Genomic DNA, 57,402 nt, shown 5'->3' with positions numbered 1-57,402 from the left:
GGCCTCGGAGGCCAGGGCATGCTGCAACAGGGAAGGCGGTGTTTTTTGCTCGGCCAGCAGGGTGAGGGCCGATTGACGTTCTATCATGGCAAGTACTCCCTTATGTTTAAAAATGTAAATCAGGCAACCCGGCTTTGCAAGCCGCGCGAGGGTGAATGGCCGATGCGCAGCCGTAGCCCGACCCGCAGCCCAGTTGACAGCACGGCATTAATGACGGAAAAGAATCTTTTCGGAATACATATTCCACTACCTTTGCCGAAGCGACAATTTATGCCTATATACGGTCTCCGTTTCAGAACGCTTGGACAGACAAGCTACTATACCGGCCCCTCAGGCTTCAAATGGGGGGATCATGTACTTATTGAGGCAGAACAGGGCCAGACCCTCGCCGAAATAGTATCCGGCCCAGCAGAGCATCTGCCCGGCCAGATGGAGCAGGAACTGCCCTCCATTCTGCGTCATGCCGGTTCAGAAGACATCCTCCGTGGTGAAGCCAACGAGCAGATGGCGCGGGAAGCGCAGCAGTTCTGCCGCCAGTGCATCCGCGACCGCAACCTTGATATGAAGCTTGTGGATGTGGAGGTCTTTTTTGACCGCAGCAAGCTCATCTTTTACTTCACCGCGCCTTCCCGCATTGATTTTCGCGATCTGGTCAAAGACCTCGTGCGCGAATACCGCGCGCGCATCGAGCTGCGCCAGATAGGCGTGCGCCACGAAACGCAGATGGTGGGCGCTGTGGGCAACTGCGGCATGGTCTGCTGCTGCCGCAGGTATCTGCGCAAGTTTGCGCCCGTGACCATCCGCATGGCAAAAGAGCAGAATCTCTTTCTGAACCCTGCCAAAATTTCGGGTATTTGCGGCCGTTTGCTCTGCTGCCTTTCTTACGAGCAGGACAACTACGACCATTTCCACCGCTTGTGCCCACGGCTCGGCAAGAAATACCAGACGGACAAAGGCCCCATGAAGGTTCTGCGGGCCAATATGTTCCGCAATTCCCTTTCTGTGCTGACGGAAAATAATGAGGAAGTCGAACTGAGCCTGGACGACTGGCAGGCGCTTTCGCCCCACAGGCCGGAGGCCCCCCAGGGTGTGCAGCAAAAGCAGCCGCCCAAAGGCCCCATGAACGACAACAGTCTGCTTGTGGTTTCCGCCACGCCGGATACTCTTGACTCTCTTGATTTTATGGATGAATTCCGTCAGGACGAGCGCGATACCCAGCCCGAGGAATCCGTCCCCGCCGAATCCGGCGAGCGCGCCCCCGGTGTGGAGGCTCAGGCCGAACCGGGCAAGAATCGCCGCAAACGCCGCCGCAACAAGTCGCAGCGGCCCGACCACGACTAGCAATTAAGCTTACGGAGCCTTGAGTGAACAGCTTTTTCATCACAACGCCCATCTATTACGTCAATGCCAAGCCCCATCTGGGGCATGCCTATACCACTGTGGTTGCCGATGCCATGGCCCGCTACCACAAGCTGATTGGCGAGGACACCATGTTCCTCACCGGTACGGACGAACACGGCGACAAGATTGTTCAGGCGGCGGAAAAACAAGGCCAGACTCCCAAGGAGTTTGTGGACGACATCAGCGCCCGCTTCCGCGCCCTGTGGCCCAAGCTTGACGTTGCCAACGACCGTTTTGTGCGCACCACCGATCCCGAACACATCAGCGCCGTGCAGGCCTTTTTGCAAAAGGTCTATGACGCGGGCGACATCTATTTTGGCGAGTTCGGCGGGCATTACTGTTACGGCTGTGAACGGTTTTACACCGAAAAAGAGCTGGAAAACGGCCTCTGCCCCCAGCACCTGACCAAGCCGGAATTTATCAGCGAGAAGAACTACTTCTTCCGCATGTCCAAGTATCTGCCCTGGCTCAAGGAGCACATCGAGGCCAATCCTTCGTTTATCCGGCCCGAGCGCTACCGCAGCGAAGTGCTGGCCATGCTTGAATCCGGCGCGCTGGAAGATCTGTGCATCTCGCGCCCCAAATCGCGTCTGACATGGGGCATCGAACTGCCCTTTGACAAGGATTACGTCTGCTACGTGTGGTTTGACGCGCTGCTCAACTACATCAGCGCGCTGAACTGGCCCGAAGGCGAAGATTTTAAAAAGTTCTGGCCCGGCGAACATCTGGTTGCCAAGGATATTCTCAAGCCCCACGCCGTATTCTGGCCCACCATGCTCAAATCTGCGGGTCTGCCGCTGTATGAGCATCTGAATGTGCACGGCTACTGGCTTGTGCGCGACACCAAGATGTCAAAATCGCTTGGCAATGTTGTGGAACCGAGCGACATGGCCCAGCGTTTCGGGCCGGACGCCTTCCGCTATTTTCTGCTGCGCGAAATGCACTTTGGTTCTGACGCCAGCTTTAGCGAAGATGCCCTTGTGGGCCGCATCAACGCCGACCTTGCCAACGACCTCGGCAACCTGTTCAGCCGCGTGCTTTCCATGACGGCCAAGTATTTTGGCAGCCATGTGCCCATGCCAAAGGCCTTGCAGGAAGACGACAAGGCCATTGTCGACCTGTGCGCCAACTCCATGCGCAACTTTGTGCAGCTTTTTGGCAATGTGCAGTTTTCCCAGGGGCTTGAGTCCCTGTGGGAGCTTGTACGCGCCCTGAACAAATATGTGGACACCCAGGCCCCCTGGACGCTCTACAAGCAGGGCAACATGGAGCGCCTCGCAACCGTCATGTACGTCATGCTGGCAGCCATGCGCAAAACCGCGCTCTGCCTCTGGCCCGTCATGCCCGTGGCCTCTGGCAAAATGCTGGCCCAGCTTGGGCAGCAGGTGCAGGAAGGCCAGCCCCCGGTTGCCAACGTGGAAGATGAAATTGCCCATTTTGAAGGCCTTGAACCCGGCATTCAGGTGGCGGAAGGCTCCAACCTGTTCCCGCGCATTGAAGTGAAAAAGGAGGGCGCGGACAGCAAGGAACCCAAGGCCCCCAAAAAGGACAAGCAGGCAGAAAAACCGCAGGAAAAAGCCGCGCCCAAGCAGGCCGCAGCAGAGCAGGGCGGGGCAGACGCACCCGCCGCCGTCAAACCCAATGTGGAATTTGACCAGTTCAAGGCTCTGGACCTGCGTGTAGGCACGGTGAAGGTGGCGGAAAAGCACCCCAATGCCGACCGTATTCTGCGGCTTGAAATTGACTTTGGCGAAGGTGAGCTGCGCCAGATTCTCTCTGGCCTGGCAGAGCACTACGCGCCAGAAGAAGTGGTGGGCAAACGCGTTTGCGCAGTGCTGAACCTTGCCCCGCGCAAGATACGCGGGCTGGTTTCGCACGGCATGGTGCTCACGGCAGGCACAGACGGCGCGCTCGGGCTGCTTGCTGTGGACCGAGACGTGCCCGATGGCAGCGAAATAGCATAATTCAGATATGGTGAGCGGCGTCACGCCTGTGATTCATGGGCGCGACGTCTGCAACCACCATCAGTAAATGCAATACAGAACGATGGGCGGAAATGCTCTAGTGGGCCTTGGCCTCTTCTTCACGGAACAGGCGCTCAAGAGCGGCGGCGTCAAGCGGCGTAAGGTTAAAACGCATACCCGCTTCGTCCAGAAGGGCAGACAGGCTTTTGCCGGAATGCAGGGCACGCTGTTCCGCCAGATAGGCCGCAGCCTTACGCACAAGTTCGCCTTGCGGCATGATGGTTGTCATGGAGATATCCTTTTTTATTCACCCATAGCCGTTGTGCCGCCTTTTGGCAATGCTCTGCCCGCAGGACGACACATCCCACACTAGGCGACAGGATTTCGCGCCAGAGGGTTTTTATGGATAATCTGTTTACTGCGGTAATTTTGAGCATTGTCGAGGGGCTGACGGAATTTCTGCCTGTTTCCTCATCCGGCCACCTCATTCTGGTGGGCGATCTGCTCAACTTCATGGGCGAAAAGGCCGCCACCTTTGAGGTGGTTATTCAGCTTGGCGCCATCATGGCCGTGGTGGTGCTGTACTGGAAGCGCTTCTGGGGCCTCGTGCGTCCCCAGCCCTATGTGCGTTTTGCGGGCATGCGCGGCATCATGCTGCTTATCCTTACATCGCTGCCCGCCAGCGTGCTCGGGCTTTTGCTGCACTCGACCATCAAGACCTATCTGTTCCGTCCCTTGACCGTGCTCATTGCGCTGGTTGTGGGCGCTGTGATGATGATAGTGGTTGAAAAACGCAAGTTCAAACCCTCATATATTACGCTGGACGACATGACGCCCAAGCTGGCCCTTGGTATTGGCTGCTTTCAGTGCCTTGCCCTGTGGCCCGGTTTTTCGCGCTCAGCCTCAACCATCATGGGGGGCATGCTGCTTGGCGGCAAGCGTTCGCTGGCGGCGGAGTATTCGTTCATCGCCGCAGTGCCCATCATGGTTGCCGCCACAGGTTACGACATGCTGAAAAGCTGGCACCTCTTCAGCGCTGCGGATATTCCTTTTTTTGCCGTGGGCATGATCGGCTCGTTCCTCTCGGCCCTGCTGGCAGTCAAGGTGTTCATCGCCCTCATGGGCCGCGTGACTCTGGTGCCTTTTGCCGTGTACCGTCTGTTAATCGCACCCTTTATTTACTATTTCATGGTGAACTAAAAAAAATGCTTGCCAAGGGGCGGCAATTTTTATAAATAGATCGTCGCGCTAACGAGGCGCAGACACGGCAAGGTAGCTCAGTTGGTCAGAGCATGCGGTTCATACCCGCAGTGTCGGGGGTTCAAATCCCTCCCTTGCTACCAGAATTTCATACCCGGAAGTCTTACGAGACTTCCGGGTTTTTTGTTTTCCGGCAGACAATGCATATCCATTGAGCAGGGCAGACTCTTCACCAAAGAGACTCTGCATACTATTTTTCACTACTGCAACAAGATGCTTTCAAAATTTCTACAATGCTGTTATTCTAAAAGTCCTGCTCCGTGCTCCGGCAGTTCAACCATGCTGTCATCTTGCCTGTGAAACATACGAAACAGCACTATTCAAAAAAAAGAAAACATCTCATGAAGACCATCATAAGAAAAACACCAAATACCATGTATCAGCCTGTTGGAAACTATTCGCATACAACCATCATACCCGCGGGTATGGACACCTATGTGTTTTCAGGGCAAATCGGCATCAGGGATGACGGCTCTTTCCCTGCGGCTTTTAACGATGAAGTGCTGCAACTTTTTAAGAATATTAAAGTATTGCTTGGTACGGAAGGGCTGTCCGGAGCAGATATTACCAAGGTTAATATTTGGTCCGTAAAAGAAATCGACTGGGATTATTTCGACAACGAATGGGATAAGCTCTTTGACAGAGCTTACCCATCGATGACTATTGCGCATGTAACGGCATTGGGCCTGCCGGAAATCAGCATAGAAATTGATATCTGGGCTGCAAAGCAACCTCAGGTCTAAGTGCAGGGTGCCCTTCATGAACAGAAGGGCGCCCTGGCAACTGCTTGGATAGCTGGCACATTGCTCTGGCAAGGGAATTGATAACCTGCACCATACATGGTAATTTATTGAAAGTTCTTCATTGGCTACCTTGGGGGCATTATGAAAGAAAAAACTGTCTACCGCTGCAAGCGCTGTGGTGATGTTTTTTACTGCCCAACTGGCATACTGGACAAAGTCTTCTTTAACTTTCGGCGTGTTTTCAAGTTATTGTCATGCTCACGATGCGGAAGTACGCTTATACATGAAGAAGAGTACGTGGCTGAAAAGAAGAAACAGGACGATGCTGCAATAGATAAATAACCTGATCTGGTTATGCACAGGCAGGCAATCTTTTTGCCATCCAGCAAAACAGGCTCACGTTATAACCAATATATACGGCGTTTATGCCTTTTGGTGCGCAAAAGCGTACGGGGCATAAGCGCCTTGCCTTTTACTCCGGTGCCGTCATGCAGTTTATACATTTGCCCCACAACGCCAAGCCCGAGCAGTACGCAACGTGGCACAGCGCAGCGCTGCACAGCGCTCAGGCCGACCCTTTCAGTTGTACGCCAGCATGGCAACTTGCCTTTCATGATGCCTTTGGCCCCAAACGGCGTTTGTTGTTTGCAGAAGCTGACGGCAGCGTTATTGCCTTTGCGGAAGGGCTTGTTTCGCCAGAAGAAATCTACATCACGCCCCTTGAACCCTCGTGGTTCTTTGGCTGCCCGCTGCTGGGCAGCAATGCCCCGCAGCTATTTGCCGACGCCATGCATTTTTTTGCCAGAACCTATGCCCCCAGATTTCCCAAGGTTCTTGTGGGCGGCCTTGGCCCTGGCCTGGATTATGTACAGAACATGCTCAACAAAACTGGCATGCCCCTCCAGGCGCACCTCGTAAAAGCGGGGATTCAGGGTTCGGCTTCGCTTGCTGGCGGGCTGGACGGCTATCTTTCGCGCCGCTCGGCCAATCTGCGCCGCAACCTGAAACGTTCGGCCAAAAAGGCGCACGAGCTGGGCATCTCTTATGAACGTGTGCTGCCTTCAACGGAAGACGAAGCAAAGGCGGCGTATACCCGCATGATCGCTGTTGAACGCACAAGCTGGAAGGGGATTGACCACTGCGGCATGGCGGAGCCGGGCATATGCGATTTTTACGCATTTCTGCTCCTGCGGCTCGCGCCAGAGAATGGCGCGCGCGTTATTTTTGCCCGCCGTGAAGATACGGATGTGGGCTTTATTTTTGGCGGCCTGGCCGGTGATATCTATCGCGGACAGCAGTTCAGCTATGCGCAGGATTGCCATGAGCTTTCACTGGGCAACCTCATGCAGATTGAAAAAATCCACTGGCTCTGCGAGGAAGACGTGCAACGCTATGACATGGGGCCTCTCGATGGCCCCAAGATGCAATATAAGACGCACTGGACGGAAACGGCTTTTCCCATCAGGACATGGCTCATAGAAAAGGCCTGAACACCGCCAAAAGGGCCGGGGACAACAGACCCCGCAGCCCGCATGCCCTCACAGGTTGGCGTTCCAGAAAAGTATGCCCACCCGCGAGCTGCCAGTTTCATGCACCATGCCGTTCTTGCTCATGGCGCACAGCTTGTCTGACAGGGCGATCTCTTGCGCCTCTGTGAGCTGGCCTCTGCTGTTAAAATGCCGCGTGTACATCACAATGGCTTCTTCCAGCGGGCATTCAGAATCCCACGTGCGCTCAAGGTATTCCACTTCTGGATAATAGCCCTGCAACCACAGGATATTGAAGGCGCAGTAAAGCCCCCGCCGGGTATAGTCGTCGTCATTTGTTGCGCCAACAACTGGCGCAAGTTCGCTCCGCACAGAATTATCGCCCGTAACCTGCGTGATAAGGCAGCAGTAGCCCCGCGAGGCCTCTGTCATTTTTTCAAGGGTAGCACGGTCATACACGGCAGGAGTGCGCGAGGCGAAAACAAGCTGAAACCGTTTTTGCCAGCCAAGCAGCTTCAGATCCGCAGTATCCCAGTCAAGCACGTGAAAACGGGTGTTTTCCATACCAGCTAGTTGCGCATTTTTATTTGCGTATTCGATCATGCCGGGCGCGATATCAAAACCTTCAACACTGCCCGCATGCCCCGCAAAAATCAGGGCATGCCTGCCTGGCCCGCAGCCTATGTCCAGCACAGCATCAGCCTTGCCAACCTTGGCGCGCGCTGCAACCTTTGCAACAAGATCGCGGCGGTACGCGCTGGAATCTGCCTCGGCCGAATGGGTATTGAACGACTGGGCGCGGCGACTCCAGAACTCCGCAAGATCTGAGCGATCCGGCTGTCTGTCTGCCCAGTATGCTTCAAATTCTTTTATGTCCATGTTCAAAACCTTTGTTACGCGCGATGCTGCGCCTTTCCAGCAATGTCTTGCAAAGGTACAGGGAGATGGCCTGGGAATAAAGAAAAATCACCCAGCTGTTTCTGCGGGCTGAAAGGCATTCAGTGGATGCTTTTTGAAAAACATGTAAGCAAAAAATTCAATTTTTTTGTAATAACATTCATAATCATAAACAAATTATATTTATTATGACAATAAATATTTTTTTATTATAATAAACAATACATATAACAAGCGTTTTTAACTACTTAAATATCTATCAACGTGCAGACTGAAAGTTCAACAAAATTATTTTTTACCTAATTGCATAGTAATACATTGTTTTATTAAACAACCTATCTGAAAATATTAATAAAAATAAATATATATTACATTTCCCTATGCATCATTCCTTGTGCAGCTCATGTTCCCAATGCCTTTACATACGCACGGTGCAAAAGCGTCGACATGCTCAAAAAATATCCACCTGTATAAATTTGATTCAGTACTCACCAAAAGGCTCGGAAAAATCAGGACTAAAAAGACAATTGTTTTCCTTGTGCGGATGGCGTAATATGGCGGACTTGAGCAATAAGCCCAGCTTGTAAGGAGCAGGAAAACTATGACCGAGGATAAGTTCGCAACCTCCATGTCGGAGGAAGGCGCTGAGGATTTTGCCGCCATGCTGGCGGCCCACGACACCGCTTCAAACCGCCTGCAGCCCGGCCAGAAAGTGACCGGGACTGTAATTGCCATCACTGGCGACAGCGTTTTTGTGGACGTGGGCATAAAGGTTGACGGCATCATTGACCGCAAAGACATTCTTGATGCCGAGGGCAATGAAAGCGTTAAGCCCGGCGACAGCCTCGAAGCGTGGGTTACTGGTGTTTCCTCGCAAGAGATTCGCCTTTCCCGCTCCATGAGCGGCAGCGGTGTTGCCGCGCTTGAAGAAGCCCGCGATGCGGCGGTGCCGGTTGACGGCCGCATAACCGCAGTGTGCAAGGGCGGCTACACGGTTGACGTGCTTGGCAAGCAGGCCTTCTGCCCCGGCAGCCAGCTTGGCGTGCCCACCTCTGAAGACGCCGCCGAAGTTGTGGGCCGCAGCATGCCGTTTCTGGTTATCCGCGTTGAAAACCGCGGCAGAAATGTTGTGGTTTCGCACCGCGCCATTGTTGAACGCGAACGCGCCGAACAGCTTGATGCCCTGCTTGAAAGCCTCAAGCCCGGCGACATGGTTGAAGGCAAGATCACGCGTTTCGCCGCTTTTGGCGCATTCATGGAGCTTGCCCCTTCTGTTGAAGGCATGATCCACCTTTCCGAACTTTCATGGTCGCGCGTGGGCGCACCTGACGAAGCCGTGTCGCTTGGCGACACAGTGCGCGCCAAGGTTATTTCCATCAGCAAGGACAGCAAGGGCCACGTGCGCATTTCGCTTTCGCGCAAGCAGGCCGAGGGCGATCCCTGGCAGGATGTGACCACCAGACTTGAGTCCGGTACGGTTGTTTCCGGCAAGGTTGTTCGCCTCGCGCCCTTTGGCGCTTTTGTGGAGCTTCTGCCCGGTATTGAAGGCCTTGTGCATATATCTGAACTGTCGTGGACAAAGCGCGTGGCCAAGGCCGAAGACGTGCTTGCGGCGGGCGAAGTTGTTTCGGTTAAAATCAAGGAAATCAACCTTGAAAATCACCGTATTTCCCTGAGTCTGCGCGATGCGGAAGGCGACCCGTGGAAGGAAGCCGCCCAGCAGTTTGCCGTTGGTTCAACGGTAAGCGGCACGGTCGAAAGCCGCACCCCCTATGGCCTCTTTATCACGCTGGCCCCTGGCATCACCGGTTTGCTGCCCGCTGGCGTCATCAAGAATTCCAGGCAGGGCAACCAGTACAGCAAATTGGACAAGGGCGACACCGTCACCCTTACTGTACAAAATTTGGACACCAGCGCCAGACGCATCAGCCTTGCCCCTGAAGGCGAACAGACCGCCCAACCCGCCGAAGACAAGGCATGGAAGCAGCATACATCCGCCGGAAGCTCCAACAGCGGGTCTGGAATGAACATCATGGCACAGGCTTTGCAAAAGGCTCTGAAAAATAAGTAACCAGGAGCTATTCCATGATGATAAAAAAATGTCTTGCAGCCATGCTTGCCGTGACCTTTCTTGCGGCATCGCAGCTTGCCCAGGCAGCCAATCTGCCCGACTTCAGCGAACTGGCGGCCAAAAGCGGCCCGGCAGTCGTAAACATCGGTACGGAACGGAAGGCCAGCGGTAACAGCCAGGACGATCTCATGGGGGAAATGTTCCGCAATATGCCGCCAGGATTTGACAAATTCTTTGACCAGTTCGGCGGCAAGCGCGGTGGCAAGCGCCCCCAGATGAAACAGAAGTCACTGGGATCCGGCTTTATTGTCTCCGCTGACGGCTATATTGTTACCAACAATCATGTGGTTGCCGATGCGGATGTTATCCGTGTGACCCTTGATCAGAGCAATGGCAAAAGCGAAGCCATCACGGCCAAGCTGGTTGGCGCAGATGAAGAAACCGACCTCGCCCTGCTGAAAATTGAAACCAAAAAGACCTTGCCCTACCTTGCGTTCGGCAATTCGGATGAACTGCGGATAGGTGAGTGGCTGCTGGCCATCGGCAACCCCTTTGGGCTCGACCACTCGGTGACGGCGGGTATTCTTTCGGCCAAAAACCGCAACATACACGCCGGCCCCTTTGACAACTTTCTGCAGACGGATGCCTCCATCAACCCCGGCAACAGCGGCGGCCCGCTGCTGAACATGGCCGGGCAGGTGATTGGCATCAACACGGCCATTATTGCGAGCGGGCAGGGCATTGGCTTTGCCATTCCGAGCAACATGGCCGCCAAGATCATCGACCAGATCAAGTCCGGCAAAAAGATCAGCCGTGGCTGGATTGGCGTTGGTATTCAGGATGTTGAAGAAAATACCGCCAAGGCGCTGGGCCTCAAGGACGCCAAGGGCGCGCTTGTGGGCAGCGTTATGGAAGGCGAACCTGCTGCCAAGGCTGGCATGAAAGACGGCGACATCATTGTTTCCGTTGACGGCAAGGCCATTGAAGACGCTGCGGCCCTGCTGCGCGTGATTGCCGACAAAACCCCCGGCAGCAAGGCTGCAATAACGGTGTGGCGCGATGGCAAAACCATTGACCTTTCCGTAACGCTTGGCGAGCGCAAAACCTCGCAGGCTGGCGACCAGAACGGCAAGGATCAGAAGCAGAAGGACGAAGGGTTGCTCGGCATTTCCGTCCGTCCGCTGACGGATGAAGAACGCCGCGACCTCAAGATTGAGAAAAACGAAGGGCTGGTCATTATTGACGTCAATCCTGACAAGCCCGCTGCCGAAGCCGATCTGCGCCCCGGAGACGTAATTCTCAAGGCCAACCTCAAACCTGTTCGCAGCGCTGCGGATCTGTCGAAAATCGTCAACGATGAAGGCGTTGCCCGCGGGGCCGTCATGTTGCAGATTTCACGGCGAGGCGATGTGTACTTCCGAACTGTAAGCCTGAGCAAGTAGCAGGCACAACTACACGGGCTGCCTCTTAACCGGGGCAGCCCTTTTTTTATCCATGAGCTTACGCATACTCAACATTGGCGGGCCGTATCTGGCCTCTGCCCTCAAACGCCTTGGGCACCACGTCATCACGGCGCATCCGGCAGTTGACGCCGACATTCCCTCACCGCACCCGTACTCTGTGCGGCAACTCCTGAACCGCCTTGATGCGCTCGGTTTTGCGCCTGATGCACTCTTCTATTGCGATGACGGCAACATGCCAGAACTGCTTGATCCGGAAAATGCCCCCTGGCCTTCGGTGCGTTATTCCATTGATACCTACTGCAACCCCTGGCACATCCCGTATTCCAATGGTTTTGACGCAACCCTTGTGGCGCAGAAAGACTATGTGGAAGTATTTTCGCACGAGGGCATACCGGCGCGCTGGTTTCCGCTGTTTTATCCCCAGATTCTTGAGCCAGTGGGGGATTTTACATTACGCGATATCCCAGTAGCCTTTGTGGGAACCCTCGGGCACAAAAATAACCCGGACCGCGCGCCATTTCTCAAGGTCTTTCGCGCCAGACAGCCACTGGTGGCAATTTCTGGCGATTACAAGCCCATCTTTGCGCGCAGCCGCATTGTTCTTAACCAGACTGCGGCTTCAGAAGTGAATTTTCGCTGTTTTGAGGCTATCGCCTGCGGCGCGGCCCTACTAATGGAAACCTGCGGTAACGGCCTTAACGAACTCTTTGTCCCCGGCGAGGAAATTCTGCCCACCTACCAGCGCAACGATGCGCAGGCAGCTGCGGCCATTGCCGCAGAAGCGCTCGCAAATCCCGAAAAGCTCGCAAAAATTGCCCAAGCCGGGGGCAGGGCAGTGGCACGTCGTCATACAGACTCCGCGCGCGCGGTCAGCCTGACGCAGATGCTGGCAGAGATGTGCGCCACTCAGGCGCACCGGGAACGGCTTGAACAGACGCTTGAAAAGCGCACAGCTCTTGTGCGAGGAGCTTATGGTATGCTTTCCAGCGAGCTTTTTGACCCGCAGCTGGAAGGACACCGCGATTTTTTTGAAAAATTGTGCCTTCGTCAGCCATAGCGCCATAAATACCTGGTAATGCATCAAGGGATGCATCCTGCATTGCAGGCATGCGCGATAGGGCATATAGTTGGCAGAGCACCACTTTTTGGAGGAATATCAATGCCAGTTGTGCATAGCGATGCCGGGCATCTGCCCGGGCTGGAAAAGCTGGAGAACATCCCCGCTCTCATGAGCGCGTATTACACCGAATTTCCCAATCCGGCGCTTGCAGCCCAGCGTGTTGCCTTTGGCACCTCGGGGCATCGGGGCACATCTGTGCTGTGCAGCTTTAACGAGGAGCACATCTACGCCATCACTCAGGCGGTGTGCGACTACCGCGCCGCCAAGGGTATTGACGGGCCGCTGTTTCTTGGCGGCGATACCCATGCGCTGTCTGAAGCCGCTTTTCGCTCCGCGCTGGAAGTGCTGGTAGCCAACAACGTAAATGTGCGCATTTCTGCTGGCGGGGCCTACACAGCCACTCCGGCGATCTCCCATGCCGTGCTCAAATGGAATGCGGGCCGCGTTAACGGTCTGGCCGATGGCATTGTCATCACGCCTTCGCACAATCCCCCGCGCGACGGCGGCTTCAAGTACAATCCCCCCCACGGCGGCCCGGCAGAAGCCGAGGTCACCAGCCAGATTGAAAAATGCGCCAATGTCTACCTCGAAAATGGCAACAAGGGCGTAAAGCTCACCCACCTGCGGGCGGCACGCGCCTCTTCGCTGGTGGAGGAATACGATTTCATCGGCAGTTATGTGCAGGATCTGGCAGGGGTGCTAGACATGAAGGCCATTGCCTCGTCTGGCCTGCGCATCGGCGTTGACCCCCTTGGCGGTGCAAGCCTGCCCATGTGGGAACCCATTGCTGAAGCCTACGGCATTGATCTTGAAGTGGTGAACAGGGCTGTGGATCCGACATTCCGCTTTGTTCCTTGCGACAAGGACGGCAAAATCCGCATGGATTGCTCCTCGCCCTATGCCATGAGCCGCCTGCTGGATCTGCGCGACCATTTTGACCTGAGCTTCGCCTGCGACCCGGATTCCGACCGCCACGGCATTGTGACGCGCAACGAACTGATGAACCCCAATCATTTTCTGAGCGTCGCCGCATGGTATCTGTTCCGCACCCGCAGGGAATGGCCCGCGCAGCGCGGCATAGGCAAAACCCTTGTGACAAGCGCCATGCTCGACAGGGTAGGGAAGGACCTTGGCCGCCCGGTTGTTGAGGTGCCTGTGGGCTTTAAATGGTTTGTGCCCTATTTGCTCAATGGGCGTTGCGGCTTTGGCTGCGAGGAAAGCGCAGGCGCTTCCTTCCTGTGCTTTGACGGCACGCCCTGGAGCACAGACAAGGACGGCCCCCTCATGTGCCTGCTGGCGGCTGAAATGATGGCGGTGGAGCAATCACCCCCCGACCAGCTCTACACCAGACTGACCGAGCGGCTTGGCGCGCCCGCCTATCAGCGGCTGGATGCCCCGGCGGACGACAATGTGCGCGCAAAGCTTGCGGCGCTGACGCCTGAAAGTGTGAGCCTTAAAACTCTGGCAGGTTCGCCTGTTACTAGTGTGCTTACCCGCGCGCCCGGCAATGATGCCCCCATCGGCGGGGTGAAGGTGGTCAGCGATGACGGCTGGTTTGCCGTACGTCCCTCTGGCACGGAAGCTATCTGCAAAGTATATACGGAAAGCTTCAAGGGAGAAGACCATCTGCAAGCCGTGCAAAAGGATGCCATAGATTTTCTCGAGCATTTGCTGAAAGGCGATGCCTGATGAAGTAAAGGCAAGCTTTCTTTGCTAAGCGCGCGTAGCGCGCGGCAATTTTTTACGGTTCAATATAAAGGTATGATTGCTGTTCAGTCAGCAAAGCGCAGCCGCAATGACCGGATGTCCGGCACTGCGACTGCGATTTTTATCAATAATTCTGGCTAAGATACGGTTTTGCCAAAGAGGTTGTACTGGCTGCCAGGCATATTGCCAGCAAGGCCTACCGCGCGGCGGACAGTTCAGCGCTTTCACGCAGGCGGGCAACCTCGGCATCCGTAAGAGGCCGGGCTTTGCCACTGGCCAGATCCCCAAGGCGCAATGAGCCTTGAGCAACGCGACACAGGCGCAGAATGGTCAGCCCCAGATCGCGGCACATACGGCGAATCTGGCGGTTCAGCCCCTGGCGCAGCACCATTTGCAACAGGGTATTGCCGCCAACCTGCTGAGCGATCACATCCACAGGCATAATATCTTCACCTTCGGCAAGGTGCATGCCGCGCCGCATGGTCTTGAGCGCCCCTTCAGGCGCCGCGCCGCGCACAAGCACTTCATAGGTCTTGGGCTGGTGATGCCGGGGATGGGTGAGGCGCTGGGCCAGTTGGCCATCATTGGTAAGCAGCAGCAATCCCTCAGAAAAATAGTCAAGTCTGCCAACAGGATACAGCCTGAGCGCCTTGTATTCAGGCGCAAGGCAATCCAGCACGGTGGGCCTGCCTTCCGGGTCGCTCACTGTGCAAACCACATGCACGGGCTTGTTGAGCATGAGGTAGGTATAGGACTGCGGGGCCGACAACACGCGTCCATCCACGGCAATGCTCTCAAAGGACAATACCTGACGCCCGGGGTTGGGCTCCGGCTTGCCGTCAACACTAACGCGCCCGGCAAGAATAAGTTCGTCTGCCTTACGGCGCGAGCAAAGACCCGTTGCGGCTATGGCCTTGTTAAGGCGTATGCCGTCAGCGGCATTGGCGTCAGCATCGGGCTGAGCAGGCCGAGCAGAATGATCGGCGTCAGATTTGACTGCCTGGGGCTGCGCGGGTTTGCGTTGCGAAAAACCGTCTCGGGCATCACGGACGTTCGGCTGAGTACCTGACCGTGAATCTGCCCGCGAATCAGAACGGCCATTTGGCCCATTGGCAGACCAGCTATCAGAACGGGGGGCATGATTCTTGCGCGCTCCCGCAGGCTGTTCCTTTTTATGGGAGCTGGTGGACGAACTGTTTTTGCTGCGGTTTCTGGCGGATGATCCGGCATTGCCGGAATGTTTGGGCGGCACGATGATTTCTCCTTGGAAAGATGCGCTCATGGTGCGTGAAGTGGGGCATGCCGTCAAGGGCAAGCAGGAGGCGCATACATGGCTGAACCGACCTTACGGCTGGTTCCAATATTCAAAAGTTTACATAATTATCATTATGGGACATTTATAAATACTGTATGCTGGGTGGGCGCCCGGGTTCAAAACCAGCACGAAAGTCTGCTTAGAATGCCATTGGCGGCATCACTGCCAAACCATCCACGCGCAGAGGTCTGAGCAATGTAAAATGAACAAGCCGCCATGAATTTTCCCGCCGTTCCTTGAATTTTGAGGATTCGAATTTACTCAAACCCGTGAGTTCAGTTTTTACCCGTAGCCATTCCATCCTTTCCTTATATAAGAAGCCCCTGATTGCCGCTCATGAATCCCGTCCAGATCGACCACTCCAATATGGCCGAACGGCGCTTCCTACAGATTCATTGCTGCGCCAGCATTGGCTTTTTAAACGGCGCAAAACCAGTGGCAGCCTTGCACTTGCTCCCGAAGCGGCTCTGACGTACAACACTGCCAACACAGGTTTTCAGCAAGGAGTTTCCATGGGCTTTGCCAACAGCTCTTGCAGCTTTACACGGTTCCGCATTCTTGATCCTGTTCCGGCCACGCTCTGGCCGCAGATACCGGACAAACTGAAACAGTTCGCCATGCGCGACATTGACGATATTCCTGAAATGCAGGGCCAGGGATGGACCTGTTTTGAGGACATGCTCGATACCGACTGGGTCACGGCCCCGCCCCAGAAAGGCGCGTACCTCGTGTTTTCTCTGCGGCTGGATATGCGGCGCATACCCGCTGGCGTGGTCAAAAAACACGTTGCTCTTGCCCTCAAGGAAGAAAAAAAACGCATGGGCGAACAGGGCAAGAACTACATTGCCCGCGAGCGCAAAAAAGAACTCAAGGAGCAGGTGCTGCTGCGCTTGCGCTCCCGTTTTTTGCCTGTTCCCGGCGAATTCAACGTGCTCTGGGCCACAGACAAAAACGAAGTCTGGTTTGCGTCCACCCAGAACAAGATGATCGATCTCTTCCTGGAAGAGTTTCTCAAAACATTCGAGCTGCATCTGGAGCAACTGACGCCCTACAATCTGGCGGTCTCCATGCTGGACGAAGAAAGCCTGATCCGCCTGGACAAGCTGGAGCCCACGCAGTTCGCTCCCCTTTCCTGATGACGGCACGGAGACCCTATGAACATGCCTTATCTTGGCGAATCCACTGACAGCATTCTCGGCAAGGAATTTCTGACCTGGCTCTGGTACCAGAGCGACACCGCCCCTGGCGCGTTCACTGACAAAGACGGCGCGCCCTTTGCCGTTTCCATGGAACAGCGCATTGTGGTAGAAGGCGGCGAAGGCGATGCCCGCGAAACAGCCTCTGTTTCTGGCTCGCTCTCCCCTCTCCGCGAAGCCCGCTTTGGCCTTGGCAACGGCAAACAGGTCAGCCGCGCCCTGCTGCGCCTTGAAAAAGAAGAGCTTGCCTTTCAGGTCAGCCTAAAAGCTGAGGATTTCTGCCTCAACAGCCTCAAGACCCCCAAGCTCGACAAGGGCGACAGTGATGACGACCCGGACGCCCTGCTGCTGGAAAAGTTCTATCTTATGGAAGTGTGCACCGGTCTGCTGGATGCCCTGTACGCCCGCTTTCTGAAGCTGCGCCTCTCGTCTGCCTGGCAGAAGGAAGTGGACGACATGCGCCAGTGGATGACCCGCACGGAGTAAACTTTTTTCATGAGCACCCTGCCCGCATCTGCCGCAAAAGGCCGTTTTTCCGGCCCGCTACTGCACGTTTTACGCAAAACGTTGTGGATGCTGCTTGTGCTGTGGGGCATCACCATCATCAGCTTCTGGGTCATCCATCTGGCCCCCGGCTCTCCCACAGATATGGAAACCACGCTCAATCCGCTGGCTGGCGCTGCGGCGCGTCAGCGGCTTGAGGTGCTTTATGGGCTGGATCGCCCCCTGTATGTGCAGTACTGGGACTGGCTGACCCGCATCGTGCATCTGGATTTCGGCAATTCCATGTCTGCCGATTCCCGCCCGGTGCTGAGCAAAATTCTTGAGCGCCTGCCCCTCACCGTGGGCATGAACGTTATTTCACTGGTGCTCACCCTGCTCATTGCCATCCCGGTGGGCATTGTTTCCGCCTGCCGGCAGAATTCGCTGCTGGACAAGTCCGTTACCGTGCTGGTTTTTCTGGGTTTTGCCATGCCGTCCTTCTGGCTGGCCCTGCTGCTCATGATGTTTTTTGGCATTGAGCTGCAATGGCTGCCCATTTCCGGCCTTACATCCATGAATTACGAGCAGTTGAGCGCCGTGGGCAAGTTTTGCGATCTGGCGCGGCATCTGGCCCTGCCCACACTGGTGTATACCGTGGGCGGGCTGGCTGGCATGTCGCGCTACATGCGCGCCTGCATGCTTGAGGTGCTGCGGCAGGATTACATTCTTACAGCGCGGGCCAAGGGGCTTGGCGCTGGCGCGGTTATCTGGCGGCATGCCCTGCGCAACGCGCTGCTGCCCGTCATTACCCTGCTGGGCCTTTCGGTGCCGGGGCTTATCGGCGGCAGCGTCATTATTGAGTCCATCTTTGCCCTGCCGGGGCTGGGCCAGCTGTTTTACGGCGCAGTTATGGCGCGCGATTACACCATGATCATGGGCAATCTGATTCTTGGGGCTGTACTCACGCTCGTGGGCAACCTGCTGGCGGATTTCTGCTACGGAATCGCGGATCCGCGCATCCGCAACGCAAAGGACAACGCCTGATGCTGCCCCGCGCCCTCAAAAAGCTGCTTGGCCGCAACCTCATGCTCGCGCTCGGGCTTGTTATTGTGCTTGCCATGTCGCTGGCCGCGCTCCTTGCCCCATGGATTGCGCCCTTTGACCCCAACGCCCTGCATCTGGACAATATTCTGGAGCCGCCCTCCTCCCGCTTTCTGTTCGGCACTGACCGCCTTGGGCGCGATGTTTTTTCCCGCCTGCTTTACGGCGGCAGGGTTTCTCTTTGGGTAGGCTTTGTGGCTGTGGGCATATCGGTCAGCATCGGGACTGTTCTTGGCCTTGTGAGCGGCTATTTTCGCCGCTGGGTGGACGAGTGCATCATGCGAGTGGTTGATATCATGCTCTGCTTTCCGTCATTTTTTCTTATTCTGGCGGTGATTGCCTTTCTTGAACCCAATCTTACCAATATCATGGTGGTTATTGGGCTTACCTCGTGGATGGGCGTTACCCGCCTTGTGCGCGCAGAGGCGCTTACCCTGCGCGAGCGTGAATTTGTCGACGCCGCGCGGCTGGCTGGCACATCCACAGCGGGCATACTGTTTCGGCACATACTGCCCAATGCCCTTGCGCCCGTGCTGATAACAGCTACACTGGGCGTTGCCGGGGCCATACTGGTAGAATCAAGTCTCAGCTTTCTGGGGCTTGGTGTGCAGCCCCCCGCAGCCAGCTGGGGCAACATGCTCATGGACGGCAAAGCCGTGATTGAAACCGCGCCCTGGCTGTCGGTATATCCCGGCTTGGCCATCCTGGTAACGGTATTGGGCTATAACCTTCTGGGTGAAAGCCTGCGGGATATCTTTGATCCGCGGCTTCGCCAATAGTTTGAAATGTAAGGGCATCCAAGATAGTTAAAGTTTTACATTAAGTACATAAACCGCCATAAAGATACGTTAAAGCCATGCTTGAATACCTGCGCATTCGCAATCTGGCCCTCATTGAGGACATGGAACTGGAATTTTCGCCCGGCATGAACGTGCTGACGGGTGAAACCGGGGCGGGGAAGAGCTTTATCCTTAAAGCGCTGGGCTTTCTGCTTGGCGACAAGCTTTCGGCGGATATGGTTCGCGCGGGTGCTGAGCGCGCACAGGTAGAGGCCCTGTTTAGCACAAAAGATGCGGACATGGTTCTGCGGCGCGAAATTGTGGCGGAGACAGGCCGCAGCCGCTTGTACATCAACGATGAGCTGCGCTCACAAGACAGTCTGCGCGACCTGCGCAACCGCCTTGTGGCCCACACCAGCCAACACGCGCAGCAAAAACTGCTTCAATCTTCATTTCAGGCCAGGCTGCTGGAAAGCGGCCTAAGCTGCCCCGAGCTTCTGCACCAGCGGGACGCCCTGCTTGCGCGCCTTCAGGCCAATGCGGCCCAGCGCTCTGCCCTGCTTGAGCGTCAGGCCGGGTTGGGCGAACGGCGCGAGCTGCTTGAAATGCAGCAGCAGGAGATCGACAAGGTTTCTCCCGAAGAAGGCGAAGAAGAAAAGCTGGAAGAAATTCGCGCGCTGGCCCGTTCCATGGAGCACCAGCAGGAGAATTACGAGCAGGCGCTCATTTTGCTGCAAGGCGATGATCAAGAAGGCGTGATCGACCAGCTGGGCCAGTTGGAAAAGCTCTTGCAGCGCATGTGCCGGGAGGACGAATCCCTCCAGGCCGATGCCGACGCCGTGGCCGCCCTGCGCCAGCAGCTTGCCCACCTTGGCGGCAGGCTTCGCCGCCCGCCTTCCCTGCCGGGGCTGGATGAAATGCCCGACATGGATCATCTGGAAGAGCGCCTGTTTGCCCTTGCGCAACTAAAGCGCAAGCTGCACAGAACCCTGCCGGAGATTCTTTCCCTGCGCGAAGAAATTTCCGAGAACCTTTCCTTCCTTGATGTATGCGCGCTGGATATCACCCGGCTGGACAAGGAAGCGGCAGCTCTTGCCGCAGAGCTTGCCGCCGTGACCGCCCGCATCATCCCGGCGCGCCGTGAGGCAGCAGCAGCCATTGCAACCAAGCTGGAAAACGAACTACGCCAGTTGGGCTTTTCGGATCAGGTGCGGGTATTGCCGGATTTTGCCGTGCAGGAAATCTGGCCCGGCGTTACTGACGAGCGCGGGCGCATCCTTTGGGCCCCCAACCCCGGCCAACCCCCGCAACCGCTGGATAAAATAGCATCGGGCGGCGAACTTTCGCGCTTTTTGCTGGCACTAGCCAGCGTGCAGCAGGATGACGAAGGCGCTACATTCATATTTGACGAAGTCGATGCCGGCGTTGGCGGCATGACCCTGAACAAGCTGGCCGAAAAGCTCTACGCACTGGCCGAAACGCGCCAGATGCTGCTCATCACCCACTGGCCGCAACTGGCGGCCCGCGCCCGCAGGCATTTTCAGATTGTTAAGATGGTGCGCGATGGGGAAACCTTTACCCTCTGCTCCCCACTTAACAAAGAAGACCGCCACGCCGAGCTTGCGCGCATGGCAGGCGGCGGCGAACAGGGCGAGGCGCTGGCCCGCAGCCTGGAAAAATAGCACTCTGCAAAATTTGCCGTGTGGTTTAGACCATGCGGCATTTTTCTTTCATACTTGCCGCGACATTATCGTGCTGCGGCCAGTATCTACGCATCTTTCTGACAATTTTTTGACTTTCTCTAAACTTTTTGCCCTTTTTCAGGCCTGCAATGAGAACTGGCACTTATCTTGCTTATACCTTCTGCAGATAACGGAAAGGCAAATTTGACCATAGCCACAGGGGGAGCATGTGACTAACGAAAATAATAATTGCATAAGCGCCATGCTCCATATGCAAACTGGCGCTCCCGAAGCCGCCTCGCATGCACGGCACGGGCAGATTGCGGGGCAACCGCTTTCGGGCCTGGACGAAGCATCGGCCAGAGCCTTGAGATGCCTGGCAAAGGATGGCGAAGGGCTTGTTACGGCACTTGAGGCGCGGCTTGATTCGCTTCAGGAAGCCTTTATGGACATGCTGAACAGTCAGCTTGAAGAACGCCACCTCCGGCCCGAAGACCGCCTGCATCTGTATGTTTCGCCCGAGGGAACACTGGTGGTTGAAGGCAACGACAACGATGCCAACCTGCTGTGCGACATCATCACGCGCAAGCCGGACTTGCAAAAAAACTTTAAGGAAATGGCCCAGGTGGCCATGCTCTCGCACGGTGTAGAACTGGCAACCCAGATCCATAACGATATTATCGATCAGGTTGAAGACGCAAATCCCCTGCTTGGGCACTACCATATGTGCCTTAAGGGACCGCTCTCGCATTTCTATATCCGTTAGAGCTTGCCAAAGTCGAGCAAGCGACTTATTGTAATGCTTGACCAAATGGGGGCGCACTGGTTTCGACGGGGACGTGAAAGCCTTAGCGGCAGGTCGAGGCGCCGCTGGCCTCGTAAAAAGCGGCAACAAAAGTAATTGCCAACAACGATTACGACTACGCTTACGCTGCCTAAAAACAGCGAGGCAACGACCGCTTAGGCGGTCACGTCATTCTGGGCCATGTCTGATAACCCTGAATGGCGACACTTATCAGGCTGGCGGAAATCGGTGCTCACCGGGGTTTTTCGCGAGGAGTTTACCGGCGAGATTGCCGTGATGCGCCCGGTCAGGGGCTACCACCACGGTGAAATTAATACCTGACATAAACCTGTAGATGCTTCGTGTGGACAGTTCGCGGACGGGGGTTCAACTCCCCCCGCCTCCACCACCCCCACAAATTAAAGTGGCTTATACGATCTGGATAAGACGTATAAGCCACTTTTTGACATTAGAGCATCAAGCATCATTTGCATTAACATATTGCAGAAGCAAGTGACATTGATTAATTTATGTAAAATATAAACCGCCAACATGTTAGCAACGAGTCGCCAATCAAATCTATAGCAATAATATAAGAGCTACAATAAAATGAACCAGTACGATTTTTCTAATTTAAATCCTAATGAATTTCAGACTCTAGCAAACGATCTGCTTAGTAGGCTCTTTAATACCCATATAGAAATGTTTAAACTTGGTAAAGATATGGGCATTGATGGACGTTTTTTTTGCTATGAAGAAGACCTGCCAATAATAATTCAAAGCAAGCATTATGCAACATCAGGATTCAGCAAGCTTTTATCCGACTTAATCAAGGTTGAACTTCCAAAAATTTTCAAAATCCCTATTAAAAAATATATTCTTGTCACATCTGTTCCCTTGTCACCATATGAAAAAGAAAAAATTCAAAATGGATTTAGTCCTTTTATAAAGAAATCTACTGATATTTTCGGAAAAGATGATATTAACTCCCTTTTACGAAGATTTCCAGATGTAGAAAAAAATTACAATAAATTATGGATTCCTAGCTCTACAGCTTTAATACATTTTTTAAACACAAAAAATACCAATATTAGCCAACATTTTATTTCAGAAGCCAAGCGAAAGAGCGCTGACTATGTAAAGACAAACACTCATTTCCAAGCTAAAGAAAAGATTACAGAAAATAACGTTCTCGTCATAACAGGTGACCCAGGAGTTGGGAAGACAACTTTGGCAGAACAACTTTGCCTTGAAATAATTAACGATGGCTATAGTCCATATGTAATAACAAGTGATATCGAAGAAGGCTTCTCATCGCTTGCAAATGATGAAAAACAGGTATTTTACTTTGATGACTTTCTTGGAAAAAACTATATTGAGACACTTCGTACCAATGAAGACTCAAAAATCATGCAATTTATCAATATAATTTCTAAAGCTAACAACAAAAAATTCATTCTAACGTCACGAACTGCAATATTGGACCAAGGATATCTCGTTGGCCCATCATTTTCCAATGGGAAAATCAAGAAAAGAGAATATCTGATTAATATTTCAGAATACAGCAATATTGATAAGGCGAGAATATTTTACAGTTTTTTATGGAAAAGTGATTTAAGTATTGATTTCTTAAAATATATCATTGAAGATGAAAACTATTTAAAAATAATATTGCACAGAAATTATAATCCAAGATTACTTGAATTTATTACTTCAAGTGACCATGTCGACTTAGAAAACTCCAATTTATATTTAGATTTTATCAACAAATCACTCAACAATCCTGAAGAAATATGGAAGCATCCATATTCTGTGCAATTAGACAACTCTGCACGTGTCATTGTTGATCTAATTGTTTTCAGCAATGGAAACATAAAAGAACAGCCCTTAAGAGAAGCTTATTACAATTTTCAGAAGAAAAACCTCATTCTCAACAATTCAAACATTTCTAAAGAATTTGACTTTATTATATCAATACTCATTCGTTCTTTCGTTAAAAAAACTATTATAATAAAATTAAATAAAGAAGAAATTACTTTCTCACTATTTAACCCCTCTATATCAGACTTTATTATTTCACAGTATTCTAAAAATTACAGTCATATTGCAGACATTATTTCACTTTATGAAAACGATGATGGAATTGATTTTCTTGAAAAAGCAACATTTCACCACCAAGACATATCAGAAAATGTTGCTAAATTAATTTGCTCTAAAGTCAACAAGAATGACCTATGTTCCGATATCAAATACATTCGACTTGGAAATTTGTTAGATTCTGAAACATTCATATCTATATATGGTCATTTTTCAATCAATGATGCATGCAAGTTCATTGCAACTTTAAAAAATATTACATGCGAGATATTAGAATTCTGTTCAAAAATGCTTTCATTGTGTTATCCTTCTTGCAGTAAAATGGATGTTTACAACCTATTCATAGCGATTCTAGATTGTGAAATTGAATACAATGAATTAGAAACATTATCATCACTATTATTAGAATATCCACTAGATTTTCATTCTAATGATATTAATGAAAAATTTTATGGACACCTTCTCGACCTATGGAAATATGAAAAAATAGAAGAATTTGCTACTGAAAATATAGAAAATTTTACAGAAGATGAAAGTTCTGTCTACGATGAAGAAATCGATGAATCCTATTCAATTGACAAAGACGCACTTGCATCTCTTATTATAAATGAAACTTCTGAACTCGTTACCCCGATTAGTAATCAAGATGCTTTAGATATTATTAACTATACAGATTTAAATAATATCGCCTCTAGTTTCTATCGGAACGAGAGTACCAGTAGTAGTTCCAGCGGCCATTACAGCCCAGGAGATCAAGATATTCGTGGATTATTTGAAGGTTTTCTAACTGCAAAATTTGGATAATTTATCCGCGTGCAGAAAAGTATTTTTCTCTCAGATTCCCCTACCAATCCATCGGCTTGCCAAGCGGGCCACGGGGGATATCCGGGCCAAAGGTATAGGCACCGGGGCGTTGCACATCGCTAAGTTCACGGCGGGCATGCAGAATCAGCTCCTTGTGCAGGGCTGGCCCGTCATAGCCCTGATGCGGCACCACAAAGGCTTTGAGTCTGTATCCCTCGTCCTGCCGCATCAGCCGCACAAGGCACTGCTTTACCCCTTCGTGGCGCTCGATGACCGAGGCCACATACTGGGGAAACACATTGATGCCGCCCACCTGCACGGCTTTGTCGATGCGCGCGCCCGGTCGCAAGTGTCGCTGGCCTGTCCAGGTTACATTATCCATCAGCGGGTAGTGCTGCACCACGCCATCTGGCAAGCAGCGCACCAGCGCGTTGCCGTGCTCCCCTTCTCCCCGCGCCACATGCGGCAGCAGTTCATAATCGGCTTCCGGCTCAAAGCGGCCGCAAACCACACCCATCTCTGACGAGCCAAAAAATTCCATTACGCGAAAGCCCTGCCGCTCCAGCGCATACATCACCTCGGGCGGCGTGGGCGAAGTGCCAGTCAGCAGGGTAATCCCCTGCCCCGCCTCCGAGCTGGAGGCCTGCCATCCACGCATATCCACAAGGCGCGACAACAACAGCGGTATGCTGATAACAAGATCACCGGGGCGCATTTGCGCCTCAACCATTGTTGGCAGGGGCGGCACGCTACGGATGGGCACCCCGAGGCTCAGGGGCAGCAGCAAACCAAACGTAAAGCCGTACATGTGATGCATGGGGACGGTGATCAGCGCCGAGGTTCTGTCCGCGACAATGGGGGCCAGACTGGTCACTTCCTGCCGGATATGGCTTTCCTTATGCGTGCAGGGCTTGGGCTTGCCTGTTGAGCCGGAAGTAAAAAACGTGAGCGAGCGGTCGCTGTTTTCCCACTGCTGCAAAACCTGTTGCGAAAAATCGCCGCACAGCCCGCCAACCTCGGGCGCTGCCGCAGTGGTATGAAACATGGCATTGCAACGCTGCGCCATATTTTCCAGCGCAGTGGTATCAAGCCCAAGCGATTCCCACCGCATGGATGCAAACTCGTGCGGCGCGCGCGCCTCAAAGCTCAGCGGATTGCGCTGGCTCAACTCTGCCTGCGCCACGGATTGCACAATCGCCGTAACAGCCCTGAAATCAAGAATTGCAATCCGCTCAAGCGGCCAGGACTCCATTACGCACCCCGCACTTCGATTAATGCCTGTCTGCCGCTTGCAGCAGCAGCGCAGACGCAGTTAACAGCTTCGGCCCTGGCCGTCTGCGGCATGTTCAGGGCCAGCATCACATCCAGAGCCTGCGCCAGCGGCCCATGACCGTACAGATATTCATGATTTGTCCAGCCCGGCCCGGATGCGGCACCAGAGGCAAAGACGGGGCCGTCCGCCTCCGGCTGTTGCCCCCACCGCACTTGCAACGAGGGCGCACCCGCAGCTTGCCTGACCAGACACAGGGCAACGGCCCCTTCCGTCTGGGGGTGTTTGCTGCTTAAACATTCCGGGCAGCAGCGGGAAAAACGGCTGTCGGTTTCGTCCACCGCACACAGCAGCACCCTCTCGGCCCGGCCCGCACCCAGCAGGGCTGCCGCAGTGCTCACAGCACCGGCGAAAGAAAGCTCAAACTGCGAAATGGTAAAACACGGTCCCTCAATGCCAAGCATCAGGCTGAGCAGGCCTGCGCCCATATTGTTGACGGCATGCGAAAAGGCCGTTGGCGAGGAAAGATGCGGCCCGTTATCCAGTATGGAATCCATAAAATCCATGCTCATTTGCGAGCTGCTGTAGGCCGTGCCAAAAACAAGAGCGGTACGGTGCAGGACGTCTTTTTGTCGCCAGCCCGCCTCATCCAGAGCCTGCACGCATGCCAGAAGCGCCATACGCGCATACCGGGGAATACGGCGCAGCGACACGCCCGGCAACAATGCCGCGAGTGAAGAAATATCGGGGGCAGATATGGCAGGCGCTTGCCCGTGCTGTATGGCAGCAAGGGCATCCTTGCCGCCGATGCTGTGCACAAGCCCGGTTCCCGCCACAGAAAGCGCTGCACTGCTCACGGCTTTACCCTCCCCAGAACCAGAGCGGCATTGCCGCCGCCAAAACCCAGCGAGGTTGAAAGCGCAAATGGCGACGATGCCGCAAGGGCGCTCTGCGTGGGCGCAAAACCTATTTCAGGGTCAATATTGAAAAACCCCGGCGAGGCCGGAACCGTGCCGTTGCGCAGGGCCGCGAGAGTCAGCACGGCTTCCAGCGCGCCAGCGGCCCCGAGGGTGTGCCCCGTGCCGCCCTTGCTGGCCCATACGGGCACCCCCGGCAACAGGGTGCGCAAAAGCCGCCCTTCAACCTTGTCGTTCTCACGGGTAGACGTGCCATGCGCGTTCACAAAGGCCATATCCGCCGCTGTGAGGCCAGCCTGTTCCAGAGCCGAGCCTATGGCGAATGCCAGCCCCCGCCCTTCCGGATGCGGCGCGGTAAAATGGTGCGCGTCAGAGGCGTTGCCGTAGCCCAGCACATGCCCGAGCACGGCGGCATTGCGCTCGCGGGCATGCTCGGCGCTTTCCAGAACAAGCGCGGCTGCGCCTTCACCAAGGTTCAGGCCTTTGCGGTCGCGGTCAAAGGGGTGGCACGGCTGGTCGGAATATATCATCAGCCGCGCAAAGCCCGTATGCGGTACGAGGCTCAGGGCATCGGCACCGCCGCACAGCACGCACTGGCACTGGCCTGTGGTGATGAGATCCAGTGCCAGACCAATGGCATCCGCGCCGGATGTGCAGGCATCGGTGACGGTCAGGCGCGGGCCGTGTGCCTCCACGTCCATCTCCAGCGCAAGATTGGCGCTGAAGTAATCGTCGCGGTCAGCCCCTTGCGCGCAGGAGCATACAGGCGGTGCCGATGCAGCAGCCTGCTCTGGCGTGGTTCCACGGCTGGCGGCGTAAGACTCCAGAAAATGCGACGCGCTCCCGGCGGTTGTGCCAAGCACAATGCCCGCCTCACGCAACAGATGCTGGGGCAGTGCGGCCTCAGCCAGCGCGCTACGGCACGCGGCCCTTGCGAGCGTGAGGGTATCCTGCGCGGAGTGCTTGCGCCCTCCGGGAAAGTGCTTTTCAGCAAGCCCGAAAAACGGATACGGCAAGGCCCGGCTGTCCAGCACACTAGCCGAAACAAGCCCGCCCCGCCCGCTTTGCAGGCCATCCAGAACCGCAGTCGGGCTGTCACCCGCCCCGCACAGGCAGGCCATGCCTGTTACAACAACGCCAGGGCCGTGCTGCATTGCTTTTCTCACGCCTGCGCTTTGCGGGCGCAGATAAAGTCTGCAAGGCCGCTCACTGAGGTAAAGGCCTTGCGGGCTTCCTCGGCATCAGCAATGGCTACGCCAAAATGCTTTTCAACCACGACCACAAGTTCCACCGCGTCCAGCGAGTCCAGCATCAGGCCAGTATCCCCAAACAGCGGGGCCGAGGAATCAATGTCTTCCACGGTAACGTCTTCGAGGCGCAGACCATCAATAATTGCCGTTTTCAGGGCGGATTCCATTTCGTTTTTTGTCATCATTGCGACCACATATCGTAAAAATTAAAGAACTGGTACGGGTGCCGTTCCACAACGGTTTCCATTGCTGCGGCAAACTGTTGCGCATACGGCTGAAAAACAGAAATATCGCGGCGCGGCAAACCAGCGGGCACCGCCAGCCGCTCAGCCATAAAAACTCTGGTGACGCCTTTTTCACGCACGGTAAAGAGCATGAGCAGTTCCGCCCCCGTGATGGAGGCAAGCGCGTAGGCGCTGGTAGGAACGCGGATGCTCCCCCCCATAAACGCCACCTCAACGCCCTGCCCGGCCTGACGTGTGCCGTGCATCCGGTCGCCCATAAGGCAGACAACTTCGCCGCGCCGAAGCGCTGCCGTAGCCTCGACCATAGAACCCACAGGGTCCGCCGAATCAATGATCTTGAACGGCCTGCCCCTGCCGTGCTGGAAGTAGTGTTTGCCCTGATCCTCGGGATTGTACAACTGCACCACGTTCACCGGGCGGTCAAACTGCTCCAGCCCCGCAATGCCCACCTGCCACGCGCCAATGTGCGCCGTCAGCACAATGCAGCCATGCGGGTTGGCCCCTGCCTCGGCAAATCGCTGCCGCACATGCTGGTCAGTTTCGCAAAAAGGAAACCGCCCTATGACCCCGGCAATCATCCTGTCCAGCAGCACCTGCCCGAAATTCAGATACAGGCGGTAGGCATGCACAAACCTGCTCCAGGCTCCGGCGCGGGGGAAGCGGCGGTCAATATAGGCCGCACAGCGCTGGCGCACATGGGGCAGCATGGCATAATACAATACAACAAAGGCCAGTACCATTCTCGCTGCAAAGACCATCCGGCAGCGCACCAGAACCTCAAAAAAACCGTATTGAAGCCGGGAGCCAAGCACGGCGGTTATGGGGCGTTTAGTCTGCAAGGCCGCCCCCCTGCCGCATGCGCGTCATGCCGCGCGCCGCAAGATAGGCCAGCGCGCCCACTGCGGCCCCTGCCAGCAGGCCAAGCAGCGGTGCAAAAACAAGCGCGCCCACAAACCAGTCGAGTATGCGCTGTGGAGCTTCATAGCCGAGGGTCTGCACAGAAAATTCCGTCAGCCAGCTGCCATTGCGCAGCCTGTAACCAAGCAAAACCCCAAGGCCCGGCACAAATGGGGGCCACGTGAGCGGGATCATTGCCAGCGCGCAAAGCCTGTTCAGCCGCAGCCAGCCAATGCACAGCAGGAGCAGAATACTCTGTAAACCCGGCAATGGCAGTGTGGAAACAGCTATGGCAATAGCCGCCGAGCGCCCCAATTGCCACGGCGTGGCTCTGTCCGCAAGCAGACGGCGCAGGGAATCCATAGGGCGCAGCAGAGAAATGCGGCCCTGCCCGTCCACGCTGTGCTGGCGAAAGGGCACAGGCACCAGGGCGCGGATAGTCAGCCGCGTGTTCAGCAGAGAAATACGGATATTGTCCTTGAGCGCCTTGAAATGCGAAACGCGTTCTTCCCTCGGCGGATAATACACCCGAATGCCAATTTCGCGCACGTCAAATCCGGCCCATGCAGCGCGCACCAGCACTTCAACCTCAAAGGCGTAGCCCGGTTCCGTGAATTTCAGGCAGTCCAGCACACGCAAGGGATAGGCGCGGAAGCCGCTCTGCATGTCGCGCACCCGCTCCCCTGTCTGCACACGCATCCAGAATGCGGAAAATGCTCTACCAAAACGGGACGAGCCAGGCACGTGCGGCACGTTGAAATCGCGGCAGCCCACAATAATTGCGCCGGGGTGCTGCGCAATGGCCTGCAAAAAAAGGGGGATATCCTCCGGGTAGTGCTGCCCGTCGGCATCCAGCGTAATCATGTGCGTTGCGCCAAGCCGTGCGGCCTCAGCCGCGCCAGCCAGCAGGGCCGCGCCCTTGCCGCCGTTGCGGGGCAGGCGCACAAGCGTGATGGGCAGGCCTTCCAGACTGTCAGCACTGCCGTCTGTGGAGCCGTCGTCCACCACGATGATCGTGCAGCACTGGTTCAGGGCCCGCTGCACCACATTGCGCAGGCCTTCACGGTGGTTGTACACCGGAATGACCACGGCAATTACTGGCGGCATACGACCTTGCCCTGACGCCACAGTGCGCAAAATTCGCGGTAAAAGGCTGGCGGCTCCATGAGCAGGTTGCCGTTCAGGTCAAGCATGAGCTGGGTTGTGCTGGCTGTGGTGGTCACAAGGCCTGCCGCGTCTTCAATGCGGTATTCAAAATCCAGCACAGCGGCCTCATTCCAGAACAGCTCGGCGTGGATGGTGTATGTCTGGCCGTAGAGTAGCGGATGGTGAAAATCCAGATGAAAGAGCTTGAGCGGCACCACAACGCCATTATCACGAAAATCGAGATAGCTGATGCCATAGGCACGGCCCATGGCCTCCCGGCCATCCTCAAGCCAGCTGGCATAGCGGCCGTGCCACATAAAGCGCACGGCATCCACCTCTTCAAAGCGCACCGTGCGCTGGACGCTGACGCAGAGAGAAGGCACCTCCGGCGCGCTACGGCGGCGGGGACGTGAAGCGCGGTGCAGGCTCATAGGGCTGGCACCTCCACCTGTATGCGGGCTGCCAGCGTTTCGCCGCTATGCAGGGTGCATTCCCAGCGCCCCTCACGCCGTCCCTTGCTCAGGGTCAGCAAAATATCCACATCCGGCCCAAGCGGCGCAAGAAATTTGGCCTGCGGCACACATGCCAGATCCGCGGATTGCCCCATTGCTTCAAGTACAACCTGAACCATGAGCACCTGAACGACAGCGGGCAGCACAGGATGCCCCGGGAAATGCCCGGCAAACACCGCACTGTCCGCCGCAAAACAAAAGCTCTGCCGCCATGCGCCCTGCTCGGGCGAATGTTCCAACTGGCTGGCCGCATGCAGCACGGCACGACGCATCACGCTCATAAATGCGAAATCTCCACAAAATACATATCCATGGTCATTCCGTCCTGCTCACTGTACACGCCATTCAAGCCATCCGCTGTCGGGCTGAACCGAGCCTTCCAGCCTTTGCCCTCAAGGTTCGTCAGCGCCGTATCCTGACCGAGAGCAGGCAATATTCTGTATACGGCCACACCAGCGCGAACAAGCAGGCTGGCGGCCTCCCTGCCCATACCTTCCGCCGGGGTGCATTGCATTTTTACAGACTGCGCACTTGTTGCGCCCTTTGGCCCACTGTCTGGCGCAACATCCGGGCTGTACATGCAGACGCCCAGAGTTCTGCCATGTGGCAGAATAAGCGCCAGACTCCCGCCGGATTCAGTCATTTGCACCTCGCCCTGCACAGGCGCGCTCTGCCCGGCAATAGTCAGCCGCGCACCAAACTGCGCCACCAGCGAACCGCTCTGCTGGCCTGCCTGAAGCGGCGGCAACACCATTGTGCGCTTTTGCGCGCCGCAAGCTGCAAGCAAGCCCACAATCAGCAGCAAGCCTAGGTAGCGCAGGGCATTCATGCCTGTTTTCCTTGCGTCCGGCAGAGTCTGGGCAAAAGCCACAAGGCCACAGGAACCTCCACAATCAATCCCCAGAAAATAACTTCACCCATAGCTTTAAGGGCCGGGTGCTGCGCAAGAGCCAGAAGGCCCATACCCGTGAATGTGGTGAGCGAAGACACAACAACGGCCCGCTCCACTCCCATTTTCACCCCGCTGACAAGATCATGCGTGACCACAATGCCGTGATCTGCCGCAAGACCCAGCACCAGCGGCATTGCCGCCATGCCCGCCAATGTCAGCGGGTGGCTGGTAATAGACATCCACGCAAGTATACATGCAACGGAACACAACGGTGGCAAAGATGCAAGCAAGGTTCGCCGCGCATCGCGAAAGTATAAAAACAGAAGCGCCAGACAGGCCATCCAGGCCATCGGCACAAGCCGCTTTTCCATACCAAGCTGCTGCAACAGCGTTGTTTCAAGCTCGCCGGGTGCCAGCGCAAGGGTTTGCGCGGCAAGGGCAGGTTCCAGACGGCTTACATCCGCCTTTTTGCCGGTAAAGAGCAAAAGCCTTGCCGTATGGTCATCAGCTTGCGGCGCATGCAAAAATACGTCTACCATTTCACCCAGGCCTGCGGCGCGCAACACTGACGGGTCAAATTCCGCCACCGGGCGTTCAAGCAGCTGCACAAAGGGGGCAAAGGCTTCAGCGGTGAATCCGTACCGCAGCGCGGCAGAGGCCAAAAGAGCCTGAACACGCGGCCCTTCCGCCTTTGCAAAGGCCTCCCACCGCTGCACGTTGGCCTGAGCCTGCCCCGGCGAAGGCCACACATCGGTAAGCGTGCCGATCTTGTTTTCCGGTTCCAGAACCCGCAGGGCCTGCGTTACGGCGCGGCCATTGGCAAGGGCTGCGTCCGTTGTCGGGCCTTCAACCACAAGAATATTGCTGTCGCGCGATCCCCAAATGGCCTTGAGCTTCTCGCCGTCCTGCTGCAATTGCGCCATGTCCGCCCCCATTGTGCGGGGCGAAACATCCACGCGCACAATGGAAAACAAGGCGTAGCACAACAGCAAAAGTCCAAAAACACTCGCAAAGACACGTAGGGGCACTGGCTGACGCGGCGCGGTATTTTCCGTGCGCACAGGCAGGGGCGGCATATTGAACCAGGGGCACACGGGGAGCACAACAACGGCCAGCGCAAAGCCCGCGCTCAAGGTCAGCAGGGCAAACAGGGCCAGCTGGCGCACCGCCGGAATGCCCGAAAGCAGCAATACGGCAAAGCCGGAAGCATTGACCAGATACCCCTGAAACAGCGGCGGCGTAATATGTTCCAGTACTTTCTCTGTTGAGTCGCCGCTGCGCAGGGCAAAGTGCATATGCACGGCGTAGTCTTCCGCCACGCCAAGCACGGACGCGCCAAAACCAAGGGCCAGCCCGGAGAGCGCTGGCGAGAGGAGAGTCATACCGCCCAGGGCAAAGCTGGCGGCAAACGCAGGCACCAGCATAAGCCACAGCGCGCCGCGCGAGCGCACCAGCAGGGCGTACACCAGCACAAATCCCAGCATGGAAAAAAAGACGATATTGGTCACATCGCGCTGGATAACCTGCGCATTGACGGCGCTGTGCCTGTGCCCGCCCACCACAAGGCCCTGCATGTCCGGCGCAAGGTGTTTCTGCATGGCGGCATGGATGGCGTCCATCAACCGAGCGGCGGCGCTGACATCGTGCAGGGAATGGGCTGGCCGCAGCACCAGCAGCAGGTGTTTGCCGTCCGCGCTCACAGGATAGCCCAGCACAGGGTCGGGCATGGCCCCGGCATGCTCTGCCGGCAGGCGAGAAAGAACATACTTGCGCAAACCCAGTGGATCCGCCCGCAGCCAGTCCTGTGCCGGGCCAGCGGCAAGGAGGCTGTTCAGATTGTCATGAGCCGAGCGCACGGCGGCATCAATCTGCGAGGCATCTGTTGCCTGTTGCAGTTGGTCCAACGTGGCACCATCCATAAAATACGGCAGCAGGGCCATGAGCGCCTGGGCATCGGGCATGCCCACGGCCCCCACCCTTTCGGCCATATCCGGCGGCAGATCGCCCAAGATGGCATCGGCAGCGCTTGCAAGCGCATACTTTTTGCCCTGACGCTCTGTGGAAAGATCAATAAACAGCAGACCAGAAGCCGGGGAAACATCCAGAGCTTTGGCCATGCGGCGCACTTGCGGCGCATCGTCAGGGAAAAAGGCCATGCTGCTGGAATCTGGCTGCATCCGGGCGGCCAACAAGGCAAAAACCGCCCAGCACAAGAGAACCAGGCTGAATCCCAGAATTTTGTGTGAGCGTACCCAGCAATGAAGCCTGACAATAAAAGGCTTGCCCATAGGCCTACTGACCACCGCTCCCCGCTGCCTCAAGCAGGGCGCAGGGTGCTGGCATGGGCTCGTTTACCCGTGTTTGCTTAAAGACAATGCGCACAGTATCGCCATTACGTTCCGTAAAGCTCAACTGGCTTACACTCTTGAGATCATCGGCAAAGGTTACTTCAAGCTTTGCAAAAAAAGACTGTCGGAGGGGATACAGTTGCAACATGGTTTTGTCGGCCTGCGGGCGCTCAAGCCTGTAGGTGGCGCGCAACGCAGCGGGATCAATGCTGATCCAGTCCAGAATATTGCGGATAATGGCTGTAATAACCGTGGATTCCCGTTCATTGGCAGGGCGCGTTGCTTCCGGCGAGCCTTCCCACAATGCGCCCCTTCCATTCTTGTAGATAAAGCCAGAGGCAAGAGGACGAGTATACGCCCAAAGCAGGCTGTCGGCGGGTTGAAAGCCATTGTCATCCTTACTAGCTGCACGCGCCTGGGCATTGCCCGCATGGGCACCACGGCGCAGGCAAAAATAACCTTGCGAGGTCATGGGGCGGGCCAATACGGCCATGGATTTCTCCTGCACAAAATCAGCGCTCAGGCTGGCAATGCCAGCACTTTGCCGTGCGGCAGCATCGAGCAGAGCCTCGGCGCTTGCAAGCGGCGGCTGCTGCGCAACCGCATAAGTGGGCAGCACAGTAAAAGCAATAAAAAACCCAGCCAGGAACAACAGGCCCGCAGATGAACGCATCAGGCCGTTTCCTCCGGCATAAATATCTTGAACTGCCCGGTGGCCAGCAGCTGCCCCTCGGCATGCACCTCGCCGTCAACAACCGCAATTTCGCCAAGTCTGGCCGAGACGCGCACTAGAACGTCCAGGCGCTGCCCCACGCACGCATCGGCATGCACGGTTACATCGCGCAGGGCGGCAAGGTAGCCCCAGCCCGCGCAGGCACCGCCTGCTGCAAGCAGGCTGGCCCCGGCCCCGGCGGCAAAACACTGCGCCATGATTTCCGCATAGGCCACGCGCTCAAGTTTGCCGTCAGGCCGCAGAAAGGGATTATCTTCCCGCACTGCCGCCGTTGCCCGCGCTTCTTCCGAGCTAAAACTTTCAAGCCCGCTCAGAAGAAGCATGGGGGCACGGTGCGGCACAATGGCCGTAAGAGACTGCTGCGAATCAGTATTCACTGCTCGCCACATTCCGACGGATGTTCTGGTCAAGAATGCCGACCCACTTGTTGTAATTGGGGTGGATAGAGGCTGTGCCGTTGCTCTTGGCCTTGTATTCCATGTTGGTGCTGGCCTTGTAGTTGATGCTGTAATGCGTGGCCGTATAGGGGATGGAGACCACCACAGTGTGCTTGTTGCGCACCATGATTGTGGCTTCAATCGTGTTGGAGGAAGGTTCAGAAACGCGCCAGCCGGTATCAGCGCAGGCTTTGACGATGGCGTCGTGCATCTTTTTTTCAGAAATATTCTTGCTGGCTTCGGCAGCGGGGAAGTCATAGGCAAAGGTGCCCACAGGCTGGCCAAAACGGCAGCCAATGGCCGCAAGAGTCATCACCAGCACCGTAAGCAAAAGATATTTTTTCATTACAGTTACTCTCCTGTCACACTCGTTAGATGTTTTACATAAAGATTTCTGACATGCCGCATCATGGCGCGATGCGGTAAAAGTTCACCGGCAAAGGCCTGTGGCCATACCGGATCAAGAAACTCCATATGGATGGTAGCAGGATGAAAGCCCTTGGCGCCAGGAGGAAACACCTGGAAGCTGTTGTGAATCAGCAAGGGGAGCACGGGACGACCGGCCTTGACAGCAACGTGGAAAGCGCCAGCCCTAAACTTGCCCAGAGCACCAGTGCGGGTACGGCTGCCTTCGGGGAAAATCACCAGAGTAACCCCATCACGCAGACGTTCAAGGCACAAAGCCTCGACCTGTTCTGCGGGCAGACTCTGCGCATCGATATATTCCGCGCTGCGCATGGTGGGCGCAAAGAAAAAGAGCAAGCGAAAGGGCCAGCTTTTGGTTATCAGGCACACATTGGCCTGATCCTGCGCCGCAAGCAGGTAAATATCCAAAAAAGACTGATGGTTGCACACAACAACCGACCCAGGATACTCCACTGCCATATGTGCGTTGCGAATACGCACCGGCAGCCAGGGCCGCAAAAAAAACAGCGTAGAGCGTCCATAAAGCCAGATGTACCGGCGATTGGCCGCGCTCATGGCACCGGGAAAAACCATGTGCAACGCGGCGATGCACAGTGTCATGGGCAAAATAATAATTGTCCAGCAAACAAAAATTGCACTTATGGCAATGTTTGGCACAATATTACTGTTCCGCCTTGACGGTTCCTTCATCGCGCAAGGCCTCGATGAATGCATAAATGTCCCCAAGTGTCTGAATTTTTACCAGGGACTCTTTGTTTTGCAATTTGAAGTTGAAGGCCTTTTCCAGCACGATGACCATATCCACGATATCAAGGCTATCAAGCCCGAGGTCTTCCTTGATATGTGCTGTAGGAACAAGCTGATCCGGGGACAATTCAAATTCTTCACTCAAGGCCGCGTCAATCGTCTCTCTAATTTTATTATCGTTCATTCTTTCCCAACATTCATTGAATTTTCACGCAACCTATCAAATATGATAGTGCAATTGCAACCGCCAAGCGCAAAACTATTTTTCAATACCAAACCACTTGGTTTATGCAGCTGCCCGTTCATATGATTCAAATTTCCGCATCTGACATCAGGATTGCGCAATCCGCGCGTTGGAAAATATGTGGAGGACTGCAACATTTCTATACACAAAATGCTTTCCAGCGCGCCGCTGGCCGCCATGGTATGCCCCAGGTGCCCTTTGAAACTGCTGACAGGTGTTGTAGAGCCAAAAACAGCCTCAATGGCCTGCCCTTCTGCAATATCACCGAATTCAGTTGCGGTAGCGTGGGCGTTAACATAGGCAACATTCTGCGGTTGCGCGCCTGCATCTTCCAACGTTCTGCGCATGCAGCCAGCAATGGCAGCCGCGTCGGGCTGGGCGATGCTGCCGGGCGATGAAGATATGGCCGCGCCGCGTATTTCCGCCAGTATGGGCGCATTGCGGGCTTGAGCGCTTTCCAGACTCTCCAGCAGCAGGATGCCCGCACCTTCGCCGCAAACAATGCCTGTGCGCTCCGCATCAAAGGGGCGAGAGGCGCAATCCGGGTCTTCTGTGTGCGATGCAGCGCCAAGGCGGTCAAATGTTGCGGAGGTCAACAGGTGGAATTCATCCGCGCCGCCGCAGAGCATCATTTCTTCCCGCCCTGCCGCGATAGCCTCAAACCCGAGGCACAGGCTCATGAGGCCAGAGGCGCAGGCGGCGGCAGGCGCAAGCGTGCGACCTGCGCACCCGCAGGCCAGAGCCACATTGGCGGCAACCGTGTGGCTCATAACCTTGAAGAATACTGTACTGCGCATGCTCTCCACGCTGTGCTCGCGCAGAAACATCTCAAAAAATTCATGTAGCATTGTGGGGCTGCCCACAGTTGAGCCAACAGCTACGCCCATGCGCTGCCCGGGCCGGGTACTCAGCCCGGCATTGGTCAGAGCCTCCCAGGCAGCCAGGCAGGCAAAAATCGACATGGGCGACATGGAACGCCGCAATTCCCGTGGAATACGCTTTTCCTGCAATGGCGGCACCAGCCCGGCCACACGGCACGACAACCCCTCAAGCTTGTATTCCGGCAAGGTGGTCAGCGCGCAACGGTTATCGCGCACACCTTCGTACATGGCGGATACGCCTTCGCCGAATGGCGAAACCGCGCCCAAGCCTGTAACGACTACTCGCTTTCCGCGCATTCCCTGAACTCCTTGAGAACGTTATCATGACCGAAGGAAAATCCCACGGCCAGAGCAGCACTGACCATGCCGCCCAGCACACCGGGCAGCAGGATGTTCTGCCCGGCCAAAAACAGCCCCGGCAGGCGTGTGACAGGCAGCATGGGCATGGCGCCCAGATGGTGCTGCACGCCATAAAGGCTGCCAGTAGCGCCGTAAACCCAGCGCCGCATGGTCAACGGGCTTGCTGCATCCAAAATGCGCCAGCGCCCTGCCAGTTCCGGCAGACGCTGTTCAATGTAGGCCTGCAATCGGGCAGTGGACTCACGCTTCCACTCCACATAGCTTTGGGGGCGCGGATGCGGATCGCCGCCGGGCAAATCCTTGTCATCCATGAGCGCCACGGCCATCACAGCCTTTCTGCCATCCGGCTGCGGTCTGTCGCAAAAGAGGTATACGCTGGGGTGCGCGCTTTCCACACCTTGGAACAGTTCTTCCGCTAATGGCTCCGGCAGCAGATAGATGCTCTCGTTTTCATTCAGGCAGTCGCGTGTTTCTGCAAACAGCAACATGGCAGAACGTGTTTCCGGCAGCTCATTTATGCGGTGCAAGTAGGCCGGACGCATGAGGCCCTTGGGGATCAGCCCCTCAAGCTGCGAGGGATGCCCGGTAAAGAAGCAGCGCTCGCAGGCAAGGCGGGAACCGTCACCTAACACCACGCCACGCACGCCTTGCACCTTGTCCGCCTCTATACCCGCAACGGCGGCGTTGCAACGCACAGTGACCCCATGCTCGCCGAGGCATGCCAGAAGCGCCTCAACCAGAGCCAGCCCACCGCCCTGCCATGAGCCGCTGGACTGAAAATACGGCCCCGCCACAAGGGAATATTCTTCAAGTGAGGATTCTTCGGGCCGTACGCCGTACAAAAGACACCGTGTGCCGAGCATGGCCCGCAAGTGAGGAGGAAAGCCCGCAGATTCAGCATACTGGGCCACGCTGCCCGCGCTGTGGAGCGCAAAAGACGGGTCTGCCCGCACAGCGGGATTCAGGTAGGGGGAGTGGCCCAGTTCCGTATCCATATGGTGCAGAAAAGCCTTCATGGCTGGCCCTGCGCCGGGAAATTGCCGCTCAACAGCTTCTGTTACCGCCGCTTGCCCTGCCGGGAGCTGAAACACCTGCCCATCGGCAAAGTGGAAGACCTCCGTGCGGCTGGTCGTGATCTGCCGCAAATGCTTTTCTATACCCAGCGCCCGCAGCCAGCGGCGCAAAACGCCACCGGCATGCAGACCGCCGCCGCAGTGAAATCCCGTATCAAAATACAGGCCTTCGCGCCAAAAACCACGCAGCAATGGAGCAACGCACGGGCCAGCCTCCACCACGGCAACATCGTGGCCCTGCCGCGCCAGCAGCAAGGCGGCAGTCAGGCCGGTAATGCCGCTGCCTGCGACCACGCAGCGCATCAGCCGAGCCTCAAGGCGATACTGGCGTTGCTGCCGCCAAAGCCCGCGGCATTATTCAGCACGACTCGCGGGGGTTGCTCCAGCCTGCGGACAAGCACGGGAATGCCAGCGGTATCTTCGTCCGGCTCTTCATAATTTATGGTAGCAGCCGTAAAACCCGCCTGCGCCATGATGACGGCGTAGGCCACCTGCGACGCGCCAGACATCCACAGTTCATGCCCTGTAAGGCTTTTCAGCGCCATGACATCGGGGCAGTCAGCGCCGAAAACGGCCCGCAGATTGGCTGCCTCCGCAGCATCGCCCTGAGGGGTGGATGTGGCATGCGCGTTGACAATATCCACATCAGCAGTACTCAGCCCGCCTTCCGCCAGAGCCATACGCATGGCGCGCGCAAGCCCTGTGCGGCTGGGAACGGAAAGAGTTTCGCCGTCCGCGCTGCAACCAAAGCCCAGCACTTCTGCCAGAATGCAGGCATTGCGCCTGTGGGCCGTATCGTAATCTTCCAGCAGCAGGGCCGCAGCGCCGCCGCTTGGCACCAGCCCATCCCTGCCCTTGTCAAAGGGGCGGGAGGCCGCCGCCGCAGGCGTGCGCGCAGAAAAAGCCCCAAGACCGTCAAAGGAGCAGACAGACGGCCAGTTAAGCTCTTGCGCAGCGCCGCAGACCACGCGGTCAAGCCGCCCAAGGCGAATCTGGTCTGCCGCCTGACCGATGGCATATGCCCCGCTGGCGCAGGCGGCGCTTACCGTCCAGCTTGGGCCGGTATTGCCAAGCAGGACGTTGAGATTCATGGTGATGGTGGAATTCATGCAACGAAAAACATGGCCGCTGCCCATGCCGGAAGTGCAGCCCGCCTCCTGAAGCGCCGCCTGCTGGTCAACTACAGACTGCACTGTGGAATCATTGCCAAAAACAAGGCCGCACCTGTCTGAGCGCAGGTCTTCAGGTGCAAGCCCGGCCTGATCCAGGGCATCCAGTGTTGCCGCATGCGCCTGAATGGCAAAATGCGGCATGCTTTTGCGCTGCTTTCTGTTAAGATGGCGCGCGCAATCAAAGCCGTCTATGCGCCCTGTAAGCTGGCTGCGAAACCCATGTTCCAGCCGCTGCGGGTCGGCAACTATGCCGGAAATCCCATTATACAACGCATTGGCGATCTGCTCGCGGCTAACGCCCAGAACGGATACAAGCCCCACGCCAGTTATGACAACTCGCCGCATCGGGCCTCACATGTATAGTCCGCCGTTAACAGACAGCACCTGCCCGGTAACGTAGGACGATAAGTTGGAACACAAAAATCGCACGCAGCCCGCCACTTCTTCCGGCAAACCCGGTCTGCCAAGGGGCACGCCTTTCATATATTCATCCACTGGCAGACCGGCCGTCATCTCGGTGCTGATAAAGCCAGGGGCCACGGCATTAACAAGCACGTTGCGGCGCCCAAGCTCGCGGGCAAGGGCTCGCGTTGCACCGATAAGACCAGCCTTGGCTGCGGAATAGTTCACCTGCCCGGCCATGCCAGCCTGCCCCGAGGTGGAAACAATATTTACAACACGCCCTGCGCGCGCCCGCTGCATATGCGGCACAACCTTGCGCGATACATGGAAAAACCCGTTTAGGTGCACACCGATGACGGAATCCCACTGCTCTTCGGACATAAGGCCAAAGACGGTATCGCGGGCAAAGCCCGCGTTGTTGATCAGGGCAAAGGGAGTTTCCGCCGCCAGCAGTGGATCAAGGGCGGCTTCCACCGAATTTTTGTCCGCCACGTCAAAGGGCACTAAAACGCATTTGCGCTCCAGAGCCTCAATGGCATCGCGCACGGCTTCTGCGGCATCGTGGTCGTTGCGGTAGTTCAGCCAGATATCAAAACCATCGGCGGCCAAGCCAAGGGCAATGGCCTTGCCAATTCCCTTGCTTGCGCCCGTTACCAGAGCTATGGGCGAAGTTTGCATTTGCTCCCCTGCTTGCATGTTTGCATGCCTTTATTTATTAAAAAGGCACCAGATTGGACAGCCGCACAATATACAAGAGACTCTTTTAGGACAACTCTCAATTTAGGATGGAATTTATCATGCGGATTCTTGCAACAGCCTTGATTGCGCTTTTTTTCTTTTCCAGCGGATGCAGTTGGGTTGGCAGAACTGCTGGCAAAGCCTCTGCAAAAATTGAAAGAAAGGTCGATGCTGTTCAGCAGGGCTATAATGACGGCTACAAGGATGAACAGAAAAAGTAAACTGTTTTGCTATGTTGATTTTGGAGCGCCGCACAACGTGTTGAGGAAAATAATTCAGCAAGCATGACGTTCTGCATGGCTGGCAACATCGAAAAAAACTCAACGTGGCTTATACGCCCTTACTATAGACAGTATAAGCCACGTTTTTGTTAATCCCTTCAAACAGAGTTCAATACTGCCCTACTTCCCTGCTGGCACCCGCGCAAGGCTTATCTCCGCCAGTGCGGCATCCAGATCAAGGTTCATGGCAAACCGGAGCCCTTCGCTGGCAAGCACGATACGCACGGGCTTGTCCGCATTTTCCGCACCGCTGACAAACAGGGTTTCAAGGGCCTGCCACATGCCGTCACTGGTTTGGGAGCAATCCACAGTTTTTCCCTTGGGGGCAAGGGCCGCGCCCTGCGCGCCAAATACGCTTGTCTGGCCTCCGGCTTCAAGAACCAGCGGCAGCCATTCATTCTTTTTCAGTTCTTCAAACATGGCCCCGATGGTTGTATTGGCAAAGGGCGCAGACAGCGTTACTGTTTCCAGTTCGCCGCCTTTGCCGTCAAACTTCATGCCTTTGCCCGCGAGGCTCCACGACTGGTCGGCAAAGCACACGGCATAAGCACCGGGCTCTTTAAGCCCTTCATAGCCGGGCAGGGCAAATTCCTTCCAGCGGGCCACGTCCAATCCCTTGCGCATCAGCTGCACCAGCATGAACATGGGCACACCCGCCGGGGCCACATAAGCCTCACCATCTGACATGGTTATGAGCATGGAGGGATACTTGCGCTTTTCGTTACGGCCTGCGGCATCCATTCCAAACTCGATTTCCTTGGCTGAACCGGGTTCCGGCTCGTGATAATACTGCCAGCCCATGCCGTTTTGCATGGTTACGCCAATGCGCGTGCAATCATGCTCAGGAAACATGGCCGGACTTACCGTTTTGGATGACTTTTTTGCCAATCCGTCAACAACTGGCTTTTTACCCCCATTATTGCCCACGCAAAAAACGGCCTTGACGTCAGAACTCATGCTGTTTTTCAGCACTACTCCCGCCGCAAACCCCGTTGACGGCAAAAAAACCAGCAGGGCCGCCACGCCGGCAACCCATTGTTTCAGCAAGTACATGCAAGACTCCTTGTAGTGCGGTTTGACGGAATCCGATGATCAGATCGCGCGTGATGCCTCGGCATCAATGCAGCGCTTCGCGCAGTTCCGCCAGGTTGGCATCGTCTTCGGGGTAATACAGTTCAACAACCGTGTTGGCGTCATTGGTCAGCACAGTGCCGATGCCGCCTTCGCGGGTATAAAAATCAACGGTGCCTTCGCCAGTGGTGATATTGATGCCCTTCAGCTTGCGGGCAAGATCAATGAGATCCGTGCCCCACTGCCCGTTTTCTACTTTTTTGAGCGGATACAGGCCAACAGCGTACCACACTTTTTCGTCCGGCTTGTCGTAGATTGTCCACTGGCCGGTGTGCGTTGTGCGCCAGCCTTCAGGGATGGGGTTTTCCTGCGGAGCTGGGGCGGGGGCAGCAGGGTCTGCCAAAGCCGCAAAATCAGGTCTGTCGCCAGTAGGGTCTGCGGGTTCCACGGGCTTTGCATCGTCCGGGCGATCGCCAGTAAAAAGCCACATGGTATTTTCCGGGCCTTGCGCAACTGCCAGCAGTTTGCTCAGAGGCGCTGCAGTCTTGGCCTTTGGGGAAATTTTCAGGCTTTTTACAATCGGCCCCGCACCTCGGCATGCATGCCCAACAGAGACTTCCATATACTTGTCGTCCGCAAGGCCAACCCAGTATCGCGCAATCTTGTCGGCAAAAACAACCCCCTTGCCTTCACCCAGAGTGCGCAGATCGTTGCCGCCGGTTATGCTGGCGGAAGCTTTTGCAAGCAGATCCAGATCGCCGTTAAAGCAATCCTTTTCAAGCATCGTCACGTAGCAGTCTTCTTTGGGAGAACTGAACAGTACCTGATTCCCCTCCTCCTGTGTTTTCCAGCCTGCGGGCAGCTCGACCACCCAATCCCCCACAGTGCGGGGAGCCGCAAGAGCTGAAAGCCCAGGGCACAGCAGCAGGCACAGCAACACAAGCGCTGGCCTCGCACCAGCCCGCAGCCATGAAAAAGGAATAGCGCTCCGGGGCATTCCCCAACCGACACAAGCAGAGCCATCATGCGCGCACACTCTGGAAACCCTCAAAAAGCCCATGTCGCAATCCCCCGGAATTTTATTGGTGATTTCGGCCTGATTTTCCCTTTCCACTTCCTTACCTTCGTAACGCACCTGTGCATAAATGTCTTTGGATGTTTTGGCCTGAGGGCGACAAAAGGAGGCAGCACGAGAGGGCCGGGCTGGGGCTTAGCGAATGCCCGCCTCTTATGGCTGGCGGCAAAGAGGCATTGACCGAATATCGCACATATGCCAATTTTTACGACAGCATTAACTGGCCTTTTGCCACGCAAACCGAGGCCGTGCGCAACACGCTGCTTCATAATCCTGCGCATGTTGCCAACAAATCCAAGGAGTTCGTATGAGCACCGGCATCTTGATCGCCATAGGGGCCGCTGTGATTATGTTTGCGGTCATTGTAGCCCTTTACAATGCCCTGGTGCGCGGCAAAAACATGGTGGACGAAGCCTGGAGCAGCATTGATGTGCAACTTAAACGGCGGCACGATCTGGTGCCCAATCTGGTCAGCGCCGTCAGGCAGTACGCCAGCCACGAAAAGGGCCTGTTTGAAGAAGTGAGCGCTGCGCGCGCCCGCAGCCTCTCCGCACAGGGTGATGTTGCGGCACAGGCCAAGGCGGAAAACCTGCTTTCCGGCGCGCTGGGCAAGCTCTTTGCCATTGCGGAAGCCTACCCGGAGCTTAAGGCCAGCGAAAACTATCGCCAGTTGCAGCAAAGCCTCGCCACGCTGGAGGATGAAATCCAGATGGCCCGCCGCTACTACAACGGCGCAGCAAGGGAACAGAACGACCGCGTTCGCCAGTTCCCCGGCAATCTGGTTGCCGGATTTTTCCACTTTGCCCCTGTCACTTATTTTGAACTTGATTCACCAGCAGAACGGGCAGTTCCTGATGTTGGTGCACAATAACAGGCAAGACGGGCTGGGCCGCCGCTTGTGGCGGCATGCCCTGTACTTCATGGCTGCTGCCCTGATGGCGGCCTTGCAGCTTTGGATCTCAGGCGTGCTTATAATGGCGCGGCGATCAGACACCTTGCTTGGCTGCAATCTTGCCGCAGGGCTGGTCTGGCTGTGGTACGCGCGGCGGTGTTATGTGCTCGGCAATTTTGCGCGGATGGCCCTTGCGTTCATGGGCCTGCTCGCCTCTGTGGGGCTGGCGGCCTTGAGCCTGCCAGACCTGCTTTTTTAACCACTGTCCGCGTCACGGCAATCCTCACAAACAGCCTGCGCAAGGATGAAGCCATGCACACGCCCTATGCCAGCAGTTGGTTTACACGCCGCATCACACTGACCGTATGCGCCCTGCTGCTCTGCATCCATGCCATGTGCCTTGCTGCATACGCGCAGGAACGCATAGAGAGCTTTGCCTCCACCGTCACAATCCATCAGGACGGCAGCATGCATGTGCGCGAAGCAATTGTTGTGCATGCGGAAGGCAACCAGATTAAAAAAGGCATATACCGAGAGCTCCCCCTGCTCTATTCCGGCCCGGCAAATTACAGTGGTACGGTTCCTTTCACCGTTACATCCGCAAGCATTGACGGCGTGCACCTCAACCCGGTCGAAACCGAAATCAGGGGCGACTACATACGGGTGCTCATGCGCGGCAAGGAGCCGCTCTCCACGGGGCAGCACCGCTTTGTGCTGGAATACGACACATCCCTGCACCTGCGCTTTTACGAATCCAACGGAGAGCTCAACTGGAACGCCACTGGCGTGTGGGGCTTCCCTATCCTTAACGCTTCCTGCCGCGTCATTCTGCCCAAGGGCGTAGCCGTGCGGCAAACCACCGCGTGGGCCGGGCCTGCTGGCTCCAGAAATACAGACGGCATTTCAATCGGCAGAACGCAAGCCAACGAAGCGGCTTTTACCCTTGCCAGGACCCTTGAACCGGACACCCAGTTTACGGTGGCTGTAGCCTTTGACAGGCAGAGCATTGCCGACCCGGTGCTTCCGCTTGCACTGCAGCAGCAGCGGGAAGACGAAGCCATGGAGCTGGCCCGGCAAGAAGAGGAGCGCGCCATCAGGGAGCGGGGGCTGCTCTTTGAAGTGCTGTACGATAATCCCTTACTGCCTGCGCAGTGCCTGGCTTTTTGCGCTGTGTTTCTTTATTATTTTCTGCTTTGGCAGCGCCTTGGCATTGATCCGCCCAAGGGGGCCATATTCCCCCGCTATTATCCGCCAAAGACGGCTCAGTGGAGCAAAAAACCTGCTGAAGGGGCTACGCCGCAAGTGCTTTCGCCGCTGGCGGTGGAATTCTTCTACAAGTCGGCCCGCATCTCTGGCCGGGGGCTTGCCGCCACGTTTCTGGCTCTGGCTTTCAAGGGCTTGTGCCGCATCAGCAAGGCGGACGCTAAAACCTATGCGCTGGAACTGACCGCAGCATCAAACGGGCGCAAAGGGGAGCTTACCGCAGAAGAACAAACCGTGTACCGCGAGCTTGTGCGCAGTACGGGCAAGGGCGGAAAACTGTTGCTGCGCCCAAAAAATGAAGATGTCCGCAGCATTTTCAATGCCGCCAGGGCAAACCTGAAGCAGAACTTTAAGGGCGCATGGCGCTTGAACACTTGGGTTGCGGTGCTTGGCTGGTTTTTGGTGCTGCCGCTGGCTTTTGCGGCGAGTTTTTGGGAAGTTGACCCTGCCTTGCTTGCCCCGGAGAACTCGCAACTGCCGCTGATTCTACTGTTGCTCGCAGTTTGCATGGCTTTTTGCGCAGCACTGGCGCTTCCCCTGCTGCTGGTGCGGCAGCAGGCAAAATCCCTGCTGGCAACTCTGGGGCTTATGGCCTTGCCACTGGCCGGGATAACTGCGGTTGGTCTTCAGTTTTATTTTTACGATCTGGGGTGGCTGCTTCTTCTGCTCATGAGCATCACGGCCATTGTGTTCACAGCCGTCATCAAGGCTCCCAGCCCCGCAGCGCGCCAGGTATTGGACGAAATTGACGGCCTTGCCATGTACATGCGCACTGCGGAACTGCCACGCATGGAGCAGGTAGGCGCGCAGGACGAAAAGCCCGAAGACACACCCGAGGTTTTTCGCCGTCTGCTGCCCTATGCACTGGTGCTGGGGCTGGAAAAAACGTGGTGCAACAGGTTTGCCGAGCAGCTTCAGGCGGCAGCGCTGGAAGACTCCGGCGTTGATATCGCCCTTATACACGGGCATGGCGGCTGGAGCGACTTTTCCAATGGTTTTGGCAGCGCCGTAAGCGCCTCCTCCGCATCTGCCGAATCCTCATCCGCCAGCGGTTTCAGCTCCGGCGGGGGCGGCGCGGGCAGCGGCTCTGGCGGGGGTGGAGGCGGCGGACTGTAACAGGGACGCAGCAGCTTTTTAATCGTTGCCGCTGTTTTTCCTGTTTCAAGCAATCGCAAAGTTATTTCCTGCCAGAACAGGAGGGCCGCTTAGTGGGCATCTCCACTTGACCTTTTTTAATTTATCCATATATTAGTAAAAAACACTAAAAAAATACCATTTATGAGTAAATCGTCAGCTTCCACAGCCGCCCTGCCGCCCAAGGTTCTGGCAAAGCTTGAGGATCTGGGCCGCAGAATCAAACTGGCGCGAAAACGCCGGGGTCTGACGCTGCACGAAATGGCCAAGCTCATGATGGTTTCTGTTGGCTCCCTGCAAAGGCTTGAGAGCGGCACACCGGGAACAAGCCTTGGCACCCTTGTGACTGCCCTGCTCACCCTCGGGCTTGAAAACGATCTGGACAGCGTGGCCGCCATGGAAACGGACATGATCGGCCTTGCCCACGAACGCAGGCGGCTTGAAGGCAAGGCGGCGGGCGGGAAGGACAAAATTTCCTACGACTTTTAAGGGAGCCAGCTCATGACAACCCGCGTGGTGTATGTGCATATGCACCTTAGAGGCAGCTTTGTTGTTGCCGGACGCCTGCGCTATGTTCAGGATGGCCGGTTCAGCCAATGCCTCTTTGAATATTCCAACCGCTATCTGGGGCGACCTGACGCGGTAGCCGTTGACCCTGTTGCCTTGCCCCTGCAACGGGAACATACCTACGAAGGCCCGCTGGGCGGTGCGCTCTTTAATGGGCTGCGCGATGCCTGCCCTGACGACTGGGGCCGTCACGTTCTTGATATCGCCGCCGAAGCCTCAGGCTCCCACCTTGGCGAATTTGACTACATGCTCTATGCCGGGCCGGACAGAATCGGCGCGCTCGGTTTCAGCAGCGCGCCCGATGCCGCCCCTTTTACCGATGTGCCGCCCTGGGCGCAGAGCCTCCCCGGCGCAGAACTTGACCTCCAGGGCATGCTGCTGGCTACGGACAATGTGGAGCAGGCAGACGAGCTCACCCCGCAGTACAGACGCTTTTTTGTGCGCGGTTCTTCCATCGGCGGGGCAAGGCCCAAGGCCTCGTTTGAGCAGGACGGCAAATTCTGGATTGCAAAATTCAGCAAGGAACGTGAAGCCTGGCCCACCTGCCGCATAGAGCATGCCAATATGCTCCTTGCGGGAAAGTGCGGTATCAACGTGCCGGAAACGAATCGGATTACGGTTCTGGGCAACCGCGATATCCTTCTGGTTGAGCGTTTTGACCGCCAGATTCGCAGTGGCGCCCTGCACCGCCTGCCCTTTGTTTCGGCCATGACCCTCATTGGTGCGGCAGGGCCGGAGGCGCATGCCGCCTACGCCGACATTGTCACTGCCATGCGGCGGGATTTTTACAGCGCCGAGGCCACGCGCAGCGATATCCGCGAGCTGTACCAGCGCATGGTCTTCAATGCCCTGTGCAACAACTCCGATGACCATTTACGCAATCATGGTTTTCTGCATCTGGCTGACCAGAATGGCCGATCCGGCTGGCGGCTCTCTCCGGCGTATGATGTGGTGCCGCAGCCTGTGATGGACGATGCCCCACGGGCCTTGCACCTGAGCGTGGGGCCAAAAGGTCGCAGCACCGCCATGAGCAATGTGCTGGGCGCGGCCCGGCACTTTGGCCTTGCTCCCGATGAAGCGCAGATGATTGTTGAAGAAACAAAGGGGACGATCAGGCAAAACTGGGAAGCCCTGCTCCTGAGCGCCGGGGTGCCGCAGCGCAACCTTGCCGATCTGCGCAACTGTTACGCCCTCGCCCTGCTGCCGGATGCAGCCAACGCCATAACAAAACGTTGAAATAAAGGATGGGCTGGTCAGGTAAAGGATTGCATTAACAATAGATGTTCAGGGCCTTTTTGAAATACTCTTTCATGCTTTCCCTGATGCATTCAGGGGCGAGCACTTCTGCATCGCTGCCAAGGCTGGCAACAAAACTGTGCCCCTGATCATTGTCAGTTAATGGAATACGGGCCAGCCACGTATTTTCATTCTCCTGCTCAAGCGCAGCATCACCAAACAGTTCCACAATTGTCTCTCTGGCCCTTGCGGATATCCGTATTATTCCATCCATGCATTCTGCATCGTCAAAATTTCGAACAATAAAATCTTCTGTAGTAACAGATCGCGGAGAGAACGATTCCTTGCACAGTTTTGTTTCAGCCATACGTGAAACTTTAAAAAGGCGCATGCCCTCACGCATCAGGCAATATCCCCCAAGATACCAGCTTCTTCTTTTAAGAATCAGTTTGTATGGTTCTACGCGGCGGGCGCTCCGCTGGCCTTTACGGTCATTATAATCAAACTCCAATAGCCTATTATCCTTCAGGGCCTGCTGAATTTTCACGAGCGCTGCCATACCAGCATGATTGTTGCTCCAGGGCGTCAAATCAATTGATACCTGTCCTGCCTGCAATTCAATTGCCTTGCGCTCTGCCTCAGGAACAAGCCCTTTGATTTTTGCAATTGCTCCTGCCACCTCGGCACTTGAATAAGACGTGCGAATACTGCCCAGCCCCATCAGGATCATGGTCACATCCTGCGACGTGAAGAAACGCTTTTCCGCCTTGTAGCTTTCAAGAATGCCGATGCCCCCCTTTGCACCAGGGTACGTGACCACGGGCAAACCCGCCTGATTTATTGTATCAACATCGCGATAAATGGTTCGCACAGATACTTCAAACGTCTGGGCAAGTTCTGAGGCGCTTACTTTTTTCTTTTCCAGCAAAATCATCACAATTGACAAAAGACGGTCAATTTTCACTCTGGCCTCCATTGTGCCCAAAAAACATGACATAATGCTGTCATGTTTACTCTGCTAGACATAAATTTCAACAAAATAATGGAGGTTGATATGAATACCAGCATGCCAAAACCCGTGGAAATATTTATGGAAATAATGAACACTGCCGACACTGAAAAACTGGACAGTTGCCTGGCTAGCACGGCTGTGCTCTTTGACCCGGCCGAAAACAATGAAATCAGCGGAATAAATGCCATTAAAGACTTTGTTACAGATTCAAAAGAAAAATTTGATCTTTGCACAACAGTTATTGATGCAACTTCTACCGCCGAAAGCACAAATGTCATAACGCTGACAAAAGGAAATTTTCCAGGGAGTCCGCAAAAATTTTCTTATGAATTCATTGTCAAACACGGGTTGATACAAAATATCAACATCCTGCCAGCGTAGCCGCATCAAAGGACATAGCCATGAAAGAGATACATTTTACAGTTGATCCACAAAAGTGCGTCCAGTGCAATGCATGCATAACCGACTGTCCTCGCCATATAATTTCCATCTCTGGCGGTTTGCCTTGGGTTTCGCCCATACTGGAGGCAAACTGCCTTGAATGTCAGCATTGCCTGGCCGTATGCCCGACGGGGGCTGTAAGCATCTTTGGCCTCAAGGCAGAAAACAGCATTGAACTGAGCGCAGAAAAAATACCCGCTGCAATCCAGATGCACACACTGTTACGGGGACGGCGCAGTGTACGCCAGTACAGTACGGAAAATGTACCAGCCAGAATGATTGATGATCTTCTCGCCACGCTGGCAAATACACCAACAGGCTGTAATGATCGCACCTTGAGGTTTGCTGTGGTAGATGACCACAGTGTGATGCAAAAACTACGCATCAGGGTGATTGAATCAATTGAGAACAAAATGGAATGCCATGAGTTGATGCCAGATTTTTTATCGGCGGCTGTGGCAGCCTATCGGCAACAGGGAGTAGATGAAATTTTTAGAGGCGCGCCGCACTTGCTTGTTGTCTCTGCGGCAGAGACCGCAAGCACACCTCTGCAAGATATTTCTCTGTCTCTGGCATATTTTGAATTGCTCGCCCAATGCAGCGGATTGGGTACAACATGGTGCGGATTCCTGAAATTTGCAGTTGATGCCGCTCCAGAATTGCGTCCTATTCTCGGTCTGGATACAGAAACACCTTTTTATGCAATGCTTTTTGGGTATCCGGCGGTTCGCTATCACCGCACAGTGCAACGCGACGATGCCGCGAAAATCAGGCACGTTTTCTTGTAGGGCAGCAGAAAAACAAAAGTCAGTGCAACCGTTGTGGTCAGCACTGACTTTTGTTTTTCTGCACTGCTACGTGCTTATCTGTCAGCCTACCATGCGGCAAGCACGGCTTCTGTAGCCAGCCGGATCATGCTTTCAGGCGCAATGCCAAGAGCCAGAACCAGCCCCACAAGGCATATGCCCGCCATACGCGCGCCAGCGTGCGGCACAATGGGTTCCGCATCATGCTGCGCGGCCTCGGTATACACGGCGCGCACCACCTGCAAATAGTAGTAGATGCCAATGGCTGTGTTGATGGCGGCAATGATAACCAGGGCCGTATGCCCAGCCCGCCACGCGCCCGTCAGCAGCATGAACTTGCCCATAAAGCCCACAAAGGGCGGAATGCCCGCCAGTGCAAACATGCTCACGCCCAGCACAAAGGCCAGCATGGGCGAGCGCCGCGAAAGGCCGTTCAGATCCTTGATGCTCAGGTTCCGCCCATCGGGCGAAACCACGCACAGCACCAGAAATGCCGCCAGCATCATAAACAGATAGCCTGTGGCATAATAGAGCGCCGTGGCGATACCCCAACCTTGCAGGGTCGCCATACCCATGAGGATGTACCCGGCATGCGCAATGCCCGAAAAGCCAAGCATGCGCTTGACGTCTGTCTGCACCAACGCCGTGAGGTTGCCGTAGCACATGGACGCTATGGAAAGCCCGGTCAGCAGCAGCGCCACGTGCCCCTCGCCGGGATATGCCATGGCGCAGAACCGCGCCAGCACGGCCACGGCCACAATCTTGGGTATGGAGGCGATAAAGGCCGTGGTGTCGTTGGATGCGCCCTGGTACACATCCGGCGCCCAGAAATGGAAGGGAAACACCGCCAGCTTGAAGAACATACCGCAAAAGAGCATCAGCAGGCCCACCAGAGGGGCGGCATGTGACCCGGCTGCCCTTATGGCAGGCAATATCTGGTCAAGATAGGTGCTGCCCACGATGCCAAAAATCCAGCTCATGCCAAAGAGCATGATGCCCGATGCCGTCACGCCAAAGAGCAGATACTTGATGGCCGCTTCCATGGGCGCGCGCATGCTGTCCGAGGGGGTACGCATGGGCACCAGCAGATAGAGCGAATACGAAGACAGTTCAAGGGCGATGAACAGGGTGATCAGCTCCACACTGCTTGAAAGCAGAGTCAGGCCCAGCAGGCTTGTAAGCAGAAAGAAATAATACTCCGGGCGCATGCGCACAGAAATCCCCTTGGTGTCCGCCCCAAAAAGCAGCATCAGGGTGAAACCGATGGACATCACGCATTTTACCAGCTGTGAAAACAGGTCTACCCTGTAGGCTCCGTAAAACAGGGTTCCCTTGGCAAAAAGGCAAAGAACAGATGTGGCGGCAAAGGCTGCCCCAACGCAAAGAACCAGCAGGCGCAGGGTTTGCGTCCGGGCTTCCGTCAGAGTCATGCAAAATGCCAGCAGACACCCTGCAAGAAGAACCAGTTCCGGTGCAAAAAGATGTGCGTTCATGCGTAGGCCTTATGTCTGTGCTTGGGGTTCATCAACGCGCAATAAGTTCAGCAAGGGCCAATGCGCTCGGGGCATGGTAGCCGGTCTGCGCCAGCAGATGGTCAAGGCTGGGCCTCATGACGCGCAAAAACGGTTCCGGAGCCAGCCCAATCCAGAAAACAAACACCAGCAGCGGGGCCAGGGTCACAGCCTCGCGCCAGCCAAGATCGTACATGCGCGACTGGTCTGGATTATTGGTGCCGCCCCAGATCACCCGCTGCAACATCCGCAGCATGTATGCCGCCGCCAGTACTGCGCCGGGAATGGCGCAGACAGCCACGATCTTGTTGTTGAAAAATGCCCCGGCAAGAATAAGAAACTCGCCCACAAAACTGTTTGTGCCGGGAAAGGCCAGCGACGACAGCGAGAAAAACGTCAGGTACGTCACATAGATGGGCATGAACTTGCCAAGCCCCGCCGCATCCGAGAGCTCGCGGCTGTGCGAACGCTCGTACACCATGCCCACGCAGAGAAACAAAGCCCCTGTGGTGACGCCGTGATTGATCATCTGTAACAGCGCGCCTTCAAGCCCACGCTGGTTCAGGGCAAAGATGCCCAGAGTCACAAAACCCATGTGCCCAACGCTTGAGTAGGCAATGAGCTTCTTCATGTCCTGCTGCGCAAGGGCGGTCAGGCCGCCGTAAAGGATTCCCGCTACCGAGAGCCACTGCAAGGCAGGCAGCAGGCCGATAGCCGCGCCGGGCGTGATGGGCAGGCAAAAGCGCAAAAATCCGTATGTACCCATTTTAAGCAGCACCGAGGCCAGAATCACCGAGCCTGCTGTCGGGGCTTCCACATGGGCCGCAGGCAGCCATGTGTGGAAGGGAAACATGGGCACCTTGATGGCAAAAGCGATGAAAAAAGCCAGAAATACCAACAACTGGAAGCGCTCGGAATACTGCTGTCCCATGAGCGCGGGAATGCTGAACGTACCCTGATTGATGTACAGGGCCACAATGGCCACCAGCAGAAATACCGAGCCTGCCAGGGTGTACAGAAAGAACTTGATGGAGGCGTAGCTCTTGCGCGGCCCGCCCCACACGGCGATGAGCAAATACATGGGAATAAGCATGGCTTCCCACAGCACATAGAACAATACCAGATCCAGCGCCATGAACACGCCGAGCATGGATGTTTCCATCACCAGCAGGCAGATCATGAATTCCTTTACGCGTTTCTGAATATACTTCCACGAGCCGAGCACGCACAGCGGCATGATGAGCGTTGTCATCATCACCAGCAGCAGCGAAATGCCGTCTACGCCAAGGGTGTAGTTGACGTTAAAGCTCGCAATCCACTGGTGGTGCTCCGCAAACTGGTACAGGGCGGATGTGGGGTTGAACCGCGTAAACAGCGGCAGTGAAATGACGGCGTTTGCCAGAGTGACCAGCAGCGTCCACACCCGCACCCCGTTTTCTCCCGGAAGCAGAGGCACAATGACAGCCCCTGCCAGCGGCAGAAAAACAAGGATGCTGAGGATGGGATACCCCAAGGTGTTCATGCTCAGAAAATCCATTGTGGCGATCTCCTTTCACCCCGGCTCAGACAAGAGCCAGCAGCGTGAGCACCAGGGCCACCACTGCGGCCATGGAAATAATGTTTATTTGCAGGCTGCCGCTCTGCACCTGCCGCAGCACGCCGCCAAGAGCGCGCACGCTGCGGGCCGTGCCATCAACCACCGTATCAATGCAGTGCCAGTCAAACCATGACCAAAAGCGCGCCGTGCGCATGAGCGGCACTATACCCTGCCGGTTCCAGGCCTCGCCCACGGTATTGTCCACAGACTGCACGGGCTTGCGCGCAAACCAGTAAAACAGCCTGCCGCCCATGCGGTAAAACCAGTCCATATCCAGACTGATGGTGGGCTCCGGCGTGAGCTTTTTGAGCAGCAAAAAGAATCCCAGGGCCGTAAACAGCAGTATCTGCAAGGTTTCAGAAATATGCGCCGCGCTGTAGGGGTGGTACTGCGCCGCCACATCGGGGAAGGGAAGCATGTCGTACAGGTACGGCGTGTAGCAGCCGATAAAGATGCACAAAAACGCCGCCACGGCCATGGCCGCCTGCATGTTGAGCGGCGGATCGCCCGCGCGCTCCCATGTTTCCTTGGAGCAGTTGTTTTTGCCGAACCAGATGAAGTACGGAACCTTCAGGCCCGTGTGCAGGAAGGTGCCCGCAGAGGCCAGGGTGAGCAGAAATCCCGCCCAGTAATTGTGCGCCTCAAATCCGGCGGCTACGATCATGGCCTTGGTCACAAAGCCGCTGAACAGCGGAAAGGCCGAGATGGAAAGCCCGCCCACCAGCGTGAACACAAAGGTTTTGGGCATCTTTTTGTACAGTCCGCCCAACTGGGTGAACTTGCTCACGCCCGTCATGTGCAGCACCGAGCCGCAGCCCATGAACAGCAGCCCCTTGTAAAGAATGTGGGCAAAAGCGTGAGCGCAGGCGCCGTTGATGGCCAGCGGCGTACCGATGCCCACAGCGGCCACCATGTACCCCACCTGACTGATGATGTGGTAGGCCAGCAGGCGGCGGGCGTCGTTTTCAAGCACTGCGTACACAACGCCGTACAGGGCCATGCACACGCCAAGCGGCACCAGAATTTCCATGCCCGCAAAGCTGCGCGCCAGCACATACACGGCGGTTTTGGTGGTAAAGGCGCACATGAACACCGCGCCTGTCACCGTGGCTTCGCCGTAGGCATCGGGCAGCCATGCATGCAGGGGCGGCACAGCCGCGTTGAGGATAAATCCGGCCATGATCAGGTAGGTGTAGAGCTGCGGATCAGCCACGCCGATGGGGCCGAAGGTGAGATCGCCCGTGGCCCGATAGCGCAGCACAAGCCCTGCCAGCAGCAGCAGACCGCCCGCAGTGTGCACCAGCAGATAGCGATAACCAGAGGCCAGAGATTCCTTGCGCCGCCTGAACCACACCAGGAATACGGAGGAGAAGGCCATCAGCTCCCAAAAAAGGAAGAGCGTCAGGTAATCCCCGCAAAAGATGACGCCCAGCGATCCCGCCACATAGGTCCAGGCGACGGAATGCTGCGCAGCTTCTTCCACATGTAGGCCGTAGATAGAGCCGATCACGCACATGAGGGTCATGATGTAGGCAAAGACCATGCTCAGGGCATCGACCTTGCCGAATATCAGTTGCCATTTCATGAAGGGCAGCACGCCATATACGCCATTGTGCCCCTGCATGAGCAGCACGGCGCAAAAGGCCAGCACCGGCACAAGCACAATACATATCCGGCGCAGGGCCTTGGGCAGCAGCGGCAGAATTACCGCGCCGAGCAACAGAACTGCGGAGGGGTGAATCCATGGCTCAGTCATCGTAATAATCCTCGCGGGTCATAATGCCCAAATGGCCGAACCACTTGGAAACGATGATAATCACAATGCAGGCGACAAAGCCGAACGCGGCCCAAAATCCGGGTATACGCTCCACAAAGGTGTGCACATGCTCTTTTGAAACAAACAGGGCGTCCCACACCACCAGCGCGGCCAGCACTACCAGACACACACGGATGGTGGCCTTGAGCCGGGCGCGGAAAAATTCGATGATGTTCACTATCATCCTGTCACCACCTTCACGAAGGACATGATGGCATCGGGGTAAATGCCGATGAACACGGAAACGCCAGCCGCTATGAGAATGGGCACAACCATGCTCAGCGGAGCTTCACGAATGCCCGTTTCTTCACCTTCCGGCCTTTTGCCGAAAAATGCCTTGTAGGTCACAGGCGCAAAGTAGGCCACGTTCAGGAGCGTACTTGCCAGCAGCACCAGCAATATGCCCATGGAATGCGTGGGCATTTCCATAGCGCCCACCAGCAGCTTCCACTTGGTCACAAACCCTGCCACGGGCGGCGCGCCGATCATGGAAAGCGAGGCCACGGCAAAGGCCGCAAAGGTAAAAGGCATGGAGCGCCCAAGGCCGCTCATTTCAGAAATGCACTTTTTGTGCGTTGCCACATAGATCGCGCCCGCGCAGAAAAAGAGCGTTATCTTTGAGAATGCGTGGTTGGCGATATGCACTATGCCACCCTGTATCCCGTCTACGGTCAGGAGCGCCACGCCAAGCACGATGTAGGAAAGCTGGCTCACGGTTGAATAGGCCAGCCGCGCCTTGAGGTTGTCCTTGGTCAGGGCAATGATGGAGGCCGCAAGAATGGTGAACGAAACAAAGTAGGCCGTGGGCACGCCGAGGTTCAGGCTTTTCATCAAATCAGTGCCAAACACAAAGAGCATGACGCGCGTGGTGCAGAACACGCCCACCTTGACCACCGCCACCGCATGCAGCAGGGCCGAAACAGGCGTGGGAGCCACCATCGCGCCCGGCAGCCAGTGGTGGAACGGCATGATGCCGTTCTTGGCAAAACCCAGAACGCAGCAGACGTACAGCACGGTTGCCAGCGCATCGCTGGCCCCGGCAGACAAAATGCCCGTGTGGCTGTTGTGGGCAAAGTCCAGATTACCCGTGATCACGTAAATGACGATCATGGCTGGCAGCACCAGCCCTTTTGCCGTGGTGGTCAGGTACACAATATACTTGCGCGCGCCGTCATAGCCCTCGGCATCCTGATGGTGGGCCACAAGGGGGTAGGTACACACGCTCACCACTTCATAGAACAGGTAGAGCGTAAACAGGTTGTCGGCAAAGGCCACGCCCATGGCACCAAAAAGCGTCAGGGCAAAACAGGCGCTGAAGCGCGTCTGGGCATGCTCGTTCAAGCCGCGCATGTACCCTGCCGCGTAAAAAACTGTGATAATCCACAAGAATGAGCCCACAAGGGCAAATATCATGGAAAACGCATCTGCCCGAAAGCTTACCGAAAGCCCCGGCAGGATCGGAAAAAGCGTAAGATGCAACGTGTGACTGAGCCCCATAGGTGCGGGTGCAACATCACCGATCATCGAAGCGATGATGCAGAACATGACCACCGCTGTTACAAACGAAACTGTTTCGCGCACGTTTGGCCAACGCCCCGTCAGCATTATCAGGCATGCGCCGATCAACGCTGTAAGTATGGCGGCCAGGGGTCTGAC

Annotated in this window: 55 protein-coding genes, 1 tRNA gene and 1 other RNA gene (2 of these 57 running past the window's edge); 26 read left to right on the top strand and 31 right to left on the bottom strand. The window is 55.9% G+C overall.

All coding sequences use genetic code 11. The annotated features are described in order from the left end of the window. A protein-coding gene (locus G449_RS0108160; protein ID WP_022658820.1) for an HD domain-containing protein crosses the window boundary here: on the bottom strand, positions 1-87 show its start. 474 nt of this gene lie to the left of the window's left edge; the window shows 87 of its 561 coding nt (coding positions 1-87); its start codon is at positions 85-87; the stop codon falls past the left edge of the window. Between the two features lie 183 nt (positions 88-270). Here G449_RS0108160 and G449_RS0108155 point away from each other — a divergent pair, with 183 nt between their 5' ends. Next, positions 271-1,341 (top strand): PSP1 domain-containing protein, encoded by a 1,071-nt coding sequence (locus G449_RS0108155; RefSeq protein WP_027180822.1) that lies wholly within the window; start codon positions 271-273, stop codon positions 1,339-1,341. A 23-nt stretch (positions 1,342-1,364) separates the two neighbouring features. Further along, positions 1,365-3,365, top strand: coding sequence for a methionine--tRNA ligase (gene metG / locus G449_RS0108150; RefSeq protein WP_022658818.1), 2,001 nt, complete (start codon positions 1,365-1,367; stop codon positions 3,363-3,365). 97 nt (positions 3,366-3,462) lie between these two features. Here metG and G449_RS0108145 read toward each other — a convergent pair whose 3' ends face one another. Continuing rightward, entirely contained in the window at positions 3,463-3,654 is a 192-nt protein-coding gene (locus G449_RS0108145; RefSeq protein ID WP_022658817.1) for a hypothetical protein, read from the bottom strand. Between the two features lie 113 nt (positions 3,655-3,767). On the opposite strand from G449_RS0108145, the gene G449_RS0108140 reads away from it, so the two are divergent. The 4 genes from G449_RS0108140 to G449_RS0108125 all read left to right on the top strand — a co-directional run bounded on the left by G449_RS0108140 (position 3,768) and on the right by G449_RS0108125 (position 6,858). Beyond that, complete coding sequence (locus G449_RS0108140) at positions 3,768-4,565, top strand: undecaprenyl-diphosphate phosphatase (RefSeq protein ID WP_022658816.1); 798 nt, start codon at positions 3,768-3,770, stop codon at positions 4,563-4,565. Positions 4,566-4,631: 66 nt separating this feature from the next. Continuing rightward, positions 4,632-4,708: transfer RNA gene (locus tag G449_RS0108135), tRNA-Met, on the top strand. Between the two features lie 258 nt (positions 4,709-4,966). After that, the gene (locus tag G449_RS0108130) at positions 4,967-5,368 is read left to right on the top strand and encodes a RidA family protein (RefSeq protein ID WP_022658815.1); all 402 of its coding nucleotides are present in this window, start codon (positions 4,967-4,969) and stop codon (positions 5,366-5,368) included. A 488-nt stretch (positions 5,369-5,856) separates the two neighbouring features. Further along, complete coding sequence (locus G449_RS0108125; protein ID WP_027180821.1) at positions 5,857-6,858, top strand: GNAT family N-acetyltransferase; 1,002 nt, start codon at positions 5,857-5,859, stop codon at positions 6,856-6,858. A 48-nt stretch (positions 6,859-6,906) separates the two neighbouring features. Here G449_RS0108125 and G449_RS0108120 read toward each other — a convergent pair whose 3' ends face one another. Then, positions 6,907-7,734: a class I SAM-dependent methyltransferase gene (locus tag G449_RS0108120; protein WP_022658813.1), complete on the bottom strand. Its 828-nt coding sequence runs from the start codon at positions 7,732-7,734 to the stop codon at positions 6,907-6,909. 619 nt (positions 7,735-8,353) lie between these two features. On the opposite strand from G449_RS0108120, the gene G449_RS0108115 reads away from it, so the two are divergent. The 4 genes from G449_RS0108115 (at position 8,354) to pgm (ending at position 14,095) form a co-directional block, all read left to right on the top strand. Continuing rightward, on the top strand, positions 8,354-9,823 hold the full coding sequence (locus tag G449_RS0108115) for a 30S ribosomal protein S1 (protein WP_022658812.1): 1,470 nt from the start codon (positions 8,354-8,356) through the stop codon (positions 9,821-9,823). 14 nt (positions 9,824-9,837) lie between these two features. Then, positions 9,838-11,265, top strand: a complete 1,428-nt coding sequence (locus G449_RS0108110; RefSeq protein ID WP_022658811.1) for a DegQ family serine endoprotease — start codon at positions 9,838-9,840, stop codon at positions 11,263-11,265. A 52-nt stretch (positions 11,266-11,317) separates the two neighbouring features. After that, positions 11,318-12,343 (top strand): glycosyltransferase family protein, encoded by a 1,026-nt coding sequence (locus tag G449_RS0108105; RefSeq protein WP_022658810.1) that lies wholly within the window; start codon positions 11,318-11,320, stop codon positions 12,341-12,343. A 102-nt stretch (positions 12,344-12,445) separates the two neighbouring features. Beyond that, positions 12,446-14,095: a phosphoglucomutase (alpha-D-glucose-1,6-bisphosphate-dependent) gene (gene pgm, locus G449_RS0108100; RefSeq protein WP_022658809.1), complete on the top strand. Its 1,650-nt coding sequence runs from the start codon at positions 12,446-12,448 to the stop codon at positions 14,093-14,095. A 214-nt stretch (positions 14,096-14,309) separates the two neighbouring features. On the opposite strand, the gene G449_RS0108095 is transcribed toward pgm, so the two are convergent. Next, positions 14,310-15,365 carry a pseudouridine synthase gene (locus G449_RS0108095; protein ID WP_022658808.1) on the bottom strand — a complete coding sequence of 352 codons (1,056 nt, stop codon included), beginning with the start codon at positions 15,363-15,365 and terminating at the stop codon, positions 14,310-14,312. Between the two features lie 575 nt (positions 15,366-15,940). Here G449_RS0108095 and rdgC point away from each other — a divergent pair. The 8 genes from rdgC (at position 15,941) to G449_RS0108060 (ending at position 24,354) form a co-directional block, all read left to right on the top strand. Continuing rightward, complete coding sequence (gene rdgC, locus G449_RS0108090; protein WP_022658807.1) at positions 15,941-16,564, top strand: recombination-associated protein RdgC; 624 nt, start codon at positions 15,941-15,943, stop codon at positions 16,562-16,564. An 18-nt stretch (positions 16,565-16,582) separates the two neighbouring features. Then, positions 16,583-17,110 carry a hypothetical protein gene (locus tag G449_RS0108085; protein WP_022658806.1) on the top strand — a complete coding sequence of 176 codons (528 nt, stop codon included), beginning with the start codon at positions 16,583-16,585 and terminating at the stop codon, positions 17,108-17,110. A 9-nt stretch (positions 17,111-17,119) separates the two neighbouring features. Further along, entirely contained in the window at positions 17,120-18,151 is a 1,032-nt protein-coding gene (locus G449_RS0108080; protein WP_022658805.1) for an ABC transporter permease, read from the top strand. Then, positions 18,151-18,987 (top strand): ABC transporter permease, encoded by an 837-nt coding sequence (locus G449_RS0108075; protein ID WP_022658804.1) that lies wholly within the window; start codon positions 18,151-18,153, stop codon positions 18,985-18,987. The genes G449_RS0108080 and G449_RS0108075 overlap by 1 nt, the downstream gene beginning before the upstream one ends. A 77-nt stretch (positions 18,988-19,064) precedes the next feature. After that, positions 19,065-20,669, top strand: coding sequence for an AAA family ATPase (locus G449_RS0108070; protein ID WP_022658803.1), 1,605 nt, complete (start codon positions 19,065-19,067; stop codon positions 20,667-20,669). A 229-nt stretch (positions 20,670-20,898) separates the two neighbouring features. Next, complete coding sequence (locus G449_RS0108065) at positions 20,899-21,435, top strand: hypothetical protein (protein ID WP_027180818.1); 537 nt, start codon at positions 20,899-20,901, stop codon at positions 21,433-21,435. A 47-nt stretch (positions 21,436-21,482) separates the two neighbouring features. Beyond that, positions 21,483-21,862, top strand: a transfer-messenger RNA (tmRNA) gene (gene ssrA / locus G449_RS18115). A 200-nt stretch (positions 21,863-22,062) separates the two neighbouring features. Beyond that, positions 22,063-24,354: an nSTAND3 domain-containing NTPase gene (locus G449_RS0108060; RefSeq protein ID WP_022658801.1), complete on the top strand. Its 2,292-nt coding sequence runs from the start codon at positions 22,063-22,065 to the stop codon at positions 24,352-24,354. A gap of 40 nt (positions 24,355-24,394) precedes the next feature. Here the strand turns inward: G449_RS0108060 and G449_RS16530 are convergent, their stop codons facing one another. The 19 genes from G449_RS16530 to fabG all read right to left on the bottom strand — a co-directional run bounded on the left by G449_RS16530 (position 24,395) and on the right by fabG (position 40,984). Continuing rightward, positions 24,395-25,606: an AMP-binding protein gene (locus G449_RS16530; protein ID WP_022658800.1), complete on the bottom strand. Its 1,212-nt coding sequence runs from the start codon at positions 25,604-25,606 to the stop codon at positions 24,395-24,397. Further along, entirely contained in the window at positions 25,606-26,481 is an 876-nt protein-coding gene (locus G449_RS17785) for a beta-ketoacyl synthase chain length factor (RefSeq protein WP_022658799.1), read from the bottom strand. Before G449_RS17785 ends, G449_RS16530 begins: the two co-directional genes overlap by 1 nt. Next, positions 26,478-27,695, bottom strand: coding sequence for a beta-ketoacyl-[acyl-carrier-protein] synthase family protein (locus G449_RS0108045; RefSeq protein WP_022658798.1), 1,218 nt, complete (start codon positions 27,693-27,695; stop codon positions 26,478-26,480). The genes G449_RS17785 and G449_RS0108045 overlap by 4 nt, the downstream gene beginning before the upstream one ends. 8 nt (positions 27,696-27,703) lie before the next feature. After that, a complete protein-coding gene (locus tag G449_RS0108040) occupies positions 27,704-27,976 on the bottom strand; it encodes a phosphopantetheine-binding protein (protein ID WP_027180816.1) in 273 nt (90 codons plus the stop codon). Continuing rightward, positions 27,973-28,875, bottom strand: coding sequence for a lysophospholipid acyltransferase family protein (locus tag G449_RS0108035; RefSeq protein ID WP_022658796.1), 903 nt, complete (start codon positions 28,873-28,875; stop codon positions 27,973-27,975). Before G449_RS0108035 ends, G449_RS0108040 begins: the two co-directional genes overlap by 4 nt. Then, positions 28,865-30,040 carry a DUF2062 domain-containing protein gene (locus G449_RS0108030; RefSeq protein WP_022658795.1) on the bottom strand — a complete coding sequence of 392 codons (1,176 nt, stop codon included), beginning with the start codon at positions 30,038-30,040 and terminating at the stop codon, positions 28,865-28,867. Before G449_RS0108030 ends, G449_RS0108035 begins: the two co-directional genes overlap by 11 nt. Next, complete coding sequence (locus G449_RS0108025; protein WP_022658794.1) at positions 30,028-30,510, bottom strand: acyl-CoA thioesterase; 483 nt, start codon at positions 30,508-30,510, stop codon at positions 30,028-30,030. Before G449_RS0108025 ends, G449_RS0108030 begins: the two co-directional genes overlap by 13 nt. Then, positions 30,507-30,872, bottom strand: coding sequence for an ApeI family dehydratase (locus tag G449_RS16520; RefSeq protein WP_022658793.1), 366 nt, complete (start codon positions 30,870-30,872; stop codon positions 30,507-30,509). The genes G449_RS0108025 and G449_RS16520 overlap by 4 nt, the downstream gene beginning before the upstream one ends. Beyond that, positions 30,869-31,420 carry a hypothetical protein gene (locus G449_RS0108015; protein ID WP_022658792.1) on the bottom strand — a complete coding sequence of 184 codons (552 nt, stop codon included), beginning with the start codon at positions 31,418-31,420 and terminating at the stop codon, positions 30,869-30,871. The genes G449_RS16520 and G449_RS0108015 overlap by 4 nt, the downstream gene beginning before the upstream one ends. Then, positions 31,417-33,660, bottom strand: coding sequence for an MMPL family transporter (locus G449_RS0108010; RefSeq protein WP_159060454.1), 2,244 nt, complete (start codon positions 33,658-33,660; stop codon positions 31,417-31,419). Before G449_RS0108010 ends, G449_RS0108015 begins: the two co-directional genes overlap by 4 nt. A gap of 115 nt (positions 33,661-33,775) precedes the next feature. Beyond that, entirely contained in the window at positions 33,776-34,504 is a 729-nt protein-coding gene (locus tag G449_RS0108005) for an outer membrane lipoprotein carrier protein LolA (RefSeq protein WP_022658790.1), read from the bottom strand. Beyond that, on the bottom strand, positions 34,504-34,941 hold the full coding sequence (locus tag G449_RS0108000) for a hotdog family protein (RefSeq protein ID WP_022658789.1): 438 nt from the start codon (positions 34,939-34,941) through the stop codon (positions 34,504-34,506). The genes G449_RS0108005 and G449_RS0108000 overlap by 1 nt, the downstream gene beginning before the upstream one ends. Continuing rightward, positions 34,931-35,347 (bottom strand): hypothetical protein, encoded by a 417-nt coding sequence (locus G449_RS16515; RefSeq protein WP_022658788.1) that lies wholly within the window; start codon positions 35,345-35,347, stop codon positions 34,931-34,933. Before G449_RS16515 ends, G449_RS0108000 begins: the two co-directional genes overlap by 11 nt. Positions 35,348-35,352: 5 nt before the next feature. Next, the gene (locus G449_RS0107990; protein ID WP_159060453.1) at positions 35,353-36,000 is read right to left on the bottom strand and encodes a lysophospholipid acyltransferase family protein; all 648 of its coding nucleotides are present in this window, start codon (positions 35,998-36,000) and stop codon (positions 35,353-35,355) included. A gap of 88 nt (positions 36,001-36,088) precedes the next feature. Next, on the bottom strand, positions 36,089-36,358 hold the full coding sequence (locus G449_RS0107985) for an acyl carrier protein (protein WP_022658786.1): 270 nt from the start codon (positions 36,356-36,358) through the stop codon (positions 36,089-36,091). Then, complete coding sequence (locus G449_RS0107980) at positions 36,355-37,596, bottom strand: beta-ketoacyl-[acyl-carrier-protein] synthase family protein (RefSeq protein ID WP_022658785.1); 1,242 nt, start codon at positions 37,594-37,596, stop codon at positions 36,355-36,357. Before G449_RS0107980 ends, G449_RS0107985 begins: the two co-directional genes overlap by 4 nt. Beyond that, on the bottom strand, positions 37,578-39,035 hold the full coding sequence (locus tag G449_RS0107975; RefSeq protein ID WP_022658784.1) for a phytoene desaturase family protein: 1,458 nt from the start codon (positions 39,033-39,035) through the stop codon (positions 37,578-37,580). Before G449_RS0107975 ends, G449_RS0107980 begins: the two co-directional genes overlap by 19 nt. Continuing rightward, a complete protein-coding gene (locus G449_RS0107970) occupies positions 39,035-40,249 on the bottom strand; it encodes a beta-ketoacyl-[acyl-carrier-protein] synthase family protein (protein ID WP_022658783.1) in 1,215 nt (404 codons plus the stop codon). Before G449_RS0107970 ends, G449_RS0107975 begins: the two co-directional genes overlap by 1 nt. A gap of 6 nt (positions 40,250-40,255) precedes the next feature. Then, positions 40,256-40,984 (bottom strand): 3-oxoacyl-ACP reductase FabG, encoded by a 729-nt coding sequence (gene fabG, locus G449_RS0107965; RefSeq protein ID WP_022658782.1) that lies wholly within the window; start codon positions 40,982-40,984, stop codon positions 40,256-40,258. Positions 40,985-41,091: 107 nt separating this feature from the next. Here fabG and G449_RS18445 point away from each other — a divergent pair, with 107 nt between their 5' ends. Further along, positions 41,092-41,265, top strand: a complete 174-nt coding sequence (locus G449_RS18445) for a hypothetical protein (protein ID WP_022658781.1) — start codon at positions 41,092-41,094, stop codon at positions 41,263-41,265. A gap of 180 nt (positions 41,266-41,445) precedes the next feature. Here the strand turns inward: G449_RS18445 and G449_RS0107955 are convergent, their stop codons facing one another. Next, positions 41,446-42,378: a hypothetical protein gene (locus tag G449_RS0107955; protein ID WP_022658780.1), complete on the bottom strand. Its 933-nt coding sequence runs from the start codon at positions 42,376-42,378 to the stop codon at positions 41,446-41,448. A 64-nt stretch (positions 42,379-42,442) separates the two neighbouring features. Then, positions 42,443-43,393, bottom strand: coding sequence for a hypothetical protein (locus tag G449_RS0107950; protein ID WP_159060452.1), 951 nt, complete (start codon positions 43,391-43,393; stop codon positions 42,443-42,445). Positions 43,394-43,778: 385 nt separating this feature from the next. On the opposite strand from G449_RS0107950, the gene G449_RS0107940 reads away from it, so the two are divergent. From G449_RS0107940 to G449_RS16510, 5 genes are all read left to right on the top strand, one after another. Then, entirely contained in the window at positions 43,779-44,342 is a 564-nt protein-coding gene (locus G449_RS0107940) for a LemA family protein (protein ID WP_022658777.1), read from the top strand. After that, entirely contained in the window at positions 44,326-44,622 is a 297-nt protein-coding gene (locus G449_RS0107935; RefSeq protein WP_022658776.1) for a hypothetical protein, read from the top strand. Before G449_RS0107940 ends, G449_RS0107935 begins: the two co-directional genes overlap by 17 nt. A gap of 53 nt (positions 44,623-44,675) precedes the next feature. Beyond that, positions 44,676-46,742: a DUF2207 domain-containing protein gene (locus G449_RS0107930; protein ID WP_022658775.1), complete on the top strand. Its 2,067-nt coding sequence runs from the start codon at positions 44,676-44,678 to the stop codon at positions 46,740-46,742. A 162-nt stretch (positions 46,743-46,904) separates the two neighbouring features. Further along, positions 46,905-47,249: a helix-turn-helix domain-containing protein gene (locus G449_RS0107925; protein WP_022658774.1), complete on the top strand. Its 345-nt coding sequence runs from the start codon at positions 46,905-46,907 to the stop codon at positions 47,247-47,249. A gap of 12 nt (positions 47,250-47,261) precedes the next feature. Further along, complete coding sequence (locus tag G449_RS16510) at positions 47,262-48,563, top strand: type II toxin-antitoxin system HipA family toxin (protein ID WP_022658773.1); 1,302 nt, start codon at positions 47,262-47,264, stop codon at positions 48,561-48,563. Between the two features lie 34 nt (positions 48,564-48,597). On the opposite strand, the gene G449_RS0107915 is transcribed toward G449_RS16510, so the two are convergent. Next, positions 48,598-49,527, bottom strand: coding sequence for a helix-turn-helix transcriptional regulator (locus G449_RS0107915; RefSeq protein WP_022658772.1), 930 nt, complete (start codon positions 49,525-49,527; stop codon positions 48,598-48,600). Between the two features lie 90 nt (positions 49,528-49,617). On the opposite strand from G449_RS0107915, the gene G449_RS0107910 reads away from it, so the two are divergent. Both G449_RS0107910 and G449_RS0107905 read left to right on the top strand, forming a co-directional pair. After that, a complete protein-coding gene (locus G449_RS0107910) occupies positions 49,618-49,956 on the top strand; it encodes a nuclear transport factor 2 family protein (RefSeq protein ID WP_022658771.1) in 339 nt (112 codons plus the stop codon). A 20-nt stretch (positions 49,957-49,976) separates the two neighbouring features. Then, positions 49,977-50,804 carry a nitroreductase family protein gene (locus tag G449_RS0107905; RefSeq protein ID WP_022658770.1) on the top strand — a complete coding sequence of 276 codons (828 nt, stop codon included), beginning with the start codon at positions 49,977-49,979 and terminating at the stop codon, positions 50,802-50,804. 86 nt (positions 50,805-50,890) lie between these two features. On the opposite strand, the gene G449_RS0107900 is transcribed toward G449_RS0107905, so the two are convergent. The 5 genes in view from G449_RS0107900 to G449_RS0107880 are tightly spaced (at most 31 nt apart) and all read right to left on the bottom strand, a layout consistent with a single transcriptional unit that may run on beyond the window. Further along, entirely contained in the window at positions 50,891-52,315 is a 1,425-nt protein-coding gene (locus G449_RS0107900) for an NADH-quinone oxidoreductase subunit N (protein WP_022658769.1), read from the bottom strand. A gap of 31 nt (positions 52,316-52,346) precedes the next feature. After that, positions 52,347-53,870, bottom strand: coding sequence for an NADH-quinone oxidoreductase subunit M (locus G449_RS0107895; protein WP_022658768.1), 1,524 nt, complete (start codon positions 53,868-53,870; stop codon positions 52,347-52,349). Between the two features lie 25 nt (positions 53,871-53,895). Beyond that, positions 53,896-55,686 (bottom strand): Na(+)/H(+) antiporter subunit D, encoded by a 1,791-nt coding sequence (locus G449_RS0107890; RefSeq protein WP_022658767.1) that lies wholly within the window; start codon positions 55,684-55,686, stop codon positions 53,896-53,898. Continuing rightward, a complete protein-coding gene (locus G449_RS0107885) occupies positions 55,679-55,924 on the bottom strand; it encodes a hypothetical protein (RefSeq protein ID WP_211215144.1) in 246 nt (81 codons plus the stop codon). Before G449_RS0107885 ends, G449_RS0107890 begins: the two co-directional genes overlap by 8 nt. 2 nt (positions 55,925-55,926) lie before the next feature. After that, positions 55,927-57,402: the 3' portion of a monovalent cation/H+ antiporter subunit D family protein gene (locus G449_RS0107880; protein ID WP_022658765.1), read on the bottom strand. It continues 18 nt past the right edge of the window; 1,476 of the gene's 1,494 nt are visible here — the last part of the coding sequence; the start codon falls outside the window, past its right edge; it ends in the stop codon at positions 55,927-55,929.

It is taken from the genome of Desulfovibrio desulfuricans DSM 642 (genome assembly GCF_000420465.1).
Taxonomy (GTDB): domain Bacteria; phylum Desulfobacterota; class Desulfovibrionia; order Desulfovibrionales; family Desulfovibrionaceae; genus Desulfovibrio; species Desulfovibrio desulfuricans.
The sequence above is the reverse complement of the archived record's forward strand: the minus strand, read 5'-3'. Positions and strand labels throughout refer to the sequence as shown.

Bases quoted from the DNA above. Each gene is read 5' to 3' on its own strand.
- G449_RS0108155 (WP_027180822.1), top strand. From the start codon at position 271: ATGCCTATATACGGTCTCCGTTTCAGAACGCTTGGACAGACAAGCTAC.
- G449_RS0108145 (WP_022658817.1), bottom strand. From the start codon at position 3,654: ATGACAACCATCATGCCGCAAGGCGAACTTGTGCGTAAGGCTGCGGCC.
- G449_RS0108140 (WP_022658816.1), top strand. From the start codon at position 3,768: ATGGATAATCTGTTTACTGCGGTAATTTTGAGCATTGTCGAGGGGCTG.
- G449_RS0108130 (WP_022658815.1), top strand. From the start codon at position 4,967: ATGAAGACCATCATAAGAAAAACACCAAATACCATGTATCAGCCTGTT.
- G449_RS0108125 (WP_027180821.1), top strand. From the start codon at position 5,857: ATGCAGTTTATACATTTGCCCCACAACGCCAAGCCCGAGCAGTACGCA.
- G449_RS0108120 (WP_022658813.1), bottom strand. From the start codon at position 7,734: ATGGACATAAAAGAATTTGAAGCATACTGGGCAGACAGACAGCCGGAT.
- G449_RS0108115 (WP_022658812.1), top strand. From the start codon at position 8,354: ATGACCGAGGATAAGTTCGCAACCTCCATGTCGGAGGAAGGCGCTGAG.
- G449_RS0108110 (WP_022658811.1), top strand. From the start codon at position 9,838: ATGATGATAAAAAAATGTCTTGCAGCCATGCTTGCCGTGACCTTTCTT.
- G449_RS0108105 (WP_022658810.1), top strand. From the start codon at position 11,318: ATGAGCTTACGCATACTCAACATTGGCGGGCCGTATCTGGCCTCTGCC.
- pgm (WP_022658809.1), top strand. From the start codon at position 12,446: ATGCCAGTTGTGCATAGCGATGCCGGGCATCTGCCCGGGCTGGAAAAG.
- rdgC (WP_022658807.1), top strand. From the start codon at position 15,941: ATGGGCTTTGCCAACAGCTCTTGCAGCTTTACACGGTTCCGCATTCTT.
- G449_RS0108085 (WP_022658806.1), top strand. From the start codon at position 16,583: ATGAACATGCCTTATCTTGGCGAATCCACTGACAGCATTCTCGGCAAG.
- G449_RS0108080 (WP_022658805.1), top strand. From the start codon at position 17,120: ATGAGCACCCTGCCCGCATCTGCCGCAAAAGGCCGTTTTTCCGGCCCG.
- G449_RS0108075 (WP_022658804.1), top strand. From the start codon at position 18,151: ATGCTGCCCCGCGCCCTCAAAAAGCTGCTTGGCCGCAACCTCATGCTC.
- G449_RS0108070 (WP_022658803.1), top strand. From the start codon at position 19,065: ATGCTTGAATACCTGCGCATTCGCAATCTGGCCCTCATTGAGGACATG.
- G449_RS0108060 (WP_022658801.1), top strand. From the start codon at position 22,063: ATGAACCAGTACGATTTTTCTAATTTAAATCCTAATGAATTTCAGACT.
- G449_RS16530 (WP_022658800.1), bottom strand. From the start codon at position 25,606: ATGGAGTCCTGGCCGCTTGAGCGGATTGCAATTCTTGATTTCAGGGCT.
- G449_RS0108045 (WP_022658798.1), bottom strand. From the start codon at position 27,695: ATGCAGCACGGCCCTGGCGTTGTTGTAACAGGCATGGCCTGCCTGTGC.
- G449_RS0108040 (WP_027180816.1), bottom strand. From the start codon at position 27,976: ATGATGACAAAAAACGAAATGGAATCCGCCCTGAAAACGGCAATTATT.
- G449_RS0108030 (WP_022658795.1), bottom strand. From the start codon at position 30,040: ATGCCGCCAGTAATTGCCGTGGTCATTCCGGTGTACAACCACCGTGAA.
- G449_RS0108025 (WP_022658794.1), bottom strand. From the start codon at position 30,510: ATGAGCCTGCACCGCGCTTCACGTCCCCGCCGCCGTAGCGCGCCGGAG.
- G449_RS16520 (WP_022658793.1), bottom strand. From the start codon at position 30,872: ATGAGCGTGATGCGTCGTGCCGTGCTGCATGCGGCCAGCCAGTTGGAA.
- G449_RS0108015 (WP_022658792.1), bottom strand. From the start codon at position 31,420: ATGAATGCCCTGCGCTACCTAGGCTTGCTGCTGATTGTGGGCTTGCTT.
- G449_RS0108010 (WP_159060454.1), bottom strand. From the start codon at position 33,660: ATGCAGCCAGATTCCAGCAGCATGGCCTTTTTCCCTGACGATGCGCCG.
- G449_RS0108005 (WP_022658790.1), bottom strand. From the start codon at position 34,504: ATGCGTTCATCTGCGGGCCTGTTGTTCCTGGCTGGGTTTTTTATTGCT.
- G449_RS16515 (WP_022658788.1), bottom strand. From the start codon at position 35,347: ATGAAAAAATATCTTTTGCTTACGGTGCTGGTGATGACTCTTGCGGCC.
- G449_RS0107990 (WP_159060453.1), bottom strand. From the start codon at position 36,000: ATGGTTTTTCCCGGTGCCATGAGCGCGGCCAATCGCCGGTACATCTGG.
- G449_RS0107985 (WP_022658786.1), bottom strand. From the start codon at position 36,358: ATGAACGATAATAAAATTAGAGAGACGATTGACGCGGCCTTGAGTGAA.
- G449_RS0107980 (WP_022658785.1), bottom strand. From the start codon at position 37,596: ATGCGCGGAAAGCGAGTAGTCGTTACAGGCTTGGGCGCGGTTTCGCCA.
- G449_RS0107975 (WP_022658784.1), bottom strand. From the start codon at position 39,035: ATGCGCTGCGTGGTCGCAGGCAGCGGCATTACCGGCCTGACTGCCGCC.
- G449_RS0107970 (WP_022658783.1), bottom strand. From the start codon at position 40,249: ATGCGGCGAGTTGTCATAACTGGCGTGGGGCTTGTATCCGTTCTGGGC.
- fabG (WP_022658782.1), bottom strand. From the start codon at position 40,984: ATGCAAACTTCGCCCATAGCTCTGGTAACGGGCGCAAGCAAGGGAATT.
- G449_RS18445 (WP_022658781.1), top strand. From the start codon at position 41,092: ATGGAATTTATCATGCGGATTCTTGCAACAGCCTTGATTGCGCTTTTT.
- G449_RS0107955 (WP_022658780.1), bottom strand. From the start codon at position 42,378: ATGTACTTGCTGAAACAATGGGTTGCCGGCGTGGCGGCCCTGCTGGTT.
- G449_RS0107950 (WP_159060452.1), bottom strand. From the start codon at position 43,393: ATGCCCCGGAGCGCTATTCCTTTTTCATGGCTGCGGGCTGGTGCGAGG.
- G449_RS0107940 (WP_022658777.1), top strand. From the start codon at position 43,779: ATGAGCACCGGCATCTTGATCGCCATAGGGGCCGCTGTGATTATGTTT.
- G449_RS0107935 (WP_022658776.1), top strand. From the start codon at position 44,326: ATGTTGGTGCACAATAACAGGCAAGACGGGCTGGGCCGCCGCTTGTGG.
- G449_RS0107930 (WP_022658775.1), top strand. From the start codon at position 44,676: ATGCACACGCCCTATGCCAGCAGTTGGTTTACACGCCGCATCACACTG.
- G449_RS0107925 (WP_022658774.1), top strand. From the start codon at position 46,905: ATGAGTAAATCGTCAGCTTCCACAGCCGCCCTGCCGCCCAAGGTTCTG.
- G449_RS16510 (WP_022658773.1), top strand. From the start codon at position 47,262: ATGACAACCCGCGTGGTGTATGTGCATATGCACCTTAGAGGCAGCTTT.
- G449_RS0107910 (WP_022658771.1), top strand. From the start codon at position 49,618: ATGAATACCAGCATGCCAAAACCCGTGGAAATATTTATGGAAATAATG.
- G449_RS0107905 (WP_022658770.1), top strand. From the start codon at position 49,977: ATGAAAGAGATACATTTTACAGTTGATCCACAAAAGTGCGTCCAGTGC.
- G449_RS0107900 (WP_022658769.1), bottom strand. From the start codon at position 52,315: ATGAACGCACATCTTTTTGCACCGGAACTGGTTCTTCTTGCAGGGTGT.
- G449_RS0107895 (WP_022658768.1), bottom strand. From the start codon at position 53,870: ATGGATTTTCTGAGCATGAACACCTTGGGGTATCCCATCCTCAGCATC.
- G449_RS0107890 (WP_022658767.1), bottom strand. From the start codon at position 55,686: ATGACTGAGCCATGGATTCACCCCTCCGCAGTTCTGTTGCTCGGCGCG.